Origin of the sequence: Mycobacterium kyorinense (assembly GCF_001672775.1) — a bacterium.
In the GTDB taxonomy this organism is placed as follows: domain Bacteria; phylum Actinomycetota; class Actinomycetes; order Mycobacteriales; family Mycobacteriaceae; genus Mycobacterium; species Mycobacterium kyorinense_A.
Map to the genome: position 1 here is coordinate 1 of NZ_LZKJ01000068.1, position 44,843 is coordinate 44,843.

Annotated in this window: 40 protein-coding genes, 1 other RNA gene and 3 pseudogenes; 23 read left to right on the forward strand and 21 right to left on the reverse strand. The window is 65.6% G+C overall.

Translation table 11 applies throughout. From position 1 onward, the window contains the following. The 3 genes from A5707_RS07020 to hisN all read right to left on the reverse strand — a co-directional run. On the reverse strand, positions 1-584 hold a 584-nt coding region (locus A5707_RS07020; protein ID WP_197495276.1), incomplete at its 3' end, for an acyl-CoA dehydrogenase family protein. 38 nt (positions 585-622) lie between these two features. After that, the gene (locus tag A5707_RS07025) at positions 623-2,011 is read right to left on the reverse strand and encodes an acyl-CoA dehydrogenase family protein (protein ID WP_065013795.1); all 1,389 of its coding nucleotides are present in this window, start codon (positions 2,009-2,011) and stop codon (positions 623-625) included. A gap of 96 nt (positions 2,012-2,107) precedes the next feature. Then, the gene (gene hisN / locus A5707_RS07030; RefSeq protein ID WP_065013796.1) at positions 2,108-2,887 is read right to left on the reverse strand and encodes a histidinol-phosphatase; all 780 of its coding nucleotides are present in this window, start codon (positions 2,885-2,887) and stop codon (positions 2,108-2,110) included. An 89-nt stretch (positions 2,888-2,976) separates the two neighbouring features. Here hisN and A5707_RS07035 point away from each other — a divergent pair, with 89 nt between their 5' ends. Further along, the gene (locus A5707_RS07035; RefSeq protein ID WP_065013828.1) at positions 2,977-3,315 is read left to right on the forward strand and encodes a hypothetical protein; all 339 of its coding nucleotides are present in this window, start codon (positions 2,977-2,979) and stop codon (positions 3,313-3,315) included. A gap of 138 nt (positions 3,316-3,453) precedes the next feature. Here A5707_RS07035 and A5707_RS07040 read toward each other — a convergent pair whose 3' ends face one another. From A5707_RS07040 to A5707_RS07065, 6 genes are all read right to left on the reverse strand, one after another. Further along, positions 3,454-4,560 carry a tellurite resistance/C4-dicarboxylate transporter family protein gene (locus A5707_RS07040; protein WP_065013797.1) on the reverse strand — a complete coding sequence of 369 codons (1,107 nt, stop codon included), beginning with the start codon at positions 4,558-4,560 and terminating at the stop codon, positions 3,454-3,456. Beyond that, positions 4,547-5,296: a respiratory nitrate reductase subunit gamma gene (gene narI, locus A5707_RS07045; RefSeq protein WP_232000651.1), complete on the reverse strand. Its 750-nt coding sequence runs from the start codon at positions 5,294-5,296 to the stop codon at positions 4,547-4,549. The genes A5707_RS07040 and narI overlap by 14 nt, the downstream gene beginning before the upstream one ends. Beyond that, the gene (gene narJ, locus A5707_RS07050) at positions 5,284-5,922 is read right to left on the reverse strand and encodes a nitrate reductase molybdenum cofactor assembly chaperone (protein WP_065013798.1); all 639 of its coding nucleotides are present in this window, start codon (positions 5,920-5,922) and stop codon (positions 5,284-5,286) included. Before narJ ends, narI begins: the two co-directional genes overlap by 13 nt. Further along, a complete protein-coding gene (gene narH, locus A5707_RS07055) occupies positions 5,919-7,541 on the reverse strand; it encodes a nitrate reductase subunit beta (RefSeq protein ID WP_065013799.1) in 1,623 nt (540 codons plus the stop codon). The genes narJ and narH overlap by 4 nt, the downstream gene beginning before the upstream one ends. After that, positions 7,541-11,290, reverse strand: a complete 3,750-nt coding sequence (locus tag A5707_RS07060) for a nitrate reductase subunit alpha (protein ID WP_419866397.1) — start codon at positions 11,288-11,290, stop codon at positions 7,541-7,543. The genes narH and A5707_RS07060 overlap by 1 nt, the downstream gene beginning before the upstream one ends. Positions 11,291-11,591: 301 nt before the next feature. Further along, positions 11,592-12,959, reverse strand: a complete 1,368-nt coding sequence (locus tag A5707_RS07065; RefSeq protein ID WP_065013800.1) for an FAD-dependent oxidoreductase — start codon at positions 12,957-12,959, stop codon at positions 11,592-11,594. Between the two features lie 138 nt (positions 12,960-13,097). Here A5707_RS07065 and prfB point away from each other — a divergent pair, with 138 nt between their 5' ends. From prfB to ssrA, 9 genes are all read left to right on the forward strand, one after another. After that, the gene (gene prfB, locus A5707_RS07070) at positions 13,098-14,204 is read left to right on the forward strand and encodes a peptide chain release factor 2 (RefSeq protein WP_065013801.1); all 1,107 of its coding nucleotides are present in this window, start codon (positions 13,098-13,100) and stop codon (positions 14,202-14,204) included. Next, a complete protein-coding gene (locus A5707_RS07075; RefSeq protein WP_065013802.1) occupies positions 14,194-15,168 on the forward strand; it encodes a mechanosensitive ion channel family protein in 975 nt (324 codons plus the stop codon). The genes prfB and A5707_RS07075 overlap by 11 nt, the downstream gene beginning before the upstream one ends. Continuing rightward, positions 15,165-15,638: a hypothetical protein gene (locus A5707_RS07080; protein ID WP_065013803.1), complete on the forward strand. Its 474-nt coding sequence runs from the start codon at positions 15,165-15,167 to the stop codon at positions 15,636-15,638. Before A5707_RS07075 ends, A5707_RS07080 begins: the two co-directional genes overlap by 4 nt. 56 nt (positions 15,639-15,694) lie before the next feature. After that, a complete protein-coding gene (gene ftsE / locus A5707_RS07085) occupies positions 15,695-16,384 on the forward strand; it encodes a cell division ATP-binding protein FtsE (protein WP_065013804.1) in 690 nt (229 codons plus the stop codon). Next, positions 16,385-17,278: a permease-like cell division protein FtsX gene (ftsX, locus tag A5707_RS07090; protein ID WP_065013805.1), complete on the forward strand. Its 894-nt coding sequence runs from the start codon at positions 16,385-16,387 to the stop codon at positions 17,276-17,278. 2 nt (positions 17,279-17,280) lie between these two features. After that, the gene (gene smpB / locus A5707_RS07095) at positions 17,281-17,775 is read left to right on the forward strand and encodes an SsrA-binding protein SmpB (RefSeq protein WP_065013806.1); all 495 of its coding nucleotides are present in this window, start codon (positions 17,281-17,283) and stop codon (positions 17,773-17,775) included. After that, entirely contained in the window at positions 17,772-18,620 is an 849-nt protein-coding gene (locus tag A5707_RS07100; RefSeq protein ID WP_082969307.1) for an EamA family transporter, read from the forward strand. Before smpB ends, A5707_RS07100 begins: the two co-directional genes overlap by 4 nt. 22 nt (positions 18,621-18,642) lie before the next feature. Then, complete coding sequence (locus tag A5707_RS07105) at positions 18,643-19,464, forward strand: maleylpyruvate isomerase family mycothiol-dependent enzyme (protein WP_065013807.1); 822 nt, start codon at positions 18,643-18,645, stop codon at positions 19,462-19,464. A 191-nt stretch (positions 19,465-19,655) separates the two neighbouring features. Further along, positions 19,656-20,023, forward strand: a transfer-messenger RNA (tmRNA) gene (ssrA, locus tag A5707_RS07110). A gap of 24 nt (positions 20,024-20,047) precedes the next feature. Here ssrA and A5707_RS07115 read toward each other — a convergent pair. Continuing rightward, complete coding sequence (locus A5707_RS07115) at positions 20,048-20,533, reverse strand: universal stress protein (RefSeq protein WP_065013808.1); 486 nt, start codon at positions 20,531-20,533, stop codon at positions 20,048-20,050. Positions 20,534-20,740: 207 nt separating this feature from the next. Beyond that, positions 20,741-21,205, reverse strand: a complete 465-nt coding sequence (locus tag A5707_RS07120; protein WP_419866398.1) for a DUF1942 domain-containing protein — start codon at positions 21,203-21,205, stop codon at positions 20,741-20,743. Positions 21,206-21,417: 212 nt separating this feature from the next. Between A5707_RS07120 and A5707_RS07125 the strand changes: the two are divergent. The 3 genes and pseudogenes from A5707_RS07125 to A5707_RS07135 form a co-directional block, all read left to right on the forward strand. Further along, positions 21,418-22,146 (forward strand): annotated as a pseudogene (locus A5707_RS07125) (mycofactocin-coupled SDR family oxidoreductase); the annotation flags it as partial. A 108-nt stretch (positions 22,147-22,254) separates the two neighbouring features. Then, a complete protein-coding gene (locus A5707_RS07130; RefSeq protein WP_065013810.1) occupies positions 22,255-25,428 on the forward strand; it encodes an ATP-binding protein in 3,174 nt (1,057 codons plus the stop codon). A 63-nt stretch (positions 25,429-25,491) separates the two neighbouring features. Next, the gene (locus A5707_RS07135) at positions 25,492-26,949 is read left to right on the forward strand and encodes a phospholipase D-like domain-containing protein (protein ID WP_065013811.1); all 1,458 of its coding nucleotides are present in this window, start codon (positions 25,492-25,494) and stop codon (positions 26,947-26,949) included. 7 nt (positions 26,950-26,956) lie between these two features. Here A5707_RS07135 and A5707_RS07140 read toward each other — a convergent pair whose 3' ends face one another. Both A5707_RS07140 and A5707_RS07145 read right to left on the reverse strand, forming a co-directional pair. Further along, complete coding sequence (locus A5707_RS07140; RefSeq protein WP_065013812.1) at positions 26,957-27,811, reverse strand: phytanoyl-CoA dioxygenase family protein; 855 nt, start codon at positions 27,809-27,811, stop codon at positions 26,957-26,959. A 36-nt stretch (positions 27,812-27,847) separates the two neighbouring features. Beyond that, positions 27,848-28,636, reverse strand: coding sequence for an enoyl-CoA hydratase (locus A5707_RS07145; RefSeq protein WP_065013813.1), 789 nt, complete (start codon positions 28,634-28,636; stop codon positions 27,848-27,850). A gap of 112 nt (positions 28,637-28,748) precedes the next feature. Here A5707_RS07145 and A5707_RS07150 point away from each other — a divergent pair, with 112 nt between their 5' ends. Both A5707_RS07150 and A5707_RS07155 read left to right on the forward strand, forming a co-directional pair. Continuing rightward, a complete protein-coding gene (locus A5707_RS07150; protein WP_197495277.1) occupies positions 28,749-29,336 on the forward strand; it encodes a LemA family protein in 588 nt (195 codons plus the stop codon). A gap of 3 nt (positions 29,337-29,339) precedes the next feature. Continuing rightward, a complete protein-coding gene (locus A5707_RS07155) occupies positions 29,340-31,235 on the forward strand; it encodes a M48 family metallopeptidase (protein WP_065013814.1) in 1,896 nt (631 codons plus the stop codon). On the opposite strand, the gene A5707_RS07160 is transcribed toward A5707_RS07155, so the two are convergent. Both A5707_RS07160 and A5707_RS07165 read right to left on the reverse strand, forming a co-directional pair. After that, complete coding sequence (locus A5707_RS07160) at positions 31,228-31,848, reverse strand: TetR/AcrR family transcriptional regulator (RefSeq protein ID WP_065013815.1); 621 nt, start codon at positions 31,846-31,848, stop codon at positions 31,228-31,230. The two genes, A5707_RS07155 and A5707_RS07160, sit on opposite strands and share 8 nt — an antisense overlap. Beyond that, positions 31,845-33,173, reverse strand: a complete 1,329-nt coding sequence (locus A5707_RS07165; protein WP_065013816.1) for an aromatic ring-hydroxylating oxygenase subunit alpha — start codon at positions 33,171-33,173, stop codon at positions 31,845-31,847. The genes A5707_RS07160 and A5707_RS07165 overlap by 4 nt, the downstream gene beginning before the upstream one ends. Positions 33,174-33,250: 77 nt before the next feature. Between A5707_RS07165 and A5707_RS07170 the strand changes: the two genes are divergently transcribed. The 3 genes and pseudogenes from A5707_RS07170 to A5707_RS07180 all read left to right on the forward strand — a co-directional run bounded on the left by A5707_RS07170 (position 33,251) and on the right by A5707_RS07180 (position 37,007). After that, positions 33,251-35,011: an N-acyl-D-amino-acid deacylase family protein gene (locus A5707_RS07170; protein WP_065013817.1), complete on the forward strand. Its 1,761-nt coding sequence runs from the start codon at positions 33,251-33,253 to the stop codon at positions 35,009-35,011. A 4-nt stretch (positions 35,012-35,015) separates the two neighbouring features. Then, a complete protein-coding gene (locus A5707_RS07175) occupies positions 35,016-35,411 on the forward strand; it encodes a DUF4267 domain-containing protein (protein WP_065013818.1) in 396 nt (131 codons plus the stop codon). 36 nt (positions 35,412-35,447) lie between these two features. Next, positions 35,448-37,007 (forward strand): annotated as a pseudogene (locus A5707_RS07180) (adenylate/guanylate cyclase domain-containing protein). Here A5707_RS07180 and A5707_RS23735 read toward each other — a convergent pair. Continuing rightward, entirely contained in the window at positions 37,004-37,150 is a 147-nt protein-coding gene (locus A5707_RS23735) for a hypothetical protein (RefSeq protein ID WP_156657652.1), read from the reverse strand. The pseudogene A5707_RS07180 and the gene A5707_RS23735 sit on opposite strands and share 4 nt — an antisense overlap. Positions 37,151-37,190: 40 nt before the next feature. After that, entirely contained in the window at positions 37,191-37,757 is a 567-nt protein-coding gene (locus A5707_RS07185) for a hemerythrin domain-containing protein (RefSeq protein ID WP_065013819.1), read from the reverse strand. Positions 37,758-38,075: 318 nt separating this feature from the next. On the opposite strand from A5707_RS07185, the gene A5707_RS23100 reads away from it, so the two are divergent. Continuing rightward, positions 38,076-38,354 carry a WGxxGxxG family protein gene (locus tag A5707_RS23100; protein WP_082969309.1) on the forward strand — a complete coding sequence of 93 codons (279 nt, stop codon included), beginning with the start codon at positions 38,076-38,078 and terminating at the stop codon, positions 38,352-38,354. A gap of 96 nt (positions 38,355-38,450) precedes the next feature. Here the strand turns inward: A5707_RS23100 and A5707_RS24385 are convergent. After that, a pseudogene (locus tag A5707_RS24385) lies at positions 38,451-38,611 on the reverse strand (theronine dehydrogenase); the annotation flags it as partial. Between the two features lie 67 nt (positions 38,612-38,678). Between A5707_RS24385 and A5707_RS07195 the strand changes: the two are divergent. Then, the gene (locus tag A5707_RS07195) at positions 38,679-39,023 is read left to right on the forward strand and encodes a DUF488 domain-containing protein (RefSeq protein WP_065013821.1); all 345 of its coding nucleotides are present in this window, start codon (positions 38,679-38,681) and stop codon (positions 39,021-39,023) included. On the opposite strand, the gene A5707_RS07200 is transcribed toward A5707_RS07195, so the two are convergent. From A5707_RS07200 to crcB (A5707_RS07210), 3 genes are read right to left on the reverse strand one after another with little or no spacing between them, the layout of a single operon-like run. Continuing rightward, the gene (locus tag A5707_RS07200; protein WP_065013822.1) at positions 39,020-40,099 is read right to left on the reverse strand and encodes a DUF190 domain-containing protein; all 1,080 of its coding nucleotides are present in this window, start codon (positions 40,097-40,099) and stop codon (positions 39,020-39,022) included. The genes A5707_RS07195 and A5707_RS07200 overlap by 4 nt on opposite strands. Further along, positions 40,096-40,455 carry a fluoride efflux transporter CrcB gene (gene crcB / locus A5707_RS07205; protein ID WP_065013823.1) on the reverse strand — a complete coding sequence of 120 codons (360 nt, stop codon included), beginning with the start codon at positions 40,453-40,455 and terminating at the stop codon, positions 40,096-40,098. Before crcB (A5707_RS07205) ends, A5707_RS07200 begins: the two co-directional genes overlap by 4 nt. Then, positions 40,456-40,851, reverse strand: a complete 396-nt coding sequence (gene crcB / locus A5707_RS07210; protein ID WP_065013824.1) for a fluoride efflux transporter CrcB — start codon at positions 40,849-40,851, stop codon at positions 40,456-40,458. It lies immediately after the preceding gene. A gap of 38 nt (positions 40,852-40,889) precedes the next feature. Between crcB (A5707_RS07210) and pgm the strand changes: the two genes are divergently transcribed. From pgm to A5707_RS07225, 3 genes are all read left to right on the forward strand, one after another. Beyond that, complete coding sequence (gene pgm / locus A5707_RS07215; RefSeq protein WP_065013825.1) at positions 40,890-42,524, forward strand: phosphoglucomutase (alpha-D-glucose-1,6-bisphosphate-dependent); 1,635 nt, start codon at positions 40,890-40,892, stop codon at positions 42,522-42,524. Further along, positions 42,521-43,756 (forward strand): MFS transporter, encoded by a 1,236-nt coding sequence (locus A5707_RS07220; protein WP_065013826.1) that lies wholly within the window; start codon positions 42,521-42,523, stop codon positions 43,754-43,756. The genes pgm and A5707_RS07220 overlap by 4 nt, the downstream gene beginning before the upstream one ends. A gap of 40 nt (positions 43,757-43,796) precedes the next feature. Beyond that, the coding region (locus A5707_RS07225; protein ID WP_065013827.1) for a PucR family transcriptional regulator at positions 43,797-44,843 on the forward strand (1,047 nt) is incomplete at its 3' end.

Sequence of the window (44,843 nt, forward strand, 5' to 3'; positions counted from 1 at the left end):
ACGATGAACGACTTGATCGCCGGGCGGCCCAGCGACTTGTCCAAGGTCGCCCACACCACGATGTGGGTGGCGCGCGAACCCGCAGTGACGAAGATTTTTTCGCCGTTGATCACGTACTCGTCGCCGTCGAGCTTGGCGGTCGTCGACACCGCCGCCGAGTCGGAGCCGAAGCCCGGTTCGGTGATGGCCATCGCCGCCCACACCCTGCCCAAGCGTTGCAGCTGCTCGTCGGTGGCCACCCCGGAGATGGCCGCGTTACCCAATCCTTGATAGGGGATCGACAGCATCATCGCCGCGTCGCCCCAACTGGCCTCCAGGGTCTGCAGCACCGCCGCCATGTTGGCGCCGTTGCGGTTCTCTTCGCTGCTTTCGCTGCTACGAAACGCGTCGGCTCCGGCCATGCCGAGGGTGTTGGACGCGGCGGCACCCTCGAACATGTGGGCCAAGGTGTCCAGCTCGACCGGGTAGGCGTGCTCCTTCAGGTCGTATTTGCGGGCGATCGGCCGCATGAGCTCGGCACCGGCGGAGTGCGCATTGTCGATGACCGGGTGCAGCTTCTTCGGGATTTCCAGATTGATTGCCATGACCAGACTTTCGGTTGCGAAGAGGAATTGAATGACGGCTAGATCACTACGACACCCTCGGCGACGCCGATGGCCCGCAGGTCGCGGTACCAGCGTTCGACGGGGTGTTCCTTCGTGTAGCCGTGGCCGCCGAGCAACTGCACGCCGTCCAAGCCGATCTGCATGCCCTTGTCGGTGGCCAGCCGCTTGGCCAGCGCCGCTTCGCGGGTGAACGGCAGACCTTGCTCGGCACGCGCGGCGCCGCGCCAGGTGATCAGCCGCATGCCGTCGAACTCGATGGCGATGTTGGCGCACATGAACGCAACCGATTGCCGGTGGGCGATCGGCTCGCCGAAGGCTTCGCGTTCTTTGACGTAGGGGACGACGTAGTCGAGCACGGCATGGGAGGTGCCGACGGCCAGCGCGGCCCAGCCCAGCCGCGACAAGGCGATCGCTTCCGAATAGTCCGCATCGCTCGCGCCGTCCTCGCCGAGGCGGGCGCTCAGTGGCACGGACACCTTGTCCAACTCGACCTGGCCCAGGGCGGCGGCGCGGATGCCCATGCTCGGGTCGGGCTTGACAGTCAGACCCTCAGTCGACGACTCGACGATGAACAGCGCCGGCCGGCCGTCGAGTTGTGCTGCCACGATGAACAATTCGGCGTCGGCGGCCGCCGGGACCAGCGACTTGACACCTTCGAGCCGGTAGCCGCTGGGGGTGCGCGTCGCGGTGGTCTTCAGGTTGGTCGGATCGAACAATGCGTGCGGTTCGGCGATCGCCACGCAGGCCTGCGGAACGTTGTCGCCCGCGAACTCCTTCAGATAGGTGGCCTGCTGATCGGCGCTGCCCCAATGGGTGAGCGCGGCCGCGACCCCGGCCGGGGCGAGGATCGGCAGCGCCAGCCCCATGTCGCCATACGCCAGCGCCTCGGCGACGAGCACGTTGGTGACACTGGAGCGGTGTTCGGCGATGCCTTCGAAGTCCTCGGGAACGTTGACGGCGGTGATCCCTAACTCGGCCGCCTTGGCGACCAGATCCGCGGGATAGGCCGCTGCCTCGTCGGCGTCGTGGGCGGCGGGCCGCAGGATCTCCTCGGCGAACTGCTCGACGGTTTCGACGATGAGCTTCTGATCGTCGTCGGGCGTCAGGTCGAAGTAGTCTTTGCCGCTTGCCTTCAGCCGCGTCGGCCCGCCGCGAAGCCCTTGGACGCGTTTGAACTGCCGGTTGGTGGCGCCGGCGGCGGAAAACACCGTCTTGACGCCGTAGCGCAGCGTCCGGTTGAGCGGATCGCGCAAGCGGTATTTGTCCAGGAACTCTTGGCCGAGCAGCGGCGTGAGCAGCGCCATGCCGATGTCGATGCTGGATCGCTTGTGCTTGTGCTCACCAACGGCGGTCTTACGGCCGGTTCGCTTGGGGCGTCCATTGGTCGCGGGGAGGGTGTTGGTCATATCAGCAGCCTTTTATTGAGCACTGTCGTTGGGCTAACGCGCCCTATCTTACTCTGGAGTAAGATAGACGTACCTGTTAAATACTTCACACCGCTGCTAGCTGCGCAATCGCCTCAGCACCTCGTCGTGCAGCGAGCCGTTGGTGGCCACCACGCTGCCGCCGTGGGGGCCGGCGGTGCCGTCCAAGCTGGTGAACGCGCCGCCCGCCTCCCGCACCAGGATGTCCAGCGCAGCCAGGTCCCAAACCGAGACCTCGGGTTCGGCGGCGACGTCGACCGCGCCCTCGGCCACCAGGCAGTACGACCAGAAATCGCCGTAGGCCCGCACCCGCCACACCGCATCGGTGAGCGCAACGAAGTGCTCCCGCAGACCGCGCTGCGCCCACCCAGACAGGCTGGAGAACGACAGGCTCGCCGCGCTCAGCTCTGCTACCGACGACACCGTGAGCCGTCGCGGTGCCGAACCGCCGACCGTCGCAAATGCACCTGCACCGCTAGCAGCCCACCACCGCCGCTGCAGCGCGGGCGCGCTGATGACCCCGACCGTGGGCACGCCGTCGTCGAGCAACGCGATCAAGCTGGCCCACACCGGCACGCCGCGCACGAAGTTTTTGGTGCCGTCGATCGGGTCGACGATCCATTGCCGCCCGGTCAAAGTGGTGGAGCCACCGAACTCTTCGCCGAGGATGCTGTCGGTGGGCCGCTCGCGGCCGAGCGCTTCGCGCATTGCGGTTTCGACGGCCCGGTCTGCGTCGGTCACCGGCGTGAGATCGGGTTTCGTGTCGACCTGCAGGTCCAGCGCGCCGAACCGGGTCAACGTGACCGCGTCCGCGCGGTCAGCCAGCGCCAACGCCACCGCGAGATCGTCGTCGGTCATTGATGCCGCTCCTCGATCCCGGCTGCGCCGCCATCATCGTCGTCGGCATGGGCTAGGGGCGTCATTCCTGCAGTCCTACCATGGGCGGCGTGTGGGAAGTCGGTGTGCTGTTACTGCTGATCGCGATTCTGGCTGTGTTTTTGGCCCCGAGGTTCATCCGGCGCGGACCCCGCGGCGACGCGGTGCAGGGCACGCTGCTGGTTACCGGCGTCAGTCCGCGACCCGACGCCACCGGTCAGCAGTACGTCACGATCGCCGGCGTGATCAACGGACCGACGGTCAACGAGCACGCCGTCTACCAGCGCATGGAAGTCAATGTCGAGGACTGGCCGACGATGGGTCAGCTGATGCCGGTGGTGTACTCACCGAAGAATCCGGACAACTGGAGTCTGGCGCCGCCCCAGCGGCCCGAGGCGCCCGCCACCTAGCGACTCCTGCCATCGAGTGTGAAAGCTGGGCTTTGAGTGTGAAACCTGGGCGGTGGAATCGCGGAAATTCCGCCCTACTTTCACACTCAATGTCCAGAGATCTGTCATCGCGACTGAACCGCGCTCGGGGGAGCAACGTCAAAGGGCGCCGGTCACTTGGGCGTCGGATTGCTCGGCGACGCGTCGCCGCCTAGACGACGCGCCAAAGACCGTGGTGATCAGATGATGGATCATCGCGGCAAATGTGAGCGCCCAGGCGGCCAGGCCGATCCAGCTTTCGTCGGCGCCGATGTACTCCACGATCGGCAGATGATCGGTCTTGCCCAGGTAGTCGCCGGCCACCCCGTACATGCCCAGCGGGAACACCACGCTCCACAGCGGTCCCTCGTAGCGCAGGGGAATGCGATGCACGACGTGTTTCCACACGCCGGCCGCGATCAGTGGCGGGATCAGCCAGGTGCCGAAGGCCCAGAACACCACCGATGTTCCGGCGATCAGACCGCGGGTGGCGTCGACCATCGGCGCGGATGCCATCTCCACGATCCGTGCGCCGGCGACGACGGTGATGGCGGTCGCGCCCATCGACACCCAATACGGCGGCGTGAGGTCTTCGGGCTTCAGCCCGTAGAGCAGAATGCGAGCGCCGACGAAAATGCCGGCCGCGGCGTAGAGGAACACGCCCACCGACCAGGAGAACACCGCGAGCAGCGCCAATTCTCTTCGGCCCGTGTCTAATTCGGGCTCGAGCGCGGCGGCCAGTACAGCGACCGACTCGCTGGCGACCACCCAGATGAACCAGCTGCCGTTGGCGTGCTGCAACACCGGCCGGTGCGTGGTGCGTACCACCGCGGCCCACGGCACGACGTAGCCCAGGACCAGCCAGGCCAGCCACGCGACAACCAGCAGCGCGGAGGCGAGCCGGTAGTGGGTGTCGATGGCCAAACGGGTGCCCAGCACGTCGACGGCCGCGACAAACGTGAATGACCCGAACGCGCGTCGCGGGTCCCGCAAGTCTGCGATGAAGTCGGAGCAGAACGCGATGATCCGCACGGCGGTAGCCGCCACCAAGACGACGAACGCGACGACGGCCAGCCACAGCAATACCACCGAGAACGTGTAGGCATGGTGGTTGTGCATCGCGATCGACACGATGCCGGTGGCCATCACCAGCGCGAAGTAGCCGGGGTTGAGGGTTCTTACCGCTTCCCGAACACCGGTCGTGCCGTCTGCCTCAGTAAGGGACACCGATCTTCCGCCATCTCCGCCCGCTGGTTCCTGGCTCTTGGGGAGGCCTGGCAACGCGGCTGCGGATGACAATATAGGGCCGCCACAGATACCACAGCGGGTAACTCCACGCGTGAACCAGACGGCTGAACGGCCAGACGATGAAAATCGCCCACGACGCGATGGCGTGCACCCGATACAGCGGCGGCGCGCTCATGATCGCCTTGACGTTGGGGCGGAAGGCGAACAGGCTGCGAAACCACACCCCGACGGTGTTGCGGTACTCGTAGTGCGAGGTGTCCTGCAGTCCCAGGGTCAAGAAGATGCCGAGCAGGACGATGATCCCGAGCAGGATCAGCGCCAAGTAGTCCACCGGGCTGGTGGTGGCGCGGACCCGGGGCACAGCAGTGCGGCGAAAGGTCAGGATCCCGGCGCCGATCAGGATGCCGATGGCAGCGGCTGAGCCGGCGACTGCCGAGAAGTCCTGGTACAACGTTTCGGGAATGCCCAGCCAGTCGGTGACGGACTTCGGAACGAGGATGCCCAGGACGTGTCCGCCGATCGCGGCGAACGTGGCGTAGTGAAACAGCGGGGATCCCCATTTGAGCAGCCGACGCTCCTGAAGCTGGGTCGAGCGGCTGGTCCAGCCGAATTGGTCGTAGCGCCACCGCCAGATGTGGCCGACGATGAAGACGGCGATCGCGATGTACGGCAGTATCACCCACCAGCAGATGCTCCACGTGCTCAGCTGTCCCATGGATCGCCTCCACTTCGAGCGCCGTATCCAGCAAGGTATTCCGGCGGCGCAAACGGCTCCAGTCCGACGTCTTCCCGCGGCGGACCGGATTCCCAGGCGGCCCGCACCTGGTCCAATTCGCGCTTGCCGAGCCCGGGCAGATCGGCGATCACGGCGGCCACCAGGTCGGCATACGGCGACTCGGCCTTGGTCAAGTTGCGACGCAGCAACTCAAGATCAGGGCGGTGCGCCGACAACAGCCGCTGGCCGCGCGGACACAGCGCGGCGAAGTCCAACACCATCGGCAGGTAATCGGGCAACTCGTCGTCGGACGGGACGAAGCCGGCGTCGCGATAGGCGGTCTTGAAGATGACCATCGCCATCCCGCGTTTGCGGGTGTCGCCGTAGCGGTAGTAGGTCAGATACAGCGTGCACTTGCGGTGCAGATCGAACGTGCGCACGTAGTGCTGCGCGACCTGGTTGGGCGGCGTGGCGCGCAGCCAGCCCAGAAACCGGCTAAACGCCTCGCGCGCCGGCTTGGGGCCGGCCCCGGCCGCGAACGTGTCCAGTGCGTCGAGCCCGTCGAAGAGCGCCGCCGTCGGATACTGCAGCAGCACCGACGCCAACTTGATGGTCTGCTGGTTCATGCGGTGCCCGGTTCTGGGAACATCCGCGCGTCGCGGTCTCTGCCGTTCCAGTTCAGCAAGTTGAACCCGGTTGCGGGGCTGGTGCTTTCCGGGGGAGTGGTCGACGGGCGATAGGAGCCGACGCCGTGCGGTCCAGGCGGGCCCATTCCGCCCATGCCGGGGCCGCCGTCGGTGTCGAGGCTGCAGAACAGCTGTTCGTGCTGGCCCATCAAGATCCCCGCCTCCTCGGTGTGGGCAGGCGGAATCACGTAGCGCTCTTCATATTTCGCGATCGCCAATAGTCGATACAGGTCGTCGAGGTCATCGGCGGTGGCGCCAACCGAGGCGGGAAGACCCTCGTCGACGTCCAAGCCGAGTTGCCCGGCGCGCTGAATCGCCCGCACAGCGGCCAGCTTGCGCAGCACCGTGCGCACCACCTCGGCGTCGCCGGCGGTGAACAGATTGGCCAGGTACTCCACCGGGATACGCAGCGCGTCGATCGCGGCGAAAACATTGTCGGGGTTGTTCTCGTCATAGCCTGCCGCGTTGACGACGTCGGCCACCGGCGACAGCGGCGGGATGTACCAAACCATCGGCAGCGTGCGATATTCCGGATGCAGTGGCAGCGCAACCTTGTGCCGCACCGCCAGCTCATAGACCGGGGAGCGCTGCGCGGCCTGAATCCAGTCGTGTGGAATGCCGGCGCGCGCCGCCTCGGCCTGCACGGCCGGGTCGTTGGGGTCGAGGAACACGTCGAGTTGGGCTTGGTAAAGATCCTGCGCATCGGGTGTGGCGGCGGCGTCGAGCACCTTATCGGCGTCGTAGAGGAACAGGCCCAGATACCGCAGCCGGCCAACACAGGTCTCCGAGCAGATCGTCGGCAGCCCTTGCTCGGTCCGCGGATAGCAGAACGTACACTTCTCGGCCTTGCCGGTGCGGTGGTTGAAATAGACCTTCTTATAGGGACATCCGGACACGCAGAATCGCCAACCGCGGCAACGATCCTGGTCTACCAGCACGATCCCGTCGTCGGCGCGTTTGTACATCGCCCCAGATGGACAGGACGCGACGCACGAGGGGTTGAGGCAGTGCTCGCAGATGCGGGGCAGGTAGAACATGAACACCTGCTCGAACTCCATCTTGACCTGTTCCTGCAGGCCGGCGAGGTTGGGATCGTCGACGGCCAGTTCCGGCGCGCCGGCCAGGTCGTCGTCAAAGTTGCTGCCCCACTTAACCGTTACGTCGCGACCGGTCAGCGCGGAAATCGAATGCGCGCTGGGGTTCGCGGTGCCCAGCGGCGCGTCGATCACGGTTTGGTAGTCGTAGGTCCACGGGTCACCGTAGTCGTCGATGCTGGGCAGGTCGGGGTTGTAGAAGATCGACAGCAGCTTGCGCAGCCGCCCGCCCGCCTTGAGCTGTAGCCGCCCCTTGCGGTCCAGCGTCCAGCCGCCGTGCCACCGCTCCTGGTCCTCGTAACGTTTGGGATAGCCGATGCCCGGCTTGGTTTCGACGTTGTTGAAGTAGACGTATTCGGTGCCCGGGCGGTTGGTCCACACCTGCTTGCAGGTGACCGTGCAGGTATGGCAGCCGATGCACTTGTCGAGGTTCATCACCATCGCCACCTGAGCCATCACCCGCATCAGTACTGCACCTCCTGCGAGCGACGCCGGATGACGGTGACCTCGTCGCGCTGGTTGCCGGTCGGGCCGTAATAGTTGAAGCCAAACGACAATTGGGCGTACCCGCCGATCATGTGGGTCGGTTTCATGGTCAGCCGGGTCAGCGAGTTGTCGCCGCCGCCGTGCCAGCCGGACACCTCGGACTTCGGGGTCATCAGATGGCGGTCCATCGCGTGGTACATGAACACGGTGCCCTTGGGCATGCGGTGGGTGACGACGGCCCGGCAGGCCACCACACCGTTGCGGTTGTAGGCCTCGATCCAGTCGTTGTCGGCGACCCCGATCGTCGCGGCATCGGCCGGACTCATCCAGATCACCGGCCCGCCGCGGAACAGCCGCAGCATATGCAAATTGTCTTGGTACTCCGAGTGGATCGACCACTTCGAGTGCGGGGTGAGATAGCGCACGGTGACCTCGGGGCGGCCCTCCTCGCCGAGCGCCTCGTCGCCGAAATGCCGCGCGTAGTTCAGCGGCGGTCGGTACACCGGAAGCCATTCGCCGTATTCGGCCATCCAGTCGTGGTCGAGGAAGAAGTGCATCCGTCCGGTCAGGGTGTGCCACGGCTTTTTGCGTTCGACATTGACGACGAACGGCGAGTAGCGCCGCCCACCGGCCTCGCTGCCCGACCACTCGGGCGAGGTGATCACCGCGCGGGGTTGCACCTGAGTGTCGTGGAAGGTGATCCGCTCACCGGAGCGTTCCTCGGCCAGGTCGCTTAACTGCACGCCGGTGAGTTCCTCCAGCGCTTCCCAGCCCTGCAGCGCGACTCGGCCATTAGTGGTGCCCGACAATGCCAGGATGGCCTCGGCCATATGGACGTCGCGCGCCAACGACGGTCGCCCGTCGGCGACACCGCCGTGCACGATGCCGTTACGCCGGCACAGCCAGTCGATTGCTCCGGTCGGTTTCCAGATGATGCTTTTCATCGGGGTGCCCACGGTGTCCACTAGCGGACCCAGCGCGGCCATCTTGGCGGCGACCGCGGTGTAGTCGCGTTCGATCGTCACCAGTTTCGGCATGGTCTTGCCCGGCAGCGGTTCGCACTCGCCGTACCGCCAGTCGCGCACCACGCCGCCGGGCTGGGCCAGCTCGTCGGGACTGTCGTGCAGCAGCGGCGCGGCGATCACATCGGTGCGGGTACCCAGATGCTTGGCGGCAAGCCGGGAGAAGTCGCGGGCGATGGTGGCGAACGTGTCGAAGTCGGTACGGGCCTCCCACGGCGGTGCGATGGCCGGATTGAACGAGTGCACGAACGGGTGCATGTCGGTGGTCGAAATGTCGTATTTCTCATACCAAGTGGCGGCCGGCAACACGATGTCGGAATACGTGCAGGTACTCGTCATCCGGAAGTCGAGGGTCACCGCCAGATCGAGCTTGCCGCGCGGTGCCTCGTCGCGCCAACGCACTTCGGTCGGTCGCAGCTCCTCGGGGCTTTCGTCGGCGCGCACGGCGTTGTGGGTGCCCAGCAGATGCCGCATGAAGTACTCCATGCCTTTGCCCGATGACCCCAACAGGTTGGCCCGCCACACCGTCAGCACCCGGGGGAAGTTCACCGGGTTGTCCGGATCCTCGCCCGCGAAATGCAAACGTTCGCTGGTCAATTCGTCGACCACATAGTCGGCGACATTCTTGCCGGCGGCTGCCGCCGCATCGGCCAGATCCAGCGGGTTGCGGTCGAAAGTCGGAAAGGTCGGCGTCCAGCCCAGCCGGGAGGCTTGGGCCAGCGCATCGGCGTTGGCTTTGCCGCGGAACAGGCCGCGGCCCAGCGGGGACGACAGTTCGTCGGCGCCGAACTGCTCGTAGCGCCACTGGTCGGTGTGCAAGTAGAAAAACGAGGTGCCGGTCATGTGCCGGGTCGGCCGCTGCCAGTCCAGCCCGAACGCGACCTGCTGCCATCCCGTCAGCGGGCGCACCTTTTCCTGACCGACGTAGTGCGCCCAGCCGCCGCCGTTGACGCCCTGACAGCCGCACAACATGGTCAGCGTGAAGAAGGTGCGGTAGGTCTGATCGGAGTGAAACCAGTGGTTGGTGCCCGCGCCCATCGCGATCATCGATCGACCTTCGGAAAGCTCTGCGCTGCGGGCGAATTCGCGCGCAACCCGCGCCGCAGCCGCCGCCGGTACGGAGGTGATCGCCTCCTGCCAGGCCGGCGTGTAGGGCTGGGAGGCGTCGTCGTAGCCGGTTGGCCACTGGCCGGGCAGCCCGTCGCGGCGAACCGCGTAGTGGGCCATCAGCAGATCGAACACCGTCGTCACCAGACGATCGCCGATCCGCAGTACTGGAACGCCGCGGCGGATCACGCCGCCGCCTTCGGTTTCGCCGATGTCGAAGCGGGGCAGGTCCACCTCGACCGCCTCGTCGGAGCGGCCGTGCAACGTCAGCACCGGGTCAATGTCACCGAGGTCGAGGTTCCACTTGCCTTTGCCGGCGTCGCTGAAGTGATCGGCAAGGGTGCCGTTGGGGACGACGGGTTGGTCGGTCGCCGCGTCGAGCAGCACGGTTTGGTGCACGGCGCGCTCGTCGTCATGGCCGAGATCGGCGGCGGTGAGGAATCGGTCGGGCACATAGGCGCCGTCGCGCTCTCGCAGCGTGATCAGGAACGGCAGGTCGGTGTAGGTCTTGACGTACTGCTGGAAGTAGGGCACCTGGCGGTCCCGGAAGAACTCGGACAGCACCACGTGCCCCATCGCCATCGCCAGCGCGGCGTCGGTACCGGGCGCGCAGGCCAGCCAGTCGTCGGCGAACTTGGTGTGGTCGGAGTAGTCCGGGCTGACGACGACGACCTTCTGGCCGCGGTATCGGGCTTCGACCATGAAGTGGGCGTCGGGGGTACGGGTGATCGGCAGGTTGGTGCCCCAAATGATCAGGTAGGCGGCGTTCCACCAGTCGCCGGACTCCGGCACGTCGGTCTGGTCGCCGTAGACCTGCGGCGAGGAGGGCGGGAGGTCGGCGTACCAGTCGTAGAACGACAGGATCGTCCCGCCGATCATCGACAGGAACCGGGTGCCGGCGGCATAGGACACCTGCGACATCGCCGGAATCGGAGAGAACCCGACGACCCGGTCCGGGCCGTAAGTCTTGATCGTGTGCACGTGCGCGGCCGCGATCAGTTCGCTGACCTCGTCCCACGTCGTCCGCAGAAACCCGCCCTTGCCGCGGGCCTGCTTGTAGCTGGCGGCGCGCTCGGTATCAGCAGTGATCTCCGCCCACGCCTCGACCGGATCTCCCAGGCGGCCACGAGCTTCGCGCCACATCTCGAGCAACGGCTGACGGATGTAGGGGTAGCGCACGCGGGCCGGCGAATAGGTGTACCAGGAAAACGACGCACCGCGCGGACATCCCCGCGGTTCGTATTCGGGGCTGTCCGGACCGACCGACGGGTAGTCGGTTGCCTGGGTCTCCCAGGCGATGATGCCTTCCTTGACGTAGACCTTCCACGAGCAGGAGCCGGTGCAGTTGACCCCGTGGGTCGAGCGGACCTCCTTGCCGTGCCGCCACCGTTCGCGGTAGAACTCCTCGGCGCCACGACCGCCGCGGCGATGCACCTCGCGGTGGTCGGCGGTGGGCGTGCCCGCGGTGAAGTACTGCGCCTTGCGCAGAAGCGATTCGACGGGTTGCCCGCCCGGCAGCAGCGGTGCCAGCTCACCACGCGGCGGCCTGCCGTCGCCGTGCTCGTCGCTTGCTGTCGGTCGATCGTTGATTGTCGTCAACCCGCTCACCCCGGCTCTCTCGCGCATCGCACTACGTCGATCCGGGGGGATCGACGCCGGTGACACCTCCGGTCGAGCAACAGATCCCGAGCGTTCAAACCGTTAGGTGCCGCTTCGATTCCGCTGATAACACCAGCCCCTCTCGGTATACCACTGGTCGCCGCGAAAGATTGGGAGGTTGCTGATCATTTCTACAGGTTGTACATGTGAAAATTCAGAACCGGCGGGTCGCCCCGCCGTCGAGCCGTGTCGATGACGACACCAGAAGTGTTGTAATAACGCAGAATTCGCGTTCGTCGAGTTAGCCGTGGCTGATGTGCAGCAGCTTGGTCAAGCTGGGAAGTTTGACGCGCGGTCGCCCGTGCGGCTCGCCGGCCGAGCGTTCGTATTCGTCGATCAGCTTCCAGTGCGCGTCGGTAACCAGCTTCGGTTGACGCGAGGCGAGCCACTCGGCGAGCTTGTCGGCGTGGTCGGCGCCGAAGTCGGCGAGGCTGGCCTTCGACAGATCGTCGAGCAGCGCATCGACGGTGTCTTGCGAGTCCTTCTTGTTGGTGCCGATCACCCCGGTCGGTCCGCGCTTGATCCAGCCGACGACATATTCGTTGCGGCTGTCGGCCACCCGGCCGCCGCTGTTCGGGATGATCCCGCTTTTGTCGTCGAACGGCAGGCCCGCAGTGGGCACACCGCGATAGCCCACCGAGCGCACCACCAGCTGCACCGGTAGCTCCTCGCGCACGCCGGTGTCCTTGGCAACCACGCGCCCGTTGTCGTCGCTGACCAGCTCGTTGCGCCCAAGCACGATCTGTTCGACTTTTCCGTCGCCCTTGATTTCGATAGGGGAGGTGAAAAACCGGAAGACCAGTCGGCGGTTGCCCGGGCGGGGTTCGCGGGTCGCATAGTCGCGCAGCACCGTGATGTTCTGCTTACACGTCTTGCCGACCGCGGCCGCGTCCTCGTCGCTGATGCCTTCGAAATCCGCGGGGTCGACGACGACGTCGACTCCTTGGAGTGCCGCCAACGTGCCCAGCTCACGCAACTCCAGTGTGGTGAACGCGGTCTGCAGCGGACCGCGCCGACCGAGGATCACCACTTCCTGCACACCGCATGGGCGCAACGAATCCAACGCGTGATCGGCGATATCGGTCTGGGCCAGCTCGTCGGGGTCGCTGACCAGAATGCGCGCGACGTCGAGGGCGACGTTGCCGTTGCCGACGACGACGGCGCGGGCGCCGGACAAATCGGGCGACATCTGCTCAAAGTGCGGATGGGCGTTGTACCAGCCAACGAAATCGACGGCGGCGACGCTGCCCGGCAGATCCTCACCGGGAATGCCCAGCGAACGGTCGGATTGCGCCCCGATCGCATAAATCACCGCGTCGTAGCGGTCGGCCAACTCGGCGGCCTCGATGTGTTCACCGATCACGACGTTGCCGAAGAAGCGGAAGCGCGGGTCGTCGGCGGTCTTTTCGAACTGCTTGCTGATCGACTTGATCTTGGGATGGTCGGGCGCGACGCCCGAACGCACCAGGCCCCACGGCGTGGGCAGCATCTCCAGCATGTCGACGGCCACATCGATGTCATCCGAGGAGTCAGCGGCCTTCAGCAGGGATGCCGCCGCGAAGAATCCCGAGGGACCGGAGCCGACGATCGCGACGTGGTATGGGCGCATAATCCTCGATGCTAAACGTCGGCCCAGCCCAGCCGCCTGCAGTTCAATGGCGCGGCTTCTCATCGGGCCCGGCTCCACGGCCCGCATCGTCGCCACGCGTCGGCGGCCTCAACTTCGGCGCCGGTAACGTAATCAGCTGTGGAACCCGACCGTCAGGCCGACCTGGCTGCCCTTGACTCCACCCTGACCACGGTGGAGCGGGTGCTCGACGTCGACGGTTTGCGTTCCCGCATCGAAAAGCTCGAGCACGAGGCGTCCGACCCCAACCTCTGGGACGACCAGTCCCGCGCGCAGCGGGTGACCAGCGAGTTGTCGCATGCTCAGGGTGAGCTTCGGCGTGTCGAGGAGTTGCGCCGCCGCCTCGACGACCTGCCGGTGCTCTACGAGCTGGCCGCCGAAGAAGGGAGTGCCGACGAGCTCGCCGAGGCCGATGCCGAACTCAAGGCGCTGCGCGCTGACGTCGAGGCCATGGAGGTCCGCACCCTGCTGTCCGGCGATTACGACGAGCGTGAGGCGCTGGTCACGATCCGCTCGGGTGCAGGCGGCGTGGACGCCGCCGATTGGGCCGAGATGCTGATGCGGATGTATATCCGCTGGGCCGAGCAGCACAAGTATCCCGTCGAGGTGTTCGACACGTCCTACGCCGAAGAGGCCGGCATCAAAAGCGCGACGTTTGCCGTGCACGCTCCGTTCGCTTACGGCACGCTGTCGGTCGAACAGGGCACCCACCGGTTGGTGCGGATCAGCCCGTTCGACAACCAGAGTCGGCGCCAAACATCGTTCGCGGAGGTGGAGGTGCTTCCGGTGGTGGAGACCACCGATCACATCGACATCCCCGAAGGTGATATCCGTGTCGACGTGTACCGGTCCAGCGGGCCCGGCGGCCAGTCGGTGAACACCACGGATTCGGCGGTGCGGCTCACTCACATTCCGACGGGGATCGTCGTCACGTGTCAAAACGAGAAGTCGCAACTGCAGAACAAGGTTGCGGCGATGCGGGTGCTTCAGGCAAAGTTGTTGGAACGCAAGCGCTTAGAAGAACGCGCTGAGCTCGACGCGTTGAAGGGGGATGGCGGCAGCTCCTGGGGTAACCAGATGCGGTCGTACGTACTGCACCCGTATCAGATGGTCAAAGATCTGCGTACCGAGCACGAGGTGGGCAATCCGACGGCCGTGCTGGACGGCGACATCGACGGCTTCCTGGAAGCGGGAATCCGGTGGCGTAACAGGCGAGATGACGACTGACACAACAGTTTTGGCGATGACCAAGACCCTGGCATCGGTCCAGCCGCTCCGTGACATCTGGCGCGGTGGCGCGCGTGAATGGATCCTCACCAGCGGCCTGCACATCGTGCTGGTGCTGATTGCTGCGGTGCTGGCGGCCCGGTTCGTCACGTGGGCGGCGCAGAAGGTGACTCAGCGTCTCGACGTGGGGTTCGCCGAAAGCGATGCGCTGGTGCGGTCGGAGGCCACCAAGCACCGGCAGGCGGTCGCGGCGGTGATCTCCTGGGTGTCGGTGGTGATGATCGCCGTCGTCGTCATCATCCAGATCGCCGACATTCTGAAGTTTTCGGTGGGGTCGCTGGTCGCGCCGGCGACCGTGCTGGGCGCCGCGCTGGGTTTCGGTGCTCAGCGGGTGGTGCAGGACCTGCTCGCCGGGTTTTTCATCATCGCCGAGAAGCAGTACGGGTTCGGCGATTTGGTTGAGCTGACCATTCTGGGGTCGCCCAAGGACGCTGCGGGCACCGTCGAGGGTGTCACGTTGCGGGTGACCAAGCTGCGCTCTCCGGACGGCGAAGTGTTCACCGTTCCCAACGGTCAGATCGTCAAGTCGATCAACTTGTCCAAAGACTGGGCGCGGGCCGTCGTCGACATCCCGGTACCGACCACCGCCGACCTCAACCAGGTCAACGAGGTTCTGCGCCAAGAGTGTGAGCACGCGCGCGACGACGAGGTGCTGGGGGAGTTGCTGCTCGACGCGCCCACGGTGATGGGCGTGGAAAGCATCGAGGTCGACACGGTCACCTTGCGGTTGGTAGCCCGCACGTTGCCCGGCAAGCAGTTCCAGGCGGGCCGAGAGTTGCGCGTGCTGGTGATCCGGGCGTTGGCCCGCGCCGGCATCGTCAGCGCGGCCGAAGCGCGGCCGACTGTCGGCGCGCTCGCCAGCAATGCCGAGCAGGACGTTGAGGAACCGGTGGACAAGCGGTGAAGCTGACACTGAACCCGTTGAAGAAGCCCGCTGAAGATAAGGACCGCACGTGGCCGGGCTATTTCCTCGGCGGCCATGTGCGCACGTCGACTGCCGTGCTCGTCGTCGCCTTCATCGGGTTGTGGTGGATTTACGACACCCATCAGCATTCGGATAAGTCGGAGTCGACGCCCAGCCAGGTACCGGCTACCCAGGTAGTGCCGCCGGGGTTTGTGCCCGACCCCAACTACACCTGGGTGCCGCGCAGCAGACTGCAGCAGCCGCCGCCGGTGACGACAACTTCGCCGCCGACCACGACTCCACCGACGACGACCACCACGACCACGACCCCGCCGCCGCCGCCGTTCCAATTGCCGGTTCTGCCGCCGCCCTTCGGTCCTGGCACCTCGACCACGCCGCCACCGCCCGGGCCGGTGCCGGCACCGCCGCACCCCGCGCCGTTCCCGCCGCCACCGGCGCCGCCGCGCTGACCCCCCGCTGGCCTGGCGCGACTTATCAAAACTCCCGGTTACACTGGCGTGCCGTGATGATCACCCTCGACCATGTCAGCAAGCAGTACAAATCGTCGGCGCGTCCAGCGCTGGACAACATCAACGTCAAGATCGACAAGGGTGAATTCGTCTTCCTGATCGGCCCGTCGGGCTCCGGCAAGTCGACGTTCATGCGGCTGCTGCTGGGCGCGGAAAACCCCAGCACCGGCGACGTGCGCGTGTCGAAGTTTCACGTCAACACGCTGCCCGGACGTCACATCCCGAAGTTGCGGCAGGTGATCGGCTGCGTTTTCCAGGACTTCCGGCTGCTGCAGCAGAAAACGGTCTTCGAAAACGTCGCGTTCGCGCTGGAGGTCATCGGCAAAAAGCGTGAAACCATCGTCCGCGTGGTGCCCGACGTGCTGGAGATGGTCGGGCTGTCCGGCAAGGCCAACCGCCTGCCGCACGAACTGTCCGGCGGCGAGCAGCAGCGGGTCGCCATCGCGCGCGCATTCGTCAACCGGCCGCTGGTGCTGCTGGCCGACGAGCCCACCGGCAACCTCGACCCGGAGACCAGTAACGACATCATGGATTTGTTGGAGCGCATCAACCGCACCGGGACCACCGTGCTGATGGCCACCCACGACCACCACATCGTCGACTCGATGCGGCAGCGTGTGGTGGAGCTGTCGTTGGGCAGGCTGGTGCGTGACGAGCAGCGCGGCGTCTATGGGATGGACCGCTAAGTGCGATTCGGCTTCCTGTTCAACGAGGTTCTCACCGGTCTTCGTCGCAACGTCACCATGACCATTGCGATGGTCCTGACCACCGCCATCTCGATCGGGCTGTTCGGCGGCGGGCTGCTGGTGGTGCGGTTAGCGGAGCACTCCCGCAGCATCTACCTCGATCGGGTGGAAACGCAGGTCTTCTTGACCGAGGACATCTCGGCCAACGACCCGACTTGCGACAGCGCCGCGTGCAAGGCGTTGCGCGAGAAGATCGAGGCGCGCGACGACGTCAAATCGGTGCGGTTCCTCAACCGCGACGAGGCCTATGACGATGCGATCTACAAGTTCCCGCAATACAAAGACGTGGCCGGCAAGGATTCGTTTCCGGCGTCGTTCATCGTCAAGCTGGAAAACCCGGAGCAGCACAAGGGTTTCGACGCTGCCATGCAAGGCCAGCCCGGCGTGCTCAACGTGCTCAACCAGAAGGAACTGATCGACCGGCTGTTCGCGGTGCTGGACGGTTTGAGCAACGCCGCGTTTGCCGTCGCGTTGGTGCAGGCCATCGGGGCGATTCTGTTGATCGCCAACATGGTTCAGGTGGCGGCGCATACCCGGCGCACCGAAGTCGGCATCATGCGACTGGTCGGTGCCACCCGCTGGTACACCCAGCTGCCATTCCTGGTCGAGGCGATCCTGGCCGCCACCGTCGGGGTGATCATCGCGGTTGTCGGGCTGATCCTGGTGCGCGCGCTGTTTTTGGAGAATGCGCTCAACCAGTTCTATCAAGCCAATCTGATCGCCCGGATCGACTACGCCGACATCCTCTATATCTCTCCGCTTCTGCTGCTGGTCGGCGCGGCGGTGGCCGGGCTGACCGCCTACGCGACCTTGCGCGTGTACGTACGGCGGTAGCGGTGGCCAAGAAGCCGGCCGGCGCGTCCAAGCCGGACAGGAAGGTTGTAGCCACCAACCGCAAGGCCCGGCACAACTATTCGATCCTGGAAGTGTTCGAGGCCGGGGTGGTTTTGCTCGGCACTGAAGTTAAAAGCCTGCGGGAGGGCAGGGCGTCGTTGGTGGACGCCTACGCCACCGTCGACGATGGCGAGATTTGGCTTCGCAACCTGCACATTCCGGAGTATCACCACGGGACCTGGACCAACCACGAGCCCCGTCGAACCCGCAAACTACTTCTCCACAGGCGGCAAATCGACACACTGATCGGCAAGATTCGAGATGGTAACCTCGCCCTGGTGCCACTGTCCCTGTATTTCACCGGCGGAAACGTCAAAGTAGAGCTCGCGCTCGCGCGCGGTAAAAGGGCCCACGACAAGCGTCAGGATCTGGCCCGCCGCGATGCCCAGCGCGAGGTACTTCGTGCCCTCGGTCGGCGTGCTAGGGGCATGAACTGATCGGCGCCGCGTACGCCCAGCTGTCCGCGGTCAGCTACGGCGTCAGCGACTTCGTCGGGGGCGTGGCCTCCCGGCGGGTGGCCGCGCTGCGCGTCATGCTGGTGTCCTACCCGATCGCGGCGGTGCTCTTAGGTGTATTGGCGCTCAGCGCCGGCGGACCGGTCCACCCCGGCGCAGTGTTGTGGGGGTCGCTGTACGGGATCAGCCAGGCCATCGGTGTTTTTTGGTTCTTCACCGCGCTGGGCCTGGGACCGATCTCGGTGGTCTCCCCGCTGGCGGCGGTGCTCAACGCGGCCGTTCCGGTAGCCGCCGGCGTGGCACTGGGAGAGCGGCCAGGTCAGATGGCCACCGTCGGTGTCGTAGTGGCCATGATCGCGGTGTTCCTGGTCGGGCGGGAGTCGCCCGACGACGAGGACGTGCGTACCCACCGGTTCACCCGCAAAGTGGCCTGGCTGACCATCGGCGCCGGGGTGGCATTCGGCTTGGACTTCGTGCTGCTGCATCAGGCTCCAGTGGAGTGCCGGCTGTGGCCGCTGTTTTTTGCGCGGGCGTCAGCCACCGTGCTGGTCTTCGCGATCGCGGCGGCGACCGGAAACTTCCAGCCTCCGACCAAGACGCCGCTGCGTCTGGCGATCGCTGCCGCGCTGCTGGACACCTGCGCCAATGTCGCCATGCTGTTGGCGTTGCACGCGTGGCTGCTGTCGCTGGCCAGCATGTTGATCTCGCTGTATCCGGCGGCCACGGTGGTGCTCGCGATGGTGGTGCTACGCGAACGGGTGACCCGATGGCAGGCGGCCGGCATGGCGCTGGCGATGGTGGCAGTGGGGATGATCACCGCCGCTTGACCCGCGTCTAACATCAGGCCGCATGGGCAATGTGACGCACCTCGACAAATCCGACGTGCTGTCGGGGCTCTTCGCGTCGTGGGACGCATTGGATCGGTTGCTGACCGGTCTGTCCGAGCAGCAGTGGCGGACGGCCACGCCGCTGCCTGGCTGGAATGTGCACGCGGTGATCGCACACATCATCGGTACCGAATCGACACTGATGGGCGTGAGCACACCCGACGTCGACGTATCCGCACTTGAGCACGTGCGCAACGACTTCGGTGCCATGAACGAGCGTTGGGTGCGCCACCTCAGCGGCGAGTCCGGCGCCGACCTGCATCAGCGGTTCCTGGCGGTGACGGGCGACCGGCGCAAGCAGTTGAGCGACTTGTCCGACGACGATTGGGCGGCGGTGACGCAGACACCGGCCGGCCCGGATAGCTACGGCCGGTTCATGCGGGTGCGGGTCTTCGACTGCTGGATGCATGAGCACGACATCCGCGATGGGCTGGGGTTAGCGGCCTCGGACGCGGAACTCGATGGTCCGGCGGCGCGGTTGGCGCTCGACGAGATGGCCGCGGTGATGGGCTATGTGGTGAGCAAACTCGGCCAGGCGCCCGATGGGTCACGAATCGCGATCGAGCTGACCGGTCCGTTGGCGCGGGTCATCCGGGTGGCCGTGGACGGCCGGGGCCAGGTGGTTGACGGCTTCGGTGGATCGGAGCCGACGGCGACGATCCGAATGGATGCCCTGCTGTTCACCCGGCTAGCCGGCGGACGGGTGGCCTCGGCACCGGTCGAACTCGGCGGGGACCGGGAGGTCGGTGGACGCATCGTCGAGCGCCTGAACTACGTGATCTGAGGTACCGGAGCCGCGCCATCGCCGTCGCGGTTGTGCGGTTTCATCCGCGACACGCCGCGGTAGGCGTATCGATCCGCACAGTCGGCACGCCCTGCTCACGTGAGCCGACGCGGCCGGGATGAATATTGACTGGCCTGTTGTTTTAAACCGCGTACCATTGGATGTCCTGCCGAGATTCGGCGGGGATGCGAGGGGCTGAACGGTTTCGACTTCGCGCATCGAATCAAGGGAAGCGTGCCGGTGCAGGCAAGAGACCACCGTAAGCGTCGTTGCAACCAATTAAGCGCCGATTCACATCAGCGCGACTACGCTCTCGCTGCCTAAGCGACGGCTAGTCTGTCAGACCGGGAACGCCCTCGGCCCGGACCCTGGCATCAGCTAGAGGGATCAACCGGTGAGTTCGGTCGCGGGACTCATCGGGACATACACAGCGACTGGGATCGTCATCTCGGCTAGTCCGTGTGACCGGGAGATCCGAGTAGAGGCATAGCGGACTGCGCACGGAGAAGCCTTGAGGGAATGCCGTAGGACCCGGGTTCGATTCCCGGCAGCTCCACAGAGAAAGGGTCGAGCAGAAGCCTGCCTATCCGGCGGTGTGGACAATCAAGATGTCTACTTTGGTCCTGCGGGCGACGGTGGCGGGTACCGAGCCCAGCAGCCGCCCGGCGACTGTGTCCAGTCCTACGTCGCCGACGACGAGCAGGTCCGCCTTGATCTCCTCGACCAATTTCACTAAGGCGTCGACTGCCGCGCCGACGATCGCCCGCTCTTCGATGTTCTGCGCCCCGGCGGCTTTCGCCCGCTCGCGAGCGTCCTGAAGGATCGCATATACCGGGGCACTGCCGTGCATCTTGTACCCCGCGTCCCCGAGGCTGTCGGCGGCGCGCGGATCAGTCACACGATCGGGCGCGGGCGCTCTTGACCAGCCTCCCTTCTCCGCAGTCGGGAGATGGGCGCTCGCGATGATCAGCTTTGCATCGTCCTGCGCCGCGACCATGCCTGCGCGCTCGACCGCACGGAACGACGACGCCGAGCCGTCCGTCCCGACAACAATTGTCTGATAGCTCATGTCGCCTCCCAGCAGTCGGCTAACGACGACAAAAAGACATTAAACGGCTCGACTCCGTAAATGAAGCCTGTTGGGCCGGCCTAGGCGCATGCGGCCCGAGAAAGCCGCTTTGACGCGGCCTCACACCGCCATCCACATATGGCGCCATCCACATATGGCGGATTGACCTCGTCACCGTACAAGGGACGACGCGGAGCTGCTGTTGAGTCAGCTTGTGGCAGAGCCCTTCCAGACGACCTTGTCGACGCCGGCGGCATCCCGGTAGACGACGCTGTCGGGTGCTGTGCCGCCTCGAACGTCGAAGTAAAGCTTCCCCGTTGTTTGGGTCCCCGGCGCGATCGGTTGGTTGGGAAGGCCGTCGACCTCGTTGCCCTTCATCACCGCATAAGTCGAGCTGTTAACCGCACGCGCATTGAAATCGGCGATGACCGGAGTTGGCGAGCCGCTGACACTTTTGGCCGTGACATCGGAGTACCAGACGCCGTCGTTGTGGCCGCTGGGTTGCAAGTCACCCACCGTGTAGTCGATAACCCCACTTGAGCTGGGAATTTCTGCCGACTGGCCGAATTGCACGACTTGCGGGTCGGCGAACGCCGGTGTCGCCGTCAGGACCCCTGCCGCCGCGATGCCAGCCGCAGCTGCCGTCGTCTTCATGGCCACCTTGGAGAACATCACGTCAGACTCCTTCGCTATGTTCCTGTGATTTAAAAGAGGTAGCTGGTGCCTATCCAAATTCGCGGATTTCAAACCTGATCGGACATTGTCATGGGCTTGACCTCGAATGATGGACGCAGTCGGCGTGAATTTATTCGCAATGTCATGCCGCGGCAATACCGAAGTTCATGGCATGGGCATGGCTATAAGAAGGAAGAATTGAGCTAATCATGGCTGGGCGCGTGGATGGCAAGGTCGCGTTCATCACCGGTGCGGCGCGCGGACAAGGCCGCGCGCATGCGGTGCGATTGGCGCACGAGGGCGCCGACATCATCGCCATCGACATCTGCAAGCCGATCGAAGAATTTTTGAACCCGCCGTCCACCCCGGAGGATCTGGCTCGGACCGCGGATCTCGTGCAGCGCCATAACCGTCGCATTGTCACCGCCGAAATCGACGTGCGTGATTACCACGCCCTCAAAGCCGCAGTGGACAGCGCGGCGGAGCAGCTGGGCCGGCTGGACATCATCGTGGCCAATGCCGGCATCAGCAACGCCGGCAGCGACGACGGCGACACCCTCGACAAAGTCAGCGAACGAGACTGGCAGGACATGATCGACGTGAATTTGTCAGGTGTGTGGAAGACCGTGAAAGCTGGTGTGCCGCATATGATCGCGGGCGGCCGCGGTGGCTCGATTGTGCTGACGAGCTCGGTCAACGGGTTCAAGGCATATACCTTTCCGCGTCTCGGCCATTACGTGGCCGCCAAACACGGTGTGGTGGGTCTCATGCGGACGTTCGCGGTCGAATTGGGTCAATACATGATTCGGGTCAACTCCGTGCACCCCACGTTCGTGAACACGCCGATGGTGCTGAACGAGGGCCTCTACAAAATGGTCCGCCCCGACCTGAAGAATCCCGGCCCCGACGATTTGGCCCCGTTTTGCCGAATGTGTCACGAAAGCGTCGTGTCGGTGTCGTCGGCTGTGAAGTGAACAGCCGTTCGTAGAGCGCTCAACGGTCTATCCTTTGAGAACCCTGCAAACCCGGGATGGGCGGAGGGTCAAATGACGGCTATCGCGGCGTGCCGCACTTGTGGCACCGAGCCTCTCGCGGACGCCCGCTTTTGCCATGGGTGTGGCTCGCCAATCAACGACGCCGTTGCCCGCGCCGAATACAAACAAGTCACGGTCCTGTTCGCCGATGTGGTGCGCTCCATGGACATCGCTGCGGCGGTGGGCCCGGAGCGGCTCCGCGAGATCATGACTGACCTCGTCGATCGTTGCTCTGCGGTGGTCAAGCGGTACGGCGGCACCGTCGACAAGTTCACCGGTGACGGGATCATGGCGGTGTTCGGCGCGCCAGCAGCGTTGGAGGACCACGCAATTCGCGCCAGCCTGGCGGCTTTGGGACTCCAAGAGGAGGCAAAAGGCCTTGCGATTGACATCCAAGAACGCGATGGCGTGGACCTTCGGTTGCGAGTGGGACTGAACTCCGGTCAGGTGATCGCCGGCGAAATCGGTTCCGGATCGTTCGGCTACACCGCGGTCGGTGAGCAAGTCGGCATGGCGCAACGGATGGAATCGGTGGCCCCGCCCGGCGGGGTGATGCTTAGTGCGTCGACCAAGCGACTCGTCGATGGCATCGCGACTCTGGGCGATTCCGAGTTGGTCCACATCAAAGGTGCAGTCGAGCCAATCGCGGCGTATCAGCTGCTGGGCATCGTGGACGGGCAGCGCGCTGGCGGGCGAAGCGAGTCGAGTTTGGTGGGACGACGGCGGGAGTTGTCCACCGTCGAGGCTGCCTTGGACCGCGCAGTCGACGGCCACGGCGGCGTGGTGAGCGTGATGGGTGAACCCGGCGTCGGAAAGAGCCGGCTGGTGCAGGAGGTTACCGCGTTAGCGCGGCGTCGCTCCGCGGAGGTGTTCTCCACCTTTTGCGAATCGCACGCGACCGAGGCTCCCTTTCGGGTCGTGGCCCGGTTGTTGCGCGCGGCCACCGGGATCGACGGCGTTGAGCCGGAGGCGGCTCGGGCACAGGTTCGTGCTCAGGTTCGCGACGCAGACCCCGAAGATTTGGCGATCTTCGATGACCTACTGGGCATCGCCGATCCCGAGTTTGTGCTGCCCAAGATCGATGCCGATGCACGGCGGCGACGGCTGACCGCGCTGGTCAACGCCGCATCACAAGCCCGCCGAGCGCCCGCGCTCTACGTCATCGAGGACGCTCACTGGATCGATGCGGTCAGCGAATCAATGCTGGCCGACTTCCTCACGGTGATCTCGCAGACGCGCTCGCTGGTGCTGATCAGCTACCGTCCCGAATATCGGGGCGCCTTGAGCCGAGTGCCCGATGCACAAAACATCACCCTGGCACCCCTCAGTGATGCCGAAACGTCCACGCTGGTCGCTGAACTGTTAGGTCCCGATCCCTCAGTGACCGCGATCGGCCACCTCATCGCCACACGCGCGGCCGGTAACCCATTTTTCGCCGAAGAGATCATTCGAGAGCTCGCCCAGCGTGGTGTACTCGTCGGCGAGCGCGCGAACTACGCCTGCCGCACCGACGCCGCCGAGGTGCGAGTGCCGGCCACGCTGCAGGCCGCCATCGCCGCCCGCATCGACCGGCTACCGGCGGCAGCCAAACGCACCGTCGCCGCCGCAGCCGTCGTCGGATCTCGGTTCAGCCGCGACCTGCTGGCCAACCTGGGCGTCGACGCGCGGGTGGAGGAGTTGATCACCGCCCAACTGATCGAGCGGGTGCAGTTTTCGCCGGACGCCGAATACGAGTTCCACCATCCGCTGATTCGGACGGTGGCCTACGAGGCGCAACTGAGATCCGATCGCATCGAGTCGCACCGGCGGCTGGCCCTCGCGATCGAAGCCCGCGAGCCGCAATCGGCGGACCACAATGCCGCGCTGATCGCCGAACATCTGCGAGCCGCCGGTGACCTGCCCGGCGCCTACGGCTGGCACATGCGCGCCGCGAAGTGGGCACTCACCCGCGACGTCGCCGCCGCGCACCTCAGTTGGGAGCGGGCCCAGATGATCGCCGACGCGCTGCCTGCCGACGAGCCGAACCGGACAGCCATGCGGATCGCGCCGCGCACGATGCTGTGCGCAATCGCCTGGCGCGTCAACGAACAAGTGGCCGGCGCCCGTTTCGAGGAGATGCGCGAATTGTGCGGCGCGTCAGGGGATAAGGCGTCACTGGCCATCGCCACGGCGGGCCTGGGCCACGACTGCCTGTATCAGGGCCGGATCGCCGAGGCTTCGGAGCTGGCCTCCGAGGCCTGGACCGTCTTGGAGGCGCTCGACAATCCCGACGTGACGGTGGGGCTCTCACCCTTGCCGATGCGCGCTAAGGTCGCCACCTCCGAGTGGTCTGTCGCGCTGCAGTGGTCACAACGGGTCATCGACCTGGCCGACGGTGACCCGTCGAAAGGGAACTTCATCATCGGCTGTCCGCTGGCGAACGCCCTCGCGGTGCGAAGTATCGCCCGGTTTTCGCTGGGCCTTCCCGGATGGCGCGACGATCAGCGACACGCCCTGGGCATGGCGCGTCACGCCGACCCGATGTCGTATACCGGGGTCACCGCCTACGTCTACTTCCCGGGCGTCCTGAGCGGGATCCTTCGGCCCGAGGATTCCGCGATCAGCGACATCGAGGATGCCGTGCGGATCGCTGAAAGATCCGGCGACAACGTCGCATTGGCCTTTGCCTGGATCACGCTCGGCGTTGCGCTGGTACACCGCCACACCGCCGCAGAACGGGACCGCGGACGAGATCTGCTGGCCATGGTCGGCGAGGTGTACCAAAGCCGCGGACAGAACGTGGGGATGCTACCGGCTATCAACGTGTGCTTGGGGCGTGAGAAGGCCCGGCGTGGAGATCGCGATGGGGCGATACCGCTCCTGCGCTCGGCCGCCGACGATTTGTTCCGCGACGGACGGCTGCAGGCGTACGGCTCCGTAGCGACCGCGGTATTGGTGGAAACATTGCTCGATCGCGGAGCCGACGGTGACCTGGCTGAGGCCGAGTCTGCCGTGCAGCGCCTGGCGGCCACGCCGGCCGAGGAGGGCTCGGTGACACGCGAGATCTTTCTGCTGCGAATCCGCGCTGCTCTGCAGCGTGCTCACGGTGACGAGGCCGGCTATCGCGAATACCGGGATCGCTACCGCGACATGGCCAAAACGCTCAACTTCGAGGGTCATATCGACTGGGCCGAGGCAATGGCGTAACGGAACGTGGTAGACACGGGGCTATGTCCGCGGTGAGCCGTCAACTTCGTTGAGAGATCGAGCGTGCGCGAGGATCGACTGCTGATTCCCGGCCAGACCTGCTGGCGCACCGCGCGGACCGACCGGTTCGCCGGCATCATCGATGGGGCCGATTACTTCAAGCTTGTCAAGGCCGCGATGCTGCGCGCCCGCCACCGAATCATGGTGATCGCTTGGGATTTGGACGCCAGGATGACATTCGAGCGAGGCGACAAGACCCTTCCCGGCCCCAACCAGCTAGGCGCCTTTCTCTATTGGATGCTGTGGAAACGCCCCTCCCTCGAGGTCTACCTACTGAAATCCAACCTGCGCCTGCTGCCGGCGTTCGACGGCATCTGGTTCGGGCTCACCCCGGTGTCAGTGGTCAACCAGATCAGCAGCAAGCGAATTCACTTCGCCATCGACGGCACCCGTCCCATCGGCTCTGTCCATCATCAAAAGATCGTAGTCGTCGACGACGCCGTGGCGTTTTGCGGCGGGATCGACCTCACGATCGATCGGTGGGACACCCCAGACCATCCACATGAGAGTCGCCGCCGTCGGACGCTGGGACGCAGCTACGGGCCGCGACACGACGTGATGGCAGCAGTTGACGGCGCGGCCGCACGCGCACTCGGCGAGCAAGCGCGAGCTCGGTGGCAGTCGGCGACCGACCAATCGTTGGCGCCGGTCGAGGCTAACCACAGTGCTTGGCCCACAAAACTGGAACCGACTCTGCGTCACGCCGACATCGGAATCGCTCGCACTCTGCCCGAACTGGAGGATCGCGGCGAGGTTCGGGAAGTCGAGGCCCTCAATCTCGCGGCCATCGCCGCAGCCCGTCACATCATCTATCTCGAGAACCAGTATCTGGCGGCCCGGCGTATCGTCGACGCGCTGGCGGCCCGGTTAAGCGAAGAGGACGGTCCGGAGGTCGTCATCGTTCTTCCGCGTAGCGGCAACAACGCCCTCGAGCGGGAAACGATGGACGGCGCACGCCAACGGCTGCTTCACGTGCTCTGGGACGCAGACCATCATCGTCGATTGGGCGTGTACTTTCCGGTGACCGACCGCGGTGCCCCGATTTATGTCCACTCGAAAGTGATGGCGATCGACGATCGGCTGCTGCGCATCGGATCCTCCAACCTCAACAACCGGTCGATGGGATTCGACAGCGAATGCGACATCGCCATCGAGGCCGACTCGAACAATCCTGACGACGATGGCGTCCGTCGCCAAATCACTTCCGTGCGTGACCAATTGGTGGCCGAACACCTCGGCGTGGCCGTCGATGAGTTCGAAAGCGCGATCCGCGAATGCCCGTCGCTCTTAGCGGCCATCGAAATACTTCGGGGAGAGGGCAAGACGCTGCAGCCACTTACCGAAGAGACCGTGGCCGACGAGGCGAGCCCGCTGGCCGAGACCGACTTGATGGATCCCGACCACGTGCCACGGTCACTGGCACGAAGCGTGCAGCGGTTCATATCGGGTCTTCGAGGTTGACCGAAAACTAGGGTTGGTCCAACAGCCGTAGCGGGTGTAAGCCGTCGACCGCGCCGATGAACGGCGGATGGATGCTGTAGCCCAGCATCCGGCGAATGTCGTCGGAGACCGTCCGGGCGAGCTCGCGCGACACCGACAGCGTGAAGGCCTCCATCGGTCGCAGCCACGGTTGGCAGTACTGGGCGGTGACGGCAAGACGATCACCGGTGGAGGTGTTGGCGCCGCCGCCATGCCACAGGGTGCCCACGAACAAGACGCATGAGCCGGCCGGCATCGTCACAGTTTCCGAGCGATCCTGTGGGCCTGGTCGCCGTTTGCCCCAGCGGTGGCTGCCGGGGTAGACGACGGTGGCGCCGTTGTCGGCGGTGAAGTCGTCGATCGCCCAGATTGTCGCGGCCGCCAACGGTTCTCGTGGACGCGGAACGGGGTAGAAGCCGTCGTCGTGGTGGGCCAACTGCGCGGACTCACCGGGCTGAATGTTGATGGCCTGCAATGTCGACAGCAGGTAGTTGGGCATCAGCAACCGGTCCAACACCGCGAGTACCCGTGGATGGTCGGCAATCCGATCGCAAAGCCGCGTCCGGGTCAGCAGGCTGTAGATGCGTTGGGTGCGTCGGCCCTCGAACGAGTTGCGTCCGGTGTGCCCCAGCCACGGCTGTACGACATCGCGAATCTGCCCGCACTCGTCGGCCGTGAGCAAGTCCTCCCAAATGACATAGCCGTCACAGTCGAGGGCCGCCAAGTCTGCTTCGACGATTGCGCTGTCGACCGAGGCGCCGCTGCTGGGTGCCCATTTGTATCGACTCGCCAGATCACCGCGGAGGTCCTCCAGCGTGGTGAGGGACTCGTCGTCGATGTTCATGGGACTCGTCCTTGTCAGGCGGTTTCCGTACTCACCCTAACGTCGGCGCCAGGTCGGTACACGTTTCTCGAGGAACGCACACATGCCCTCTTGGGCGTCGTCGGCGCCGGCGTTCATCGCCATGACGGCCTTGGTCAAGTCGTAGGCGCGGTGTTCGTCGAGTTCGATCTGCGCGTAGAAGGCTTCCTTGCCAATCCCGACCGTCAGCGGGCTGGACGCCACGATGGCGTCGACGAGGGAGCCGAGCTCCTCGTCGAGCGATTCCTCCGGAACGACGCGGTTCACCAGACCCCACTCGAGCGCGGTCAACGCGGTAATCGGCTGGCCCGTGAGCAGCATCTCCAACGCCCGCTTCCTGCCGATCGCACGCGATAGCGGCACCATCGGCGTCGAACAGAACAGCCCGATCTTGACTCCGGGAGTGGCGAAACGGGCGCCGTGGGCAGCCACGACGAGGTCACAGGCTGCGACGAGCTGACAGCCCGCCGCGGTCGCCAAACCCTCGACCTTCGCGATCACCGGTTGAGGAAGCCGGTGAATGGTTTCCATGAGCTCGGTGCACACCTCGAAGAGCCGTTGGTAGAACGAGACATCGCGGCCGACCATTTCGGTCAAGTCGTGACCTGCCGAGAACGCCGGGCCGACGGCATCGATGACGATCACCTGCACATCGGGCGTCGCGCTGAGGCGGCGCAGCGTATCGATGAGCTCCTCCATCAACGCAAGGCTGAGTGCGTTACGTTTTTCCGGCCGATTGAGGGTCAGGCGCGCCATTGGGCCGTCGGCGCGTACCAGGACGGGCGCATTCGCGGCGAGCTTGCTCATGCAGGCGAGCATATGCCCTGGTGACCAGGCCCGGCGATCGAAGTCGAGGCCCGCCAGTGGCGGCTGTGGGACCATGTGTCAGACGGTTCCGTCCAGAGCAAAGGTGGAGTAAGTGGTCATCACCCTTATCGTCATCGGTGTAATCCTGGCAATCCTCGTGGTGGTCGCGCTGAGCGTCTACAACGGGCTCGTCCGTTCGCGGAACGCCTACAAGAATGCTTTCGCGCAGATCGATGTTCAGCTCACCAGACGTCACGACTTGATTCCCAACCTCGTCGAAACGGCCAAGGCTTATCTGGCCCACGAACGCGGCACCCTCGAAGCGGTGATCCAGGCGCGCAACTCCGCCATCAGCGCGCAAGCGGCAGCCACCGCCAACCCGGGGGACCCCAACGCCATGGGCAAGCTGGCAGAGTCGGAAGGTGCACTGACCGGAGCTCTCGGACGGCTGTTTGCGCTGAGCGAGTCGTACCCAGACCTCAAGGCCAACCAGAACATGATGCAGCTTTCCGAAGAGCTGACGTCGACGGAGAACCGCGTTGCATTCGCCCGGCAGGCTTACAACGATTCGGTCTTGACCTATAACAACAAGCGCGAAGTCTTCCCGGCTGCCATATTCGCGGGCATGTTCGGCTTCGCCGCGGCGGCACCGTTGGAGGCGGGTCCGGAGACGCGGGAAGTCCCGCGCGTCCAGTTCTGATTCGTGGATTTCTTCGAGCGCCAGCGGCAGGTACGCGCGGCGTCGAAAAGAATGGTGTTCCTGTTCATCCTGGCCGTATTCGGCATCACCGCGGTCGTGGACGCCGCCGTCATGGCATTCGTGCTGTCTGGAGCGGACGAGCCCATACCGCCGGGCGAGTTGGTTGCCATGGCGGTGATCATCAGCATCCCGGTGCTGCTGATGATTGGCACGGTGTCGGTCGTCAAGACGCTGATGCTGCGCCACGGTGGTGGGACCAAGGTTGCCGAGAGCCTGGGCGGGGTGCGCGTACCGGACATGCCGACAGACCCACAGCTCAAGCGGTACCGCAACATCGTCGAGGAAATCGCGATCGCGTCGAGCACGCCGGTGCCGGTGCTCTACTACCTGCCGCAGGAGCAGGGGATCAATGCGTTCGCCGCGGGCTACACACCGGCCGATGCTGCTGTATGCGTCACCCAGGGGTCGCTCGACCGGCTCAACCGCGACGAACTGCAGGGCGTGATCGCACACGAGTTCAGCCACGTCGTCAACGGCGATATGCGGTTGAGCCTCAGGCTGATTGGCGTGCTGGCCGGGATCACCGCGTTGGCGGTGGTCGGGCGGGTGCTGTTGTATTCGGGCAACGGACGCGACCGGGACCGCGACGGTGGGCTGCCGTTGTGGGCAGTGGGGCTGGTCATCTTGGCGGCCGGCTGGATCGGGGTCTTCTTCGCGCGGCTGATCAAAGCAGCCGTCTCACGGCAGCGGGAGTATCTGGCCGATGCGTCGGCGGTGCAGTACACGCGGCAGCCCAGCGGGCTGGCGGGCGCGTTGAAGAAAATTGGTGGGCTGCAAGCCGGCTCAAAGCTGGCCAGCCCCAAGACCGAAACCGTCAGCCACATGCTGTTTGGTCCGGGCATGAACTTTTCCTCGCTGTATGCCACCCACCCGCCGCTGCTCAAGCGCATCCAGGCCATCGAGCCCGACTTCACGCCGGGCAACCTCGACGAATTGCGGCAACGCTGGTCCTACCAGCCGCCGGACGGCTTGGCAGAGGACGCCCAGATGGGCTTGGCGGAGACACCCGTGCACCAAGCCGCCCCCCGCCGCCCCGATGCCCGCGAATACGCAGCGGCCGTGGGCAACCCGACCGCCGCATCGCACCGGGAAGGCGTGCGCATCCGCAAGGCGATCCCGGATCACCTGGCCGACCTTGCGCACCACCCGGCCACCGCAGTGCCGTTGATCTACGGTTTGATCTTCGACCGCAAACCCAACGTTCGGCAGGCCCAGTACGACATCGTCGCCCGCAATCACGGCAAGCAGGTGGCCGACGAGGCGTGGCGATGCGGCGCGGAGTTGGTGCGCCTCGACCCGAACCTGCGCCTGCCCGTCGCGTCCATGGCATTCCCCGCCTTGCGCGGGCGGCCCGCGGAAGACACGCGACTGATGACATCGGTTCTGGGCCAACTGATCAACGCCGACGGGCAGATCGACGTCTTCGAATACTGCCTGGGCACACTGGTTTTCGTCGGCTTGCACGAGGCCTTGACGTCGGGATCACCCTGGAAGAGCAAGCGACAGAACCTGACCAGCGCCCAAAACGCCGTCTCCTGTCTGATCGCGGTGCTAGCGCAGACCGGTAACAGCGATCCTCGAGCGGCGACAGCGGCCTTCCAGGCGGGCATCTCCGTCGCATACCCGCAAGCCCGCATCCCGTTCCTGCCGGTCAACGGGGTCTTCGCGCTCGAACAAGTGTGGCCGGTCATCGACGGACTGGAAGGCCGCGACAAGGCCACCGTTGTGTCCGCGGTCGTGACGACGGTGATGGCCGACAGGACGGTCACCGTGCAGGAGTCTGAACTGCTGCGAACGGTGTGCGGTGTGCTGCACGCCCCGGTTCCACCGGTTATCTAGCACGCAAGGGCGCCAGCAGCGCCTGAAGTCCGTATTCGAAAACGGCGTCGTAGTCGGTCGGGGACTGCAGCGCTTCGACGAGCTTTCGGTCCGGCCAGTCATCGGCCCACAGTGACGGATCCTCCTCGTCGTGCTTGGCGCCACGAACAGCCGTGAACTGCATCACTGCCGACGATATGACGTGAACCTGTACCGCTCGCAAGACCAGTGCAGCCTCGGTGCCGGTGACACCCAAGTCCGCGAGTTGCGCCGCCAGCGTCTGTTGAATTGGCAGGAATAACCGCGGCGTCTGGTCGCGTTCGTGCGCGATGCTGAGCAGGTGTTGGCGCTCAATGAGCGCTGTGCGCTGCGAGCGGGCAAGGGAGGCAATGCGTTCGACGGCGGTCTCCCCTTCGATGGGGAGGTTGGCCATCTGGCTGAGCAGCCGGTCGACCAGGTGGTCGAAGAGTTTGTCGCGACCCCCGACGTGCCAGTAGATCGAGGTCACGGCTACCCCGAGTTGCTCGGCGAGGCCGCGCATCGTGAATGCCTCCACGCCGTGCAGTTCGATCAGCCGGGCGGCGGTGTCCAGGATGACCTCGGCGCTGATGGCCTGTTCGCCCTTGGCGGTCAAGGTGTTTCACCTCCTCGGCTTGTGCAATCCGACTCGGTTAGCTCCAGATAGCGTTCCAGGTTGCGGTGCATGTTGATCACCCGCCGTTCCTCATTAGACAACACCACGTGGGTGAACCCGGGCTGGTGCAGACCACGCTGCAGTCCCGGCAACACCGTGAGGTCCTGGGACATCACCAGGCCAGGGTGCGCCTCCTCGGCCGGCATCCGCACGTCGGCTGGCTTGTTGCGCGGCGCGCCGGGTGGCATCCGAGTGAACAACACCATCACCAACTCGCCATGGTCGGGGTCGGGTCCCGGCCGTGCGGCCAGCACGGTCAGATGGTCGGCGTTGGTCAGCAGGGACATGTTCGGGAAGACGTTGTACTGGTGTAGCCGCATCATCTGATCGGTGCTGGCCCAGCTGAGATCGACGCCTCTCTCAGCAGCGAAAGCTCTTGTGCAGGCGGCAATCACGTCAGCAACCGACTGGCCGGAGTGGCGATCGTCGTGCGGGAACGGGGTGCGCTCGCCAACACCCATCAATGCGCCCTGGGTGTCGACATAGGCGTCCCAGATCTCCTCGTCGCTGAGCGGTTGTTTGATGTGCGGGCTCGGCACTCCGTAGAGCTGCTCGGACTTGCCGGTGTGTCCCCAGATCACCTGTGGCGCATGGACGTCGTCCACGCACCGGTGCAGCTCGGGATGCAACGTTTGGATGTGGTAGGTCTCGCTGAAGCCGTCGGCGATGGTCTTCCAGTTTGCCTCGACCTCGATGGTCATCGTTGCGTAGCAGCGGAAGTCGACGAGTCCGCACCACGCGATATCGTCTGGGACCGCCTCCAGATAGTCGGCCAATGGCATCGCGTCGCGGTCAAGGTTGACGAAGACCAGCCGCTCCCACACGTCGACGCGGGCTGCATGCAAGGGCAGCTCGGACATCGGCAACGCACCGAACCCCTTGCGGTTGGGGACCCGCTTGAGCACGCCGCAGAGGTCCCAGGTCCACCCGTGGTAACCGCATCGCAGTTCACGCAGCTCCGAGCCGGAGCCGGTGCACAGCGAGTTGCCCCGATGCCGGCACACGTTCTGGAATGCGCGCAGGGCGCCGTCGCCGCCGCGAACGATCAGTATCGAGTAGGGCCCGCAACGGTATTCGAAGTAGTCGCCGGGCTCGGCGACATGGTCGACAGTGCAGGCGAGCTGCCACACCCTCGGCCACATCCGCTCCACCTCGAGCTGGGCGAACGCCGGAGAGTAGTAGCGCTCCGCTGGCACCAGGGTGGGGCGCTGCGGCGGCGTGCCGATCGCGTCCTCCTGACGGACACGGGCGGTTTCGGTCGTCATCGAAAGGCTCCCGTCGATCCTGTAACGGTGTTACATTGCTCACTGTAGCGGCTGGCGGCGGCAGACAAGGAGTAATCGTGTTCGACCTCAAAATTCTTGGCGGCACCGTCGTTGACGGCACCGGAGCGGACCGATTCGACGCCGATATTGCCGTCAAGAACGGCAAAATTGTTGAGGTTCGTCGCCGTGGGCCCAACGATCTGCCGCTGGACGGCGAGGCCGCCGAGACGATCGACGCAACCGGAAAGATCGTCGCACCGGGATTCGTCGACATCCACACCCACTACGACGGTCAGGTCAGCTGGGACGGCCTGCTGGAGCCGTCCAGCAGCCACGGTGTCACCACGGTGGTGATGGGCAACTGCGGTGTCGGCTTCGCGCCGGTGCGGCCGGGGCACGAAGATTGGCTGATCGGCCTGATGGAGGGTGTCGAGGACATTCCCGGTGCCGCTCTGACCGAAGGCATCACATGGGGGTGGGAAAGCTACCCCGACTACCTCGACATCGTCGAAAGCCAGGAATTCGCCGTCGATGTGGGAAGCCAGGTAGCTCACGGCTCGGTCCGCGCCTACGCGATGGGGGAGCGCGGCGCCCGCAACGAACCCGCCACGCCGGACGACATTGCGGCAATGGCACGACTCGTGCAGGAGGCCGTCGAGGCCGGCGCGCTGGGCTTCTCGACGTCGCGCACCCTCGGTCACCGGGCCATCGACGGCGAGCCGGTTCCGGGAACCTATGCCGCAGAAGACGAGCTGTTCGGGCTCGGCCGGGCCATGGCCGCCGGCGGGCAGGCCGTCTTCGAGCTGGCTCCTCAGGGCGTGGCGGGCGAGGACATCATCGCGCCCAAGAAGGAACTGGAGTGGATGCAGCGCCTGGGCGCTGAGATCGACCGGCCGATCTCCTTCGGCATGATCCAGGTCGACGCCGCCCCCGATCTCTGGCGCGAACAGCTGGACATCTCGGCGGCCGCTCACGCGGCGGGCAGTCGGCTCTATCCCCAGATCGCCGCGCGGCCGTTCGGCATGCTGTTCGGCTTCCCCGGACATCACGCGTTCACCCACCGCCCGACCTTCCGCCGGCTGAAGGCCGAATACGGCCGCGAGGAACTGGCGCAGCGCCTCGCCGATCCGGCCGTCAAGGCGGCAATCCTGTCCGAAGACGATCTACCGCCCGACCCAAACCGATTGTTCGACAACATGTTTGCCTTGGCTCAGTACTCACTCGGCAGGCTCTATGCGCTGGGCGATCCGCCCGATTACGAGCCGACCGCCGAACGCACCGTCGAGAAAATCGCGGCCGAGCGCGGCGAGGACCCATTGGCCACGCTTTATGACCTGATGCTCGAGTCCGATGCAACGTCGATGCTGATGCTGCCGTTCTACAACTACTTCTACGGCAACCACGACGCGATCCGCGAGATGCTGTTGCACCCCGCGGCTGTGTCGGGTCTGTCCGACGGCGGCGCGCACTGCAGCATGATCTGTGACGCGTCGTATCCCACCTTCTTGTTGACGCATTGGGCTCGCGATCGGCAGCGTGGCGAGAAGCTGCCGCTGGAGTACGTCATCCGCAAGCAGTCTCACGACACCGCGCAACTGTTCGGACTCACCGACCGCGGCGTGATCGAAGTCGGAAAGAAGGCCGACGTCAACGTGATCGACATGCACGCGCTGACGTTGCATCCCGCGCGGATGGCCTACGACCTGCCAGCCGGCGGCAACCGGCTCATTCAGGGCGCTTCGGGCTACAGCGCCACCATCGTCAGCGGCGCGGTGACCCGCCGCGACGGCGTCGACACCGGGGCGCGTCCCGGTCGGCTGGTGCGCGGAGCACGCTGAGCACATGTCGATCGATCGTGCTGCGCTCGCAGCGGGCAGCATCCGGTTAGCCTCCGGCGTATCGTTTCTCGTGGATCCGGTTCGTGCGAACCGGCTCTGGGGCGCCGAGGCGGAAGAGTCGTCGCCGACGGCGCGCCTGCTGTTGCGGTCGATGGGCTACCGCGATGCGTTGATCGGCGGCCTGCTGGCAGCGGCGGCGTTGCGCGGCAAGAACACTCGCGGTTGGTTCCTGGCGTCAGGTGGTGCCGATGCCGCCGACCTGCTTGGCGGGCTGAGCGTGCATCACGAAATGAAGCGCTCGCAGCAGATCATCGGACTGGGCGGTGCCGTTATCGGCATCGCGGTCGGGCTCTGGGGCGCTGCGCGTCGCTCTCGGCTGCCAGACCCCGACTCCGATTGACGACCCACGAGCCCGCGACATCGGTACGCTCAGGCCGTGCCCGAAACGTCGTACGCACCCTGCGGCGATCTCAGCCTTGCGTATCAGGTTTTCGGCGACGGGCCCGTCGAGCTCGTCTGGGCCGGGTCCTTCGCCAGCCACGTCGAGTTGTATTGGACCATGCCCGAATTCGGTTCCTTCATGGAGCGGCTTTCTACTTTCTGTCGCATCCTCCTGTTCGACAAGGCAGGCGTCGGGCTTTCGGATCCGGTTGGGAAAATCCGCACTCTTGATGATCGGGCTGGCGAGATCGAGGCCGTCATGGACGCCACCGGCTTCCAGAGAGCCACCCTTTTCGGTGTGAGCGAGGGTGGCCCGGCGGCTATCCTCTTCGCCGCCACTCGACCGGAACGAACACAGGCGTTGGTTCTCACCGGCGCGGCCGCCTACGCCCCAGCCACCGGGTGGGCCGACATGGAGCGCGACCCGGCTGAACTACGGGCGCGCGGCGTACGTGAGATCGGTGAGGAATACACACCGTCGACGGAGCAGATCGCCCATTTCCAGAGATTCGGGCTGGCCGTCCGATCGGCGTGAGGCACCGGCGAGGCACTCAAGTGCATCCTTTCCGGAGTCCGGTCTGTGCGTCAGCTCGGCATGTTGGAGCGCATGTGCGCGAGCCCGGGAATGGCGCGGGCGACGCTGGAGGCGTCGTTTCGGATCGATGTCCGGTCGATTTTGCCGACGATCTCGGTGCCGACCCTCGTGGTCCATGCGCGTCAGGATCCCGCCGTTCCGGTGCAGTCGGGCCGGTATCTCGCCGACCATATTCGCGGCGCGCGCATGCTCGAACTCGACGGACACGATCACGCGCCATGGTTTGTCGAGCCCGACCGTATTGCGACCGAGATGGCGGAGTTCCTCACCGGCAGCCATGCGGCGCCGTCACAGGCACATCGAGCACTGCGCACCGTGTTGTTCACGGACATCGTCGCCTCCACCGAACGTGCGCCGGCGGTGGGCGACGACCGGTGGCGTGCGATACTTCAGCGCTTTGACGAGATCACGTCCGACCTCACGGAACGATTCGGTGGCACAGTCGTCAAGAGCACCGGCGACGGGCACCTCGCTACGTTCGACGGGCCGACGCAAGCCATCCGCTGTGCGGAGGCCGTGCGCAACGATGCCGAGAGCCTGGGCGTCGAGATCCGCGCAGGAATCCATACGGGCGAGTGCGAGCTGCTAGACGCCGACATCGGCGGCATCGCGGTCCACATCGCGGCGCGCATCCTGGGCCGGGCCGGCGCCGGTGAAATCCTCGTCTCGCGGACCGTCAGCGACCTGGTGGTGGGCTCAGGCACGGGCTTCGAGGACCGCGGCAACGTCGAGTTGCGCGGCGTGCCCGGCACCTGGCAACTACTGGCGGTCGACCGCTCCGGCGCGCAACCGGGAACGCCTGAGGCGAAGCTGGTCTCAGCGCCGACGCCAGGTCCGCGATCGGCGATGCGCCGGTCGGACCGAGCCGTAGCGATGATGGCCAAGCGCACACCGTGGATCCTCCGCGGGATGGCGCGCATCGCCCCAGCGACCGACCACAGGCAAACGGGAGCCGGTTAGCCGTCTTCGCCGGTGTGTAATCCCTCCGGGGGAGGAGTGGAATAGGCGGGATAGGACGGCGGCTTCACCACGCTGTCGTCGTCGGCTGGGTCCTCGGGTGTCGGGGCGGCCTTTTCGTCGTCCGGCGGTTCAGCACTGCTCATCATTCCTCCCTAGGTTCGTGGAAAAGCTGCGGCTACACGGTCACCCGATGCCGTGTTCGATGATGTCGCGGGCGCGGTCGAGCAACGAGGCGAAGGGCCCGACGGCGAAGTTCAGTTTCGCCGATTCCACACCGGCATGCGGACGGGTAGGCGCAATGGCTTCCGCTGCTCGCACCGCTGTTCCCAGCCGCTTGAGTTCGTCGGCGTCGAGTTCGCGCTGCAGCTTGGGGAACTCCTGGCTTTCCTCAAGCTCGGCGTGCTCCAGCACCGCGTCTCGCAACTTGGTGAGCTCGTCGATGAACTGCTGCGAAGTGATGTCGATGCCCTCGATCTTTGACAGCAGCTCCTTGGCCTGATGCTCTTCCTCGAGTCGAGCATCGACGATGACGTCGCCGGTATCCACCTCGCGGCGCACCCGCGGATGCACCACCATCTCCTCGGCCGTCTCGTGAACGGCCAGCAGCTGGCGCAACTGCAGAAACGGCTTCTCGCGCGCCTGCGGGTCAGAGGCGTGCAACACCTGGTCGAACAGGTCCTCGATCAGGTTGTGCTGCGCTTTGAGGAATCCGACAACGTCATCGGGCGATTGAATGATCATTTCGGCCATGCCGAAGTACCTCCACTAGGCAGGGAAATTCAACACAACAGCGCTACGGGCTGCGCACTGCTCGCAGCAGGCGTACCCCAAGCCACTCCAGGCCTAAACGCGTCGGTGGGCCCGGTCGGCCGCACGCAGCATTCAACAGGTCGCGAACGGTCTGGCGCGGCGGTGGTCGGACGTTTGGCGAGAAGATGGCGGGGTAGTAAGGGGGCAGGTTCGACGCTTCTTCAGTGTTTTCCTTGCGTCGTTCTTGCCGGAGGACTACAGCGACTTGGTCCGATCGAGATTCCGGTACGTCTGACCCAACTCAATCCGGAGGTTTCCATGCGCAAGACCATCGCTGCCGTTTCGGCCACTGGGGCGCTGTTGTTCGGCGGTGCGGGCATTGCCAACGCCGCAGTCGAGAGCGCGCCCATCCCGTCGTCTACCACGGCGACCCTGGCGGATCACGACACTAATCAAAGCGAGCACAGCGACAACAGCGGACTGTGGGGACTGCTTGGTCTGCTCGGGTTAGGCGGGCTCACCGGGCTGATGCGGCGCCGGGAAACTCCGCCCGGAACTGCAGGAACAGGAACTGCAGGACCTGTTAGTCGCGCCTGACGCCTAGGCCCTACTGGATACAAGCGAGGCCCTGCCTACTGCTTCCGCAAGTAGTGGCGGGGTCTCGCATTTCCGGAGGCCAATGCGCGCGGTGGTTCAGACGAATGTCACAACTAATTTGTCGGTGGCGCGGGCGTTGAGGCTGCTTCCATGGCCTCGCCTATGCGGTCGAACGGGATCGTGTGGCTGGCGATGCGAGCGTACTTCTCCCAGTTGGCGATGAGATTCTCAGTCACACTGAAGATCTCGTCGGGATGCCGACCGACCAGGTGCTGTCTGCCCTGAGTTGAGACTCGGGCCGTCACACCGAGCTACCCTGGCGCTATGGCCAAAAGTCAGGTAAAGGTGGCCCGGGTCTATGACGACCCCGGCGACAACGACGGCCAGCGGGTTCTAGTAGATCGGGTGTGGCCGCGAGGATTCCGCAAGGACGACCCGCGAGTGGGCACCTGGCACAAGGACGTCGCACCGTCCAAAGAGCTACGTGAGTGGTACGACCACAAGCCCGAGCGTTTCGACGAGTTCGCCAAACGCTACAAAAAAGAACTGCAGGGCAACGAGGCGCTCGACGAGCTGCGCAAGCTGACCAAACGCGGAACCGTCACGCTGGTGACCGCCACCAAAGAACTGGACGGCAGCCAGGCCGCGGTACTGGCCAAGCTGCTCTAATAGTCGAACCGCGCCAGCTGGGTGTCGCCACGGCGACCCGACCCGTCGATTGATAGCACTGCGGGCACCATCTCACTCGTGACCATGCCGTGCTCGGCGGTCAGCTCGTCGACGATGTCGAAGCTGCGCGCGATCCACTCTGGGGTATCGACGATGATCGTCACCACGGGCACCCGTCGCACCAGTTGAAACAGCTTGTCTCCGTGCGGTTCATGGTCGCCGTGGAAGCCCCAGATGCCGCGCAGTACGGTCGCACCCCGAGCCATCCCCGAGTCCAGCAGCCGACGGACCAGCGCGCGGTGAATGGGCAGCCCGCCGTGCCCGGTGGCCTCGCTGGTGTGCACCATCAGCTTCTGCCAGACTGGCCGCCCGTGCTCGTCGGTGGTCGGCAGGCGATGCGGTCGGGCCAGCGACTGGCCGTCGCGTTTGCACAACCGCACCCGTTCGACGGTCAACAACGGATGGGGCAGGACGGCACTGAGCTCAGCGGCGGCCGCCGACACCTGCGCCGCACTGCCGATGGAGATGATCATCAGCGGCACGTTGACGTTGCGGCTGAAGAACCGCGCCCGATAACGCTGCCCGTGCGCGGTGCCGTCGACGCCGAGAAATACTGCGGCACCGGCAAATCCATGTCGATAGAGCAGATCGCACACCGCGCGGTACGCCGGCAGCCCGCCGATGCGTTCCTGGCGCCCGACATAGACGGTGAGCTTGCTAGTGTCGTGTGGGTCGGAAACCGCGTCTGCACGCATCAGCTGGGCGCGTTCCAGGGTCATCAAGCCGCGGCCGGTCATCGCGATCACGTCGTCGACCAGTCCGCTGATCTTCGACTCGAGATCGACCGCGGCGACCGTCACCGGCGGGTCCTCCGACAGGCTCAACGATTCGTCGGTGCGCAGCACGTGGCGTGGGCCGAAACTGGCGATGCCGCGCAGCATCACGCTGGTCGCGACTTCGCGTTCGCCGAAGAGGTTGAGCATCGCGTCGGCCAGAAACCCGTGCCGCGCCGCATCATTGACGGCTCGCTGACGTTCACCGAAGTAGGTCGTCAGTTTCAGGTAGGAGTCGGTCATAGCCGGCCCGCGATCCACTGGCCCAGTAGCGCGGCGGCCAGGCCCAGCACCATGCTGACGACGATGTTGGCTGCGGCGGACCAGATCTGACGCTCTTCACTGAGTCGTTGGGTTTCCAGCATCCAGGTGGAAAACGTGGTGTAGGAACCGATGAACGCGGTGTCGACGAGCAGCGCGGCGTGCCTGCTCAACGCCAGTCCGCCGAGGAAGCCCAGCAGTGCGGCGCCGCTGATGTTGACCGCCAGCGTCCCGAACGGAAACGCCCGGGCCGCCCGGCGGGCCACGGCGCCGTCGACCACAAATCGCAGCACCGAGCCGACACCCCCGGCCGCCAGCACGCCCACCCACACCAGCATTTAGCGCACCCGCACCCGTCGCACCGTGGCGGTCGCGAGATACACCGCCAGCAAGCCCAGCACGATGCTGGCGACGGTGTAGCCCACCGCCAGGCCGTAGTGCTGGTGTTCGAGCATTCCCAGCGTCTCGACCTGCATGGTGGAGAAGGTGGTCAGCCCGCCGCACAGGCCGGTGCCCAGCAGCGGGCGCCGATAGCTCGACAGCGGCAGCCGCTCCAACAGTCGGGTCGTGAAGTAGCCGACCAGAAAGGCGCCGACGATGTTGGCGACGAACGTCGGCCACGGCCAACGCGTCGGATCCGGCACGGCCAGTGTGTTCAGTCCCGCTCGCGTCGCCGCGCCCAGCGCGCCTCCGACGAAGACAGCGGCCAACTCCCGGTAGTCGCGACCTGGCATCCCAGCAGCGTATGCGCGACATCGGCAGAATTGGTGGCATGGCGGCCAATCCACGCGCCGGTCAACCGGCCGAGCCCGAAGACCTTGTCGATCTGCCTCACCTGGTCACCGCGTATTACACGCGGCAACCCGACCCGGAGGACGTCGGCCAGCAGGTGAGCTTCGGCACGTCGGGACACCGGGGTTCAGCACTGGACGGCGCGTTCAACGAGCCCCACATCCTGGCCATCACCCAGGCGATCGTCGAGTACCGCGCCGCCGCGGGCACGACGGGGCCGCTGTTCATCGGCCGCGACACCCACGCGCTTTCCGAACCGGCCTGGGTGTCGGCGCTGGAGGTGCTGGCCGCCAATGACGTGACCGCGATGATCGACTCGGCCGACCGATACACGCCGACCCCGGCCATCAGCCACGCCATCCTCAACTACAACCGGGGCCGCGCCGACGGGCTGGCCGACGGGATCGTCGTCACCCCGTCGCACAACCCACCCCGCGACGGCGGCTTCAAGTACAACCCGCCGCACGGCGGCCCCGCCGACACCGACGTCACCAACGCAATCGCCAAGCGCGCCAACGAGATTCTACGCGACGGCGGCGAAGCGGTGAAGCGGATACCGTTGGCCCGCGCGCTGCGCAACACCTGGCGCCACGACTACCTCGATGCCTACGTCGACGACCTGCCCAGCGTGGTGAACATCGACGCGATCCGAAAAGCGGGCGTGCGGATCGGTGCCGACCCGCTCGGCGGCGCCAGCGTGGACTACTGGGGCGTGATCGCCGAACGGCACAACCTCGATCTGACCGTGGTCAATCCGCTGGTCGATGCGACGTGGCGGTTCATGACACTCGACACCGACGGCAAGATCCGGATGGATTGCAGCTCAGCGGATGCGATGGCCTCGCTGATCGCCAACCGCGACGACTATGCCCTGGCCACCGGCAACGACGCCGACGCCGACCGGCACGGCATCGTGACTCCCGACGAAGGGCTGCTGAACCCCAACCACTACCTGGCGGTGGCCATCGACTACCTCTACACGCATCGACCTGCCTGGCCGGCCAGCGTCGCCGTCGGCAAGACCGCGGTCAGCTCGTCGATCATCGACCGGGTGGTGGACGGCATCGACCGGCGACTCGTCGAGGTGCCGGTGGGCTTCAAATGGTTCGTCGACGGCCTACTGGAGGCCACCATCGGGTTCGGTGGCGAAGAATCGGCCGGCGCGTCGTTTCTGCGCCGCGACGGATCGGTGTGGACCACCGACAAGGACGGCATCATCCTGGCGTTGCTGGCCGCCGAGATCCTGGCGGTCACCGAGGAGACACCGTCGCAGCGCTACCGGGAGTTGGCCGGCAAATACGGCGCGCCGACCTATGCGCGGGTCGACGCGCCCGCCGACCGCCAGCAGAAAGCAAGGTTGGCTAAACTATCGGCCGACGAGGTAAGTGCCACCGAGCTGGCCGGCGAAGAGATCACAGCAAAGTTAACCACCGCTCCTGGCAACGATGCTCCATTGGGCGGCCTGAAGGTGACAACCGAGAACGCGTGGTTTGCTGCACGCCCGTCGGGCACCGAGGACGTCTATAAGATCTACGCCGAATCCTTCCGGGGCGCGGAGCATTTAGCCGAGGTTCAGCAAGTGGCTCAGGACCTGGTCGGTAAAATCATCGGGTGACCCTTGTTGCCCGGCGCGCTCAAACGCCGCTGCCACGGGAAGCCTGGGCACTGATTTCGGCGAACGTGATGATCGCACTCGGCTACGGCGTGGTCTCTCCGGTGCTGCCCGCCTACGCCCGCACGTTCGGGGTCAGCATCGGCGCGGCGACCTTCGTCATCACCGTGGTCTCGGTGACGCGGCTGTTTTTTGCCCCGGTCACCGGCCTGATGGTGCAGCGGCTGGGGGAGCGGCGGATCTATGTCACGGGGTTGCTGTTCGTGGCGGTGTCGACCGGCGCGTGCGCATTCGCCCAGACCTACTGGCAGCTGCTGGTGTTCCGCGCGCTCGGCGGGATCGGGTCGACGATGTTCTTCATTTCCGCGCTGGGCCTGATGATTCGGATCAGTCCCGACGACGCGCGAGGGCGGATCGCCGGCCTGTTCTCCACCGGGTTTCTGGCCGGCTCAGTCGGCGGGCCGGTGGTCGGTGGTCTCACCGCGAGCTTTGGGCTCAGCGCGCCGTTCCTCATCTATGGGGCGGCCCTGCTGGCGGCCGCGGTGGTGGTGTTCGCCAGCCTGCGCCGTTCCACGCTGGCCGCTCGCGCCGACGAGACCGAACCCACGGTGACGCTGCGGGCCGCGCTGCGCCATCGCGCCTACCGCTCAGCGCTGATGTCGAATTTCGCGACGGGCTGGTCGGTGTTTGGGCTGCGGATCGCGTTGGTGCCGCTGTTCGTCTCGGAGGTGTTGGGGCGCGGTCCGCGGATGACCGGTTTGGCGCTGGCCACGTTTGCGATCGGCAACGTCGTCGCCGTGCTGCCCAGCGGCTATCTGTCCGACCGGATCGGCCGGCGCGGCCTGCTGATCGCCGGACTTGCGCTGTCGGGGGTGACGACCATGTGGGTGGGCGCCTCGACGTCGGTGTCGCTGTTTTTGGTCGCGGCGTATCTGGCGGGGGCGGCGTCGGGCACATTCACCTCGCCGCAGCAAGCTGCGGTCGCCGACATCCTGGGCGGCACGGCGCGCGCGGGCACCGCGGTGGCCACGTTTCAGATGATGGCCGACCTGGGCGCGATCGTGGGTTCGGTGGCGGTCGGTCAGATCGCCGAGCGGCTGAGTTTCGGATGGGGTTTTGTGGTCAGCGGGGCGATCTTGCTGGCCGCCGCGATTGGCTGGGTGGTGGCGCCGGAAACCCGCCCGGTGGTCGCGCCGGCGGTGCTGGGGTTGGAGGGCGCGCCGGACGCGGCGTGAGCGCACACACGACCGGCTGACCCCCGGTTACGCTGCGGTCATGGTCACGTTGGACCGCCTGGTGAACGTGCTGGGCACCTACGGGGTTCAGCTGCGCTTCTGTTCGGTGCCGCGATCGACGGAATTGAGCAGCGTGGTGATGCACGAGACTATTGCCGGTCGCGCCGTCGTCGGCGACGTGCTGTTGGCCATCGGAGCCGGCTCGGTGAAAGAGGCTGTGCGATGGGCAATGTCGGCGCGTGCCGTGGCCGTACTGGTCCGTGGCGGCGACGACAAGACCGCGTTCGTCGGCGAAGGCGAGGCGGTCGCGGTGATGGTGATCGACGACGCATTGTCGTGGAGCGAACTGGCGGCGGTGGTCTACGGTTTGGTGCTCGAAGGGCGCGAGACCGAATCAGGCCGTGGCCCAACCGATTTGTTCGCACTGGCCGACAACCTGGCTGACGCCGTCGGCGGCGCAGTCACGATCCAAGACGGGCTTGCCCGGGTGCTGGCCTATTCGCGGCAACAGCAGCACGCCGATCCGGCAGGCGCCGAAACGATTCTGATGCGGCAGACACCGGAACGGTTGCGCGCCCTGCTCGAACAACGCGGCGTCTATGCGCATTTGGCGGCATCCGACGAGCCGCTGTTCGTCGCCGCCGACGACGAGCACGGGTTGACCGGCCGGATGGTGGTGGCAGTGCGGGTCGGCCGGGAGCTGCTCGGGGCGGTATGGGTGGCCTGCCCGGAGCCGCTGGCCGCGGCCCGGCTGACCGCGCTGACCGACGGTGCACGGACCGTCGCGCTGCATGTGCTGCGCTCCCGCGCGAGCGCCGATCTGGAACGTCAGGTGGAGTCGCAGTCGGTGACCGGGCTGCTGGAGGGCACCGCCGACGCGGCGACGGTCGCTAGCCGACTGGGCTTGCCGCAGACGCCGCTGCGGGTGATCGCGGTGCACGCGCATCTGCCGTCCGAGCCGCATGCTGCCCTGTTGCAGGCCTTCGAGCGGGCCACCACCGGCTTCGGCTGGTCGCGGCCCGGTCGCAGCGCGCTGGGCGCCAACACGGTGTACACGCTGCTGCCGGCCGAATCGGCGGCCGACGCG

What these genes read in the sequence shown, in the direction of transcription:
- narJ (WP_065013798.1), bottom strand. Translation starts at nt 5,922, where the DNA reads ATGAACCAGCAGACCATCAAGTTGGCGTCGGTGCTGCTGCAGTATCCG.
- A5707_RS07065 (WP_065013800.1), bottom strand. Translation starts at nt 12,959, where the DNA reads ATGCGCCCATACCACGTCGCGATCGTCGGCTCCGGTCCCTCGGGATTC.
- A5707_RS07195 (WP_065013821.1), top strand. Translation starts at nt 38,679, where the DNA reads ATGGCCAAAAGTCAGGTAAAGGTGGCCCGGGTCTATGACGACCCCGGC.
- A5707_RS07120 (WP_419866398.1), bottom strand. Translation starts at nt 21,205, where the DNA reads ATGTTCTCCAAGGTGGCCATGAAGACGACGGCAGCTGCGGCTGGCATC.
- pgm (WP_065013825.1), top strand. Translation starts at nt 40,890, where the DNA reads ATGGCGGCCAATCCACGCGCCGGTCAACCGGCCGAGCCCGAAGACCTT.
- crcB (WP_065013823.1), bottom strand. Translation starts at nt 40,455, where the DNA reads ATGCTGGTGTGGGTGGGCGTGCTGGCGGCCGGGGGTGTCGGCTCGGTG.
- A5707_RS07025 (WP_065013795.1), bottom strand. Translation starts at nt 2,011, where the DNA reads ATGACCAACACCCTCCCCGCGACCAATGGACGCCCCAAGCGAACCGGC.
- A5707_RS23100 (WP_082969309.1), top strand. Translation starts at nt 38,076, where the DNA reads ATGCGCAAGACCATCGCTGCCGTTTCGGCCACTGGGGCGCTGTTGTTC.
- A5707_RS07175 (WP_065013818.1), top strand. Translation starts at nt 35,016, where the DNA reads ATGTCGATCGATCGTGCTGCGCTCGCAGCGGGCAGCATCCGGTTAGCC.
- hisN (WP_065013796.1), bottom strand. Translation starts at nt 2,887, where the DNA reads ATGACCGACGACGATCTCGCGGTGGCGTTGGCGCTGGCTGACCGCGCG.
- A5707_RS07200 (WP_065013822.1), bottom strand. Translation starts at nt 40,099, where the DNA reads ATGACCGACTCCTACCTGAAACTGACGACCTACTTCGGTGAACGTCAG.
- A5707_RS07185 (WP_065013819.1), bottom strand. Translation starts at nt 37,757, where the DNA reads ATGGCCGAAATGATCATTCAATCGCCCGATGACGTTGTCGGATTCCTC.
- A5707_RS23735 (WP_156657652.1), bottom strand. Translation starts at nt 37,150, where the DNA reads ATGAGCAGTGCTGAACCGCCGGACGACGAAAAGGCCGCCCCGACACCC.
- A5707_RS07075 (WP_065013802.1), top strand. Translation starts at nt 14,194, where the DNA reads ATGACGACTGACACAACAGTTTTGGCGATGACCAAGACCCTGGCATCG.
- crcB (WP_065013824.1), bottom strand. Translation starts at nt 40,851, where the DNA reads ATGCCAGGTCGCGACTACCGGGAGTTGGCCGCTGTCTTCGTCGGAGGC.
- A5707_RS07115 (WP_065013808.1), bottom strand. Translation starts at nt 20,533, where the DNA reads ATGAGCTATCAGACAATTGTTGTCGGGACGGACGGCTCGGCGTCGTCG.
- ftsE (WP_065013804.1), top strand. Translation starts at nt 15,695, where the DNA reads ATGATCACCCTCGACCATGTCAGCAAGCAGTACAAATCGTCGGCGCGT.
- narI (WP_232000651.1), bottom strand. Translation starts at nt 5,296, where the DNA reads ATGGGACAGCTGAGCACGTGGAGCATCTGCTGGTGGGTGATACTGCCG.
- A5707_RS07165 (WP_065013816.1), bottom strand. Translation starts at nt 33,173, where the DNA reads ATGACGACCGAAACCGCCCGTGTCCGTCAGGAGGACGCGATCGGCACG.
- A5707_RS07145 (WP_065013813.1), bottom strand. Translation starts at nt 28,636, where the DNA reads ATGAGCAAGCTCGCCGCGAATGCGCCCGTCCTGGTACGCGCCGACGGC.
- A5707_RS07105 (WP_065013807.1), top strand. Translation starts at nt 18,643, where the DNA reads ATGGGCAATGTGACGCACCTCGACAAATCCGACGTGCTGTCGGGGCTC.
- A5707_RS07130 (WP_065013810.1), top strand. Translation starts at nt 22,255, where the DNA reads ATGACGGCTATCGCGGCGTGCCGCACTTGTGGCACCGAGCCTCTCGCG.
- narH (WP_065013799.1), bottom strand. Translation starts at nt 7,541, where the DNA reads ATGCGGGTGATGGCTCAGGTGGCGATGGTGATGAACCTCGACAAGTGC.
- A5707_RS07140 (WP_065013812.1), bottom strand. Translation starts at nt 27,811, where the DNA reads ATGAACATCGACGACGAGTCCCTCACCACGCTGGAGGACCTCCGCGGT.